The organism is Neorhodopirellula pilleata, from assembly GCF_007859915.1.
Taxonomy (GTDB): domain Bacteria; phylum Planctomycetota; class Planctomycetia; order Pirellulales; family Pirellulaceae; genus Rhodopirellula; species Rhodopirellula pilleata.
Genome location: NZ_SJPM01000017.1, coordinates 1 through 57671 on the forward strand (window position 1 = coordinate 1; position 57671 = coordinate 57671).

The 57671-nt window shown below is 56.1% G+C and carries 46 protein-coding genes (1 of these 46 running past the window's edge); 28 read left to right on the forward strand and 18 right to left on the reverse strand.

All coding sequences use genetic code 11. From position 1 onward, the window contains the following. Nucleotides 1–217: 217 nt before the first annotated feature. The 3 genes from Pla100_RS25950 to Pla100_RS25960 all read left to right on the forward strand — a co-directional run bounded on the left by Pla100_RS25950 (nucleotide 218) and on the right by Pla100_RS25960 (nucleotide 2829). On the forward strand, nucleotides 218–1117 hold the full coding sequence (locus Pla100_RS25950) for an alpha/beta hydrolase (RefSeq protein ID WP_146581535.1): 900 nt from the start codon (nucleotides 218–220) through the stop codon (nucleotides 1115–1117). Nucleotides 1118–1193: 76 nt separating this feature from the next. After that, on the forward strand, nucleotides 1194–2198 hold the full coding sequence (locus Pla100_RS25955) for an alpha/beta hydrolase (RefSeq protein ID WP_146581537.1): 1005 nt from the start codon (nucleotides 1194–1196) through the stop codon (nucleotides 2196–2198). A 37-nt stretch (nucleotides 2199–2235) separates the two neighbouring features. Further along, on the forward strand, nucleotides 2236–2829 hold the full coding sequence (locus Pla100_RS25960) for a glycosyl hydrolase family 28-related protein (protein ID WP_197168240.1): 594 nt from the start codon (nucleotides 2236–2238) through the stop codon (nucleotides 2827–2829). Here the strand turns inward: Pla100_RS25960 and Pla100_RS25965 are convergent. Together Pla100_RS25965 and Pla100_RS25970 are read right to left on the reverse strand one after the other, a co-directional pair. Continuing rightward, a complete protein-coding gene (locus Pla100_RS25965) occupies nucleotides 2819–3862 on the reverse strand; it encodes a sensor histidine kinase (protein WP_231603613.1) in 1044 nt (347 codons plus the stop codon). The genes Pla100_RS25960 and Pla100_RS25965 overlap by 11 nt on opposite strands. Before the next feature lie 35 nt (nucleotides 3863–3897). Next, a complete protein-coding gene (locus Pla100_RS25970; protein WP_146581542.1) occupies nucleotides 3898–4599 on the reverse strand; it encodes a response regulator transcription factor in 702 nt (233 codons plus the stop codon). Between the two features lie 178 nt (nucleotides 4600–4777). On the opposite strand from Pla100_RS25970, the gene Pla100_RS25975 reads away from it, so the two are divergent. The 3 genes from Pla100_RS25975 (at nucleotide 4778) to Pla100_RS25985 (ending at nucleotide 7892) form a co-directional block, all read left to right on the forward strand. Next, nucleotides 4778–5056 (forward strand): hypothetical protein, encoded by a 279-nt coding sequence (locus Pla100_RS25975; protein WP_146581544.1) that lies wholly within the window; start codon nucleotides 4778–4780, stop codon nucleotides 5054–5056. A gap of 65 nt (nucleotides 5057–5121) precedes the next feature. Continuing rightward, the gene (gene msrP, locus Pla100_RS25980) at nucleotides 5122–6087 is read left to right on the forward strand and encodes a protein-methionine-sulfoxide reductase catalytic subunit MsrP (RefSeq protein WP_146581546.1); all 966 of its coding nucleotides are present in this window, start codon (nucleotides 5122–5124) and stop codon (nucleotides 6085–6087) included. Further along, on the forward strand, nucleotides 6087–7892 hold the full coding sequence (locus Pla100_RS25985; protein ID WP_146581548.1) for a 2Fe-2S iron-sulfur cluster-binding protein: 1806 nt from the start codon (nucleotides 6087–6089) through the stop codon (nucleotides 7890–7892). Before msrP ends, Pla100_RS25985 begins: the two co-directional genes overlap by 1 nt. Before the next feature lie 132 nt (nucleotides 7893–8024). Here Pla100_RS25985 and Pla100_RS25990 read toward each other — a convergent pair whose 3' ends face one another. After that, on the reverse strand, nucleotides 8025–9332 hold the full coding sequence (locus Pla100_RS25990; protein WP_146581550.1) for a hypothetical protein: 1308 nt from the start codon (nucleotides 9330–9332) through the stop codon (nucleotides 8025–8027). A 445-nt stretch (nucleotides 9333–9777) separates the two neighbouring features. Between Pla100_RS25990 and Pla100_RS25995 the strand changes: the two genes are divergently transcribed. The 7 genes from Pla100_RS25995 (at nucleotide 9778) to Pla100_RS26025 (ending at nucleotide 22833) form a co-directional block, all read left to right on the forward strand. Further along, a complete protein-coding gene (locus Pla100_RS25995) occupies nucleotides 9778–11601 on the forward strand; it encodes a hypothetical protein (protein WP_146581552.1) in 1824 nt (607 codons plus the stop codon). 39 nt (nucleotides 11602–11640) lie between these two features. Continuing rightward, on the forward strand, nucleotides 11641–12867 hold the full coding sequence (locus Pla100_RS26000) for a hypothetical protein (RefSeq protein WP_146581554.1): 1227 nt from the start codon (nucleotides 11641–11643) through the stop codon (nucleotides 12865–12867). 15 nt (nucleotides 12868–12882) lie between these two features. Continuing rightward, entirely contained in the window at nucleotides 12883–14643 is a 1761-nt protein-coding gene (locus tag Pla100_RS26005) for a caspase family protein (RefSeq protein ID WP_146581555.1), read from the forward strand. Nucleotides 14644–14647: 4 nt separating this feature from the next. Then, on the forward strand, nucleotides 14648–19342 hold the full coding sequence (locus Pla100_RS26010; RefSeq protein ID WP_146581557.1) for a WD40 repeat domain-containing protein: 4695 nt from the start codon (nucleotides 14648–14650) through the stop codon (nucleotides 19340–19342). Between the two features lie 162 nt (nucleotides 19343–19504). Then, nucleotides 19505–19972: a hypothetical protein gene (locus tag Pla100_RS26015; protein ID WP_146581559.1), complete on the forward strand. Its 468-nt coding sequence runs from the start codon at nucleotides 19505–19507 to the stop codon at nucleotides 19970–19972. A gap of 117 nt (nucleotides 19973–20089) precedes the next feature. Next, complete coding sequence (locus Pla100_RS26020) at nucleotides 20090–21280, forward strand: M20/M25/M40 family metallo-hydrolase (protein WP_146581561.1); 1191 nt, start codon at nucleotides 20090–20092, stop codon at nucleotides 21278–21280. A gap of 152 nt (nucleotides 21281–21432) precedes the next feature. Further along, nucleotides 21433–22833 carry a PP2C family protein-serine/threonine phosphatase gene (locus Pla100_RS26025; RefSeq protein WP_315853496.1) on the forward strand — a complete coding sequence of 467 codons (1401 nt, stop codon included), beginning with the start codon at nucleotides 21433–21435 and terminating at the stop codon, nucleotides 22831–22833. Nucleotides 22834–22928: 95 nt separating this feature from the next. On the opposite strand, the gene gatC is transcribed toward Pla100_RS26025, so the two are convergent. After that, complete coding sequence (gene gatC, locus Pla100_RS26030; RefSeq protein ID WP_146581563.1) at nucleotides 22929–23219, reverse strand: Asp-tRNA(Asn)/Glu-tRNA(Gln) amidotransferase subunit GatC; 291 nt, start codon at nucleotides 23217–23219, stop codon at nucleotides 22929–22931. Further along, entirely contained in the window at nucleotides 23219–23488 is a 270-nt protein-coding gene (gene rpmB, locus Pla100_RS26035) for a 50S ribosomal protein L28 (RefSeq protein ID WP_146581564.1), read from the reverse strand. The genes gatC and rpmB overlap by 1 nt, the downstream gene beginning before the upstream one ends. Before the next feature lie 589 nt (nucleotides 23489–24077). Here rpmB and Pla100_RS26040 point away from each other — a divergent pair. The 3 genes from Pla100_RS26040 to Pla100_RS26050 all read left to right on the forward strand — a co-directional run bounded on the left by Pla100_RS26040 (nucleotide 24078) and on the right by Pla100_RS26050 (nucleotide 29552). After that, complete coding sequence (locus Pla100_RS26040) at nucleotides 24078–25490, forward strand: outer membrane beta-barrel protein (protein ID WP_146581566.1); 1413 nt, start codon at nucleotides 24078–24080, stop codon at nucleotides 25488–25490. Between the two features lie 566 nt (nucleotides 25491–26056). After that, nucleotides 26057–27451, forward strand: coding sequence for a porin (locus Pla100_RS26045; protein ID WP_146581568.1), 1395 nt, complete (start codon nucleotides 26057–26059; stop codon nucleotides 27449–27451). Between the two features lie 193 nt (nucleotides 27452–27644). Beyond that, entirely contained in the window at nucleotides 27645–29552 is a 1908-nt protein-coding gene (locus tag Pla100_RS26050; protein ID WP_146581570.1) for a membrane or secreted protein, read from the forward strand. A gap of 890 nt (nucleotides 29553–30442) precedes the next feature. On the opposite strand, the gene Pla100_RS26055 is transcribed toward Pla100_RS26050, so the two are convergent. The 3 genes from Pla100_RS26055 to Pla100_RS26065 all read right to left on the reverse strand — a co-directional run bounded on the left by Pla100_RS26055 (nucleotide 30443) and on the right by Pla100_RS26065 (nucleotide 33092). Further along, nucleotides 30443–31630 carry a DUF1559 domain-containing protein gene (locus tag Pla100_RS26055; RefSeq protein ID WP_146581572.1) on the reverse strand — a complete coding sequence of 396 codons (1188 nt, stop codon included), beginning with the start codon at nucleotides 31628–31630 and terminating at the stop codon, nucleotides 30443–30445. 48 nt (nucleotides 31631–31678) lie between these two features. Further along, nucleotides 31679–31960, reverse strand: coding sequence for a hypothetical protein (locus tag Pla100_RS26060; RefSeq protein WP_146581573.1), 282 nt, complete (start codon nucleotides 31958–31960; stop codon nucleotides 31679–31681). Nucleotides 31961–32042: 82 nt separating this feature from the next. Further along, nucleotides 32043–33092 (reverse strand): hypothetical protein, encoded by a 1050-nt coding sequence (locus Pla100_RS26065; RefSeq protein ID WP_231603615.1) that lies wholly within the window; start codon nucleotides 33090–33092, stop codon nucleotides 32043–32045. Nucleotides 33093–33243: 151 nt separating this feature from the next. Here Pla100_RS26065 and Pla100_RS26070 point away from each other — a divergent pair, with 151 nt between their 5' ends. From Pla100_RS26070 to Pla100_RS26085, 4 genes are all read left to right on the forward strand, one after another. After that, on the forward strand, nucleotides 33244–34977 hold the full coding sequence (locus Pla100_RS26070) for an ATP-binding protein (protein WP_146581575.1): 1734 nt from the start codon (nucleotides 33244–33246) through the stop codon (nucleotides 34975–34977). A gap of 127 nt (nucleotides 34978–35104) precedes the next feature. Next, nucleotides 35105–35953: a Uma2 family endonuclease gene (locus tag Pla100_RS26075; RefSeq protein ID WP_146581577.1), complete on the forward strand. Its 849-nt coding sequence runs from the start codon at nucleotides 35105–35107 to the stop codon at nucleotides 35951–35953. Between the two features lie 114 nt (nucleotides 35954–36067). Next, nucleotides 36068–36841, forward strand: a complete 774-nt coding sequence (locus Pla100_RS26080) for a Uma2 family endonuclease (protein WP_146581579.1) — start codon at nucleotides 36068–36070, stop codon at nucleotides 36839–36841. Between the two features lie 58 nt (nucleotides 36842–36899). Continuing rightward, the gene (locus tag Pla100_RS26085) at nucleotides 36900–39467 is read left to right on the forward strand and encodes an alpha/beta hydrolase-fold protein (RefSeq protein ID WP_146581580.1); all 2568 of its coding nucleotides are present in this window, start codon (nucleotides 36900–36902) and stop codon (nucleotides 39465–39467) included. Here the strand turns inward: Pla100_RS26085 and Pla100_RS26090 are convergent. Genes Pla100_RS26090 through glgC form a run of 4 tightly spaced genes read right to left on the reverse strand, consistent with a single transcriptional unit; the run spans nucleotide 39460 to nucleotide 43696 of the window. Beyond that, complete coding sequence (locus Pla100_RS26090) at nucleotides 39460–40461, reverse strand: DHH family phosphoesterase (protein ID WP_146581582.1); 1002 nt, start codon at nucleotides 40459–40461, stop codon at nucleotides 39460–39462. The genes Pla100_RS26085 and Pla100_RS26090 overlap by 8 nt on opposite strands. A gap of 21 nt (nucleotides 40462–40482) precedes the next feature. Continuing rightward, a complete protein-coding gene (locus Pla100_RS26095; RefSeq protein ID WP_146581584.1) occupies nucleotides 40483–41439 on the reverse strand; it encodes a bifunctional riboflavin kinase/FAD synthetase in 957 nt (318 codons plus the stop codon). Beyond that, entirely contained in the window at nucleotides 41436–42422 is a 987-nt protein-coding gene (locus Pla100_RS26100) for a diguanylate cyclase (protein ID WP_146581586.1), read from the reverse strand. The genes Pla100_RS26095 and Pla100_RS26100 overlap by 4 nt, the downstream gene beginning before the upstream one ends. A gap of 17 nt (nucleotides 42423–42439) precedes the next feature. Beyond that, nucleotides 42440–43696: a glucose-1-phosphate adenylyltransferase gene (glgC, locus tag Pla100_RS26105; RefSeq protein ID WP_146581588.1), complete on the reverse strand. Its 1257-nt coding sequence runs from the start codon at nucleotides 43694–43696 to the stop codon at nucleotides 42440–42442. A 247-nt stretch (nucleotides 43697–43943) separates the two neighbouring features. Between glgC and Pla100_RS26110 the strand changes: the two genes are divergently transcribed. The 5 genes from Pla100_RS26110 (at nucleotide 43944) to Pla100_RS26120 (ending at nucleotide 49301) form a co-directional block, all read left to right on the forward strand. Next, nucleotides 43944–45425 (forward strand): Do family serine endopeptidase, encoded by a 1482-nt coding sequence (locus Pla100_RS26110; RefSeq protein WP_146581591.1) that lies wholly within the window; start codon nucleotides 43944–43946, stop codon nucleotides 45423–45425. A gap of 266 nt (nucleotides 45426–45691) precedes the next feature. Then, nucleotides 45692–45853 carry a hypothetical protein gene (locus tag Pla100_RS31225; RefSeq protein WP_197168243.1) on the forward strand — a complete coding sequence of 54 codons (162 nt, stop codon included), beginning with the start codon at nucleotides 45692–45694 and terminating at the stop codon, nucleotides 45851–45853. Nucleotides 45854–46011: 158 nt separating this feature from the next. Beyond that, complete coding sequence (locus Pla100_RS26115; RefSeq protein ID WP_146581593.1) at nucleotides 46012–47274, forward strand: DUF1559 domain-containing protein; 1263 nt, start codon at nucleotides 46012–46014, stop codon at nucleotides 47272–47274. Between the two features lie 429 nt (nucleotides 47275–47703). Next, the gene (locus Pla100_RS31230) at nucleotides 47704–47868 is read left to right on the forward strand and encodes a hypothetical protein (RefSeq protein WP_197168244.1); all 165 of its coding nucleotides are present in this window, start codon (nucleotides 47704–47706) and stop codon (nucleotides 47866–47868) included. 167 nt (nucleotides 47869–48035) lie between these two features. Further along, nucleotides 48036–49301: a DUF1559 domain-containing protein gene (locus Pla100_RS26120; RefSeq protein WP_146581595.1), complete on the forward strand. Its 1266-nt coding sequence runs from the start codon at nucleotides 48036–48038 to the stop codon at nucleotides 49299–49301. A gap of 73 nt (nucleotides 49302–49374) precedes the next feature. Here Pla100_RS26120 and Pla100_RS26125 read toward each other — a convergent pair whose 3' ends face one another. Beyond that, nucleotides 49375–50250 (reverse strand): NAD(P)H-hydrate dehydratase, encoded by an 876-nt coding sequence (locus Pla100_RS26125; protein ID WP_146581597.1) that lies wholly within the window; start codon nucleotides 50248–50250, stop codon nucleotides 49375–49377. Between the two features lie 130 nt (nucleotides 50251–50380). Next, nucleotides 50381–51199, reverse strand: a complete 819-nt coding sequence (gene larB / locus Pla100_RS26130) for a nickel pincer cofactor biosynthesis protein LarB (protein WP_146581599.1) — start codon at nucleotides 51197–51199, stop codon at nucleotides 50381–50383. A 128-nt stretch (nucleotides 51200–51327) separates the two neighbouring features. Here larB and Pla100_RS26135 point away from each other — a divergent pair, with 128 nt between their 5' ends. Continuing rightward, the gene (locus Pla100_RS26135; protein ID WP_146581601.1) at nucleotides 51328–52542 is read left to right on the forward strand and encodes an argininosuccinate synthase; all 1215 of its coding nucleotides are present in this window, start codon (nucleotides 51328–51330) and stop codon (nucleotides 52540–52542) included. A 72-nt stretch (nucleotides 52543–52614) separates the two neighbouring features. Here the strand turns inward: Pla100_RS26135 and Pla100_RS26140 are convergent, their stop codons facing one another. After that, entirely contained in the window at nucleotides 52615–53523 is a 909-nt protein-coding gene (locus tag Pla100_RS26140; RefSeq protein ID WP_146581602.1) for a DUF1559 family PulG-like putative transporter, read from the reverse strand. 79 nt (nucleotides 53524–53602) lie between these two features. Between Pla100_RS26140 and dtd the strand changes: the two genes are divergently transcribed. Further along, on the forward strand, nucleotides 53603–54052 hold the full coding sequence (gene dtd, locus Pla100_RS26145; RefSeq protein WP_146581604.1) for a D-aminoacyl-tRNA deacylase: 450 nt from the start codon (nucleotides 53603–53605) through the stop codon (nucleotides 54050–54052). A gap of 385 nt (nucleotides 54053–54437) precedes the next feature. Here dtd and Pla100_RS26150 read toward each other — a convergent pair whose 3' ends face one another. Beyond that, complete coding sequence (locus Pla100_RS26150) at nucleotides 54438–55310, reverse strand: metal-dependent hydrolase (RefSeq protein WP_231603617.1); 873 nt, start codon at nucleotides 55308–55310, stop codon at nucleotides 54438–54440. Nucleotides 55311–55527: 217 nt separating this feature from the next. On the opposite strand from Pla100_RS26150, the gene Pla100_RS26155 reads away from it, so the two are divergent. Beyond that, entirely contained in the window at nucleotides 55528–56244 is a 717-nt protein-coding gene (locus Pla100_RS26155) for a CvpA family protein (RefSeq protein ID WP_146581608.1), read from the forward strand. A 368-nt stretch (nucleotides 56245–56612) separates the two neighbouring features. Here the strand turns inward: Pla100_RS26155 and Pla100_RS26160 are convergent, their stop codons facing one another. Both Pla100_RS26160 and Pla100_RS26165 read right to left on the reverse strand, forming a co-directional pair. Further along, nucleotides 56613–57605: an acetyl-CoA carboxylase carboxyltransferase subunit alpha gene (locus Pla100_RS26160; protein ID WP_146581610.1), complete on the reverse strand. Its 993-nt coding sequence runs from the start codon at nucleotides 57603–57605 to the stop codon at nucleotides 56613–56615. Nucleotides 57606–57608: 3 nt separating this feature from the next. Further along, nucleotides 57609–57671, reverse strand: the 3' end of a protein-coding gene (locus Pla100_RS26165; RefSeq protein ID WP_146581612.1) for a serine/threonine-protein kinase. Its footprint extends 891 nt past the window's final position; the window shows 63 of its 954 coding nt (coding positions 892–954); its start codon lies beyond the right edge, outside the window — the gene reads right to left on this strand; its stop codon occupies nucleotides 57609–57611.

Here is a 57671-nt window from a genome sequence, read left to right on the forward strand (position 1 = left end):
GCGTTCACTCGAAACCCTCGTTTGCGTGCGTGGATTGAAGTCTTAGTAACCTGCAATACACGCGTAAAACGCCGAGGGTTTTCGAGTTTTCTAAATAAATCGCAAATCAAGCTTCGCTTGATTGAGGGCTAGTGCTCTGCGGCTCATCCTAGATTCGAATTGGAATAATGCACTAGACTCTGGACTCGGCACCCGAACTCGCAACAGAAAACTCATCATGAAATTACCTACCACGATGGCCGTCGCGGCCATCTTCTTATCTTCAGTCCCTGTCACGGCGCAATCGACACATCACAGTGTCGTCTACGACGCCAAAACATTGCCGAGCAAAATCTTTTCCGGCAGTCGAAATTACGCGGTGTACCTGCCGCCGGGTTATGAAACCTCGAATCGAAGTTACCCCGTTCTGTATCTGTTGCACGGATCAGGTGACGACCAAACCGGATGGGTTCAATTTGGTGAAGTGCAACACATCGCCGACAAAGCCATCGCGGAGGGACTGGCAACACCGATGGTGATCGTGATGCCAGATGCCCACACCGGGCACCGAGGTTATTTCAACGATATCCGCGGCGATTGGAATTACGAGGATTTTTTCTTTGAAGAGTTCGTACCATTCATTGAAAAGACGTATCGAGTCAAAACGGAAAAGCGTTATCGAGCCGTCGCGGGTCTATCTATGGGCGGTGGCGGATCGTACATGTACGCGCTGCATCATCCAGAAATGTTTTCGTCGTCTTGCCCCTTGAGTGCGTTCGTCGGACCGCTTGATTTAGAGGATGCTAGAAAACGCTTCAACCGACCGCGACCTAACGAGCCGGACGTTGAATTGCCACCGGTGACGGACGATCAAATTGTCGAATATCTGAAGCGACACAACGCCCTGCAGTTGATCGAAACGATGCCTGTTGAAGACCTCAAGAGCGTTCGTTGGTACATCGATTGTGGCGACGATGACTTTTTGTACGAGGGGAATTCGCTGGTACACATTGCAATGCGAAAACGCGACGTACCGCACGAGTATCGAGTCCGCGACGGCGGACATCGTTGGAGCTATTGGCGGTCTGCTCTGCCGAGCGTACTCAGTTTTGTGTCGGAAGGTTTTCACCAAAACTAGCCGGTTTGAACCGTTTCAAGAAGCACATCGTTTACAATGCTAACTCGGGAACATTCCCCCATCTCTGGAGCAAGTCATGACACTCAACAGTGCCGCCATTGCCGCGATGATCATTCTGTCAGCGACGGTCGCTATGGCGGAGCCACCGCAAACCGGTCGTCGCATTTCCTTGGATGAGAAATCGCGCCGCGAAGATGCCAGACGCGAAGATACCAGACGACCGGGGCAACGTTTCGGCGACAACGCACCTGATGATGTCAAGGTGCTGCGGGACGTTGTCTTTGGGACCGGAGGCGGCCGCGACTTGACGATGCATGTCGTGCTGCCTGAAAAGGCGGCATCGCAGCCGGCCCCCGCGTACGTATGGATTCATGGCGGCGGCTGGCAAGGAGGTAGCAAGGACGGCGGCGTGCGACAGGTCATCGCGCTCGTGCGTGAGGGCTTCGTGGGAGCGACGATCGAGTACCGGCTCACCGGCGAATCCGCGTTTCCAGCACAAATCGAAGACTGCAAATGCGCCATCCGATACCTGCGTGCCCACGCGAAAAAATACAACATCGATCCCGATCGCATTGCGGTCGGAGGCAGTTCCGCAGGCGGGCATTTGGTCGCGCTACTGGGGACGTCCGGGAATGTCGAAGGGCTGGAGGGCGATGGCGGTTGGGCGGAGCAATCGAGCGCCGTCCAAGCAGTCGTCGATCTATACGGGCCGACTGATTTCAAAGCGTTCGTGACGACCAAAGGCTTCGAAGGACACAATCGAGACGGTTCGCCCGAGTCCAAACTATTGGGAGGAGGTGAGGTGGTAGGAAACATTGATGGGATCCGCCGCGTCAATCCGATCACCTACGTCGACTCTGCCGATCCACCGTTTCTTATCATTCATGGCACCGCCGATAGAACCGTCCCTTTGAACCAAAGCGAATTGATGCATGCGGCACTTCAAAAGGCCAAGGTCAGCAGTCGCCTTCATATCATCGAAGGGGCGGGCCACCGTGGCCCAGCGTTTTCGGAACGGGAGATTCGCGAGATGCAAGTTCAATTTCTGATCAGCGCATTGGCAGCGAAAACACAGCGTTAAGCTAACCGTAATGGAAGACAACACCTTGGAAGCGACCGTGAATCCGATGGAAAATGATCGTACGTGTCGACGTTGGCTGACTCTTGTATGGTTCGTTTGCGTCGTGGCTGGTTTGGTCACGCAAACGCGAACGTCACCGGCCGATGAGTCGATCGTTCGGCAGATAGGTGTTGGCGATGGGGTTACCGACGACACTTCCGCCATTCAGCGGGCCGTTGATGCTTCCATTGGCGAGTTGCATTTTCGTGCGGGCACTTATCGAATCACTCGTCCGATCGTCATCGAGCTTGCCAAAGTTGGGCGAACGTCGATCCGTGGTGGCGGAGTGGCGATCACCGGCTGCACCATTCAACATACCCATGACGCACCAAACTCGGCGAACATTCGCATTCTCGGAAGAAGTCGTCCCGTTCAGCAAACCGACGAACCGCGACACGGCAATATTACGATCGCCAACAATGTCACGCATGTACGATCCTCGACTTTCATCCGTGTGGTCTACTATCATGCGGGGTACGTGATTTCGCCAGGCAGTGGCGTGAGCGAATTGAATGCTCAAGGTGACACCTCCGTTTTCTCCCGGTTACTTCAACCAACTGATTCTGCTGGCGAGGCAATGATCAATGTTTGATAGAATTCAATTCTGGCAATTCAAACCAGAAGGTTGCTCGCTTTTCGTCAGTTTGATATCCCACGCTGCCGTCATGTGCACGAATAAGCTCACGCACGATTGCCAGTCCTAATCCGGCACCCCCGTATTCGCGTGACCGAGATTTCTCAGCTCGCTGAAAGCGTTCAAAAAGCGGCAACGCGGGGGGAGGTGGGTTGTCGCAGTCGTTCTCGATGGCAACCCGACGAATTCGATCCCGCTGAATGACTCGGATCCGGATCCGACCGTTGCGAGGCGTATAGTGAAGCGTATTGTCAAGTAAGTTAGTGAGAACCTGGGTTAAACGCGAACGATCGGCAAATACCTGACACTGGGAGTCCGACTCGGTCGACAAAGCAATTCCCATGGAATCGAATCGAGGCTCAAATCGCAGCAGCACGCTCGCTATCAACTCGTTAAGATCGACCACTTCCGGATTGAGGTCCTGAATTGATTCCGCTCTGGTCAGCTGAAATAGCTCATCCACGAGCCGAACCAGTCGCATCGTTTCCTCCAACAGCGACGCGAAAATTTGCGGATCAGGATCGAAAACCTGATCATGTAGTCCCTCGAGGAATCCTCGGATATTGGTAAGAGGCGTTCGAAGTTCATGCGCCACATCGCTGATGAACTCGCGTCGTCTCGACTCGGCTGACTGTAGGTCATCGGCCATGCGGTTGAAGGCAACGCATAAGTCATCGATCTCGGCGCAACCCTTCACTTCGGTCGAATGGCGAAAGTCTCCCTGCGCGACGCGGCTTGCCGATTCCACCAATCGACCGATCGGGGCCACTAATCGGGCATTGAGCCAAGAATTCATGACCGATGCCACCAAGAATCCTGCGGTACCTGCCAACAGCAAATAGTGGTCAACGGCTTTGAGAAACATCCGATGGGTTTCCTCGGCATCAATATGATACTGCTGCACCAGCGCCATGAAATAGTTCGATGCCAGCCAATGCACCGAAGCGGCAATTAACGCCAACATGACTCCAACGGAGCATACATGAATCAAGAAAAGCTTCCAAATAAGACGCAGTGGCATTGAACTCAGCCTTCCGAACGATCGGTGAAATGGTAGCCAATTCCTCGAACTGTATGAATGAACTTCGGGCAGTTAGGGTCATCGCCGATTTTATTTCGAAGTTTCCCGATATGAACATCAACAACACGATCGACGACAGACTCGCCATTGGGATATAGCATTCTGAGCAATTCGCATCGCATAAAAATTCGGCCTGGTGAATTGATCAGGGTTTGTAACAATCTCAATTCTATCGGTGTCAAAGAGATTGATGCGCCGTCGAGAGTCACACGGCGTTTTGATTCGTCAAACTCGAGTCCCGCGTGGCAGATCAGGTGATCCGAATGACTCTCTGATCGCCATGATGAACGTCGCAGCAATGCTTTGACTCGCGCCATCAACTCACGCGGGCTAAAGGGTTTGCTCAGGTAATCGTCACCGCCAAGCTCTAAGCCTAGGATGCGATCAAGTTCGTCATCACGGGCGGTCAGGAAAAGGATCGGTGTTTGAGCGGTTTTTCGGACTTCCGTGCAAACCGACCAACCGTCAAGGATTGGCAACATCACGTCAAGAATAATCAGCCGCGGAGCCGACTCGCGAACCATCGTGAGCGCAGACTCGCCATCGAAAGCACAGATCGGTGTGTAGCCATCACGCACCAGGTAACGCACGATGAGATCAGATGTTTTGGGGTGGTCCTCGGCGACTAATATGACGTTGTTTTTCATAGGTCCATTATCACAAGTATCAAGAATCTAGCAATGAGCAGGAATTTGATCGAGATCTTTACACAATCGTTGCGCAAACGATGTCGGTGTGCAAAAAAGCCTTGCTAATATCCACGCCATCTGACGCTCAACAGCGTCCCCGTTCAACCCTTCATCGATCAATTCGACAGGAAAAAACATGGCCATAATCCTCCGATTTTCAGCACTCGTAATTCTCGCTCTTTCGACCGGATGTTCCGGAACCACCTCACCAAGCGGCCCAGAATCCTCGATGCAGGGAGAGTCCTCGATGCAGGGAGAGCCCATGATGCAGGGAGAGCCCATGATGCAGGGAGAGCCCATGATGCAGGGTGAGCCCATGATGCAGGGAGAGCCCATGATGCAGGGAGAGTCCTCGATGCAGGGAGAGTCCATGATGAAGGGTGAGCCAATGATGAAGGCCGATAGTGACGAATAAGCGTTCATTTCAAGTAGTCATTATCGAACCGACGGCGGTGATCTATTTTGAGGACAAGTGAATCGATGCAGGACAGAATCACGCCACCGGAGCTTTACTGGAATCGTCGAAAGATCATTCGTGGCGGTATGGCGATCGGCAGCGGCCTAGCTACGGCTGGCTTGTATCGATGGTTGAATCCTTCCGTCAGACCGATGGCCAAGACGGCGGAGATCCGCGGAATCACTGATTCGTCTTACAACGAGGACGAGCGAAAGGCGGCAGGTTTTCTAATTGATGAAGAGCGGACACCCGAGCAAAGTATCCTCACTTACAACAACTTTTACGAGTTCACAACGAATAAAGAGCGTGTGGCGTCTGTCGCGATGAACTTTGACACGAGTGATTGGACACTGCAGGTTGATGGGTTGGTTGATCATCCAACGGCGTTCTCGATTGAGCAATTGCGATCGCTGGCACCTTTGGAGGAACGCGTCTACCGGATGCGGTGTGTGGAAGCTTGGTCAATGGTCATTCCCTGGGTGGGATTTTCGGTCGCACGTCTCCTCGAGGTGGTTCAACCGAAACCAGAGGCAAAATATGTTGCATTCGAAACTCTCTATGATCCGCAACGGATGCCCGGGCAAAAGTCCGATGTGCTCCAGTGGCCTTATGTCGAAGGTCTCCGACTGGACGAGGCGATGCATCCATTGGCGTTCTTGGCCTTGGGTTTGTATGGCAAAGAATTGCCACCGCAGGATGGCGCCCCCATCCGTCTGGTGATTCCATGGAAGTATGGGTTTAAGGGAATCAAGTCCATCGTCAAAATCTCGTTGACCTCGATGGAACCGCCGACCAGTTGGAACCGCTACTCGCCAAGTGAGTATGGCTTTTACGCCAACGTTAATCCGGAGGTTGATCATCCCCGGTGGAGCCAAGCGACGGAACAGCGGATAGGCGAGAGCGGACGTCGAAAAACACTGCTGTTCAACGGCTACGAGGACCAAGTGGCCGACCTGTATACCGGTATGGATTTGCGGGAGAACTTTTAATGAACACTGAAACTGCCCAAACGGCTTTGCCGAGCAAGCAATCGAGAGATCCGCTGGCGATGATTTCGAAAGAAGTGAACGCGGCGATGGGCGACTCATCGTTTCTTCGAGGGGTTGTTATCTTCAATGGATTGATACCCATCATGATTATGCTTGCAGATGCATGGCGTGGCCTTTTGGGTGCCAATGCCGTCAACAACGCACTTCACATCACGGGACTCCTTTCACTTGTATTTTTGTTTCTGTCGCTCGTAGTGACACCACTACGCAAAATAACGGGCTGGAATCAACTGATCAGTGTCCGCCGTTCGTTAGGCTTGTTCGGCTTTTTCTACGCGATATTGCATTTGGCAATTTATATCGTCTTTGATCGTGCGCTCGATCTGGCGAGTACCATCGAAGAAATCTTGAGCCGTGGTTTTCTCCAAGTGGGAAGTGTCGCGGTGCTGTTGATGGTCCCTCTTGCAATCACATCAACCAACGGCATGATTCGACGAATGGGTGCCAAGCGTTGGAAACTGCTCCATCGTCTTGCCTACGCCGTTGTGATTTTAGGGGTGTTACACTTTTACATGTTGGTGAAGTCGGATGTACGACAGCCGATCGCGTTCGCCATTGCTTTAACGCCGTTATTGGGGTTCCGCTTCGTCGACCACTATCGACAAATACGACAGAAAGCAACGAAGGCTATCATCGCTACCGCCACAACCAGTCAAAGCCGACCTCGCCCGCGATTCTGGCGAGGTAATCTTCGAGTAGCACGGATCTTCCAAGAAACCGACCATGTAAAAACGTTTCGATTGGTAACAAGTGACGCTGCTGAGTTTCCGTTTCAACATCAGGCCGGTCAGTACTTGACGATCCAGTTGCCCTGCGACGGCCAATACGTCCGTCGATCGTACACGATCTCGTCTTCGCCCGAACGCTCAGGCTACGTGGAAATTACGGTCAAGCGCGAGGACCATGGAGTCGGGTCACGTCTTCTTCACGATATCGTTTTGGAGGGAGACGAACTGAGTGTCGCCGCACCGGCGGGACGTTTTGTATTTGATGAAAGCAAGTATGACGCGGTGACACTAATTGCAGGCGGTGTTGGAATTACTCCAATGATGTCGATCGCGAGAAGCTTGACGGACCGATCATGGGCCGGAACCATTTATTTCGTGTTTGTTGCGCGTGCCCAAAAAGACTTGATTTTCCGAAGTGAACTGGAGCACTTGGCAAGCAGGTTTCCCAACATACGAATGTTGATCACATTGACAGAATCGGACGAGGACCCTACTTGGCGAGATGCAAGAGGACGACTGAACGCGGTTGGGTTAAAACAATTCTTCGGCGAATCAACCGATCATCCCGCTCTCGTTTGCGGGCCTAAGCAAATGATGATCGCGACATGCGACTTACTTCGCGAAATTGGTCTTCCTGAGGAATTGATTCTCACCGAAGAATTCGTTTCGCCCGAGATTTCCCAGCGAGGTGAGGATGCCAGCTTCATGTTGACGTCCGACCAATCCTCGACCGGTGAGCAATCCTCGATCAGTGAAGCGGTCGTGCATTTTTCATCTTCTGAAGTCGCCACGACCATTTCGGCCGACATGACCTTGCTTGAGGCTGCCGAAGCGGTGGGTATCGAAATACCGTTCGAGTGCCGCTCAGGAATCTGCGGGCAATGCAAGGTGAGATGCGTTGAGGGGGATGTCTACATGCCCGTCACTGACGCATTGTCGCAACAAGAGAGGTTCGATGGCTTCATCCTTGCTTGTCAAGCAAGTCCCAGGACTACGGAAATCCGTATCGATGCTTGATGCAGAAACGATGAAGAGCTCATGGGTGGCAGCTTATCGTCGCTTGATTCAACACACGAGAAAAACACACCTCGCTCAGTCGAACTGAGCGAGGTGCAGAGGTCAGGCAGGGTTCCTCAGGAGCAGCAACTATTAGAAGTTGTGTTGCCATTCGAGGCGGAACAGATCGCTGTACCAACGATCGCTCGTCCAGTTGTGGCCGTAACCAACGTATAGCGAATTTTCACGACCGCTGATTCGCAGGCCGTACTTGCCATTGACGATCGTGTCGCCAGCGGCATCTTCGAGCTGCGATCCGTCGAGCGGTGAATTGACTCCTTGCAAGACCGTCCAAGTCACCAATTCGGTGATCCCGGTAACCGTGATCGGTTGGCTTCGGTCTTGATTGCTCCAGAAATCGACACCCAATCCGACACCGAATCGCATGATGTTTGCATCTTGATCGAGCAAGGCGGTGGAAGTCGAGCCAACTCCCCCGGTGTCGTTGAGTGTCACAGCGTCGAGTGTTTGCCAATCATTGAACTCGGCGAAAAAGGTTGCGACGTCACAGAATCGGCGATCATAAAGAAGGCTGAAATCCATGGTGGTATTACCAGTGCCCAACGCTCGTCGGGCTTCTCCGGTCGGCGTGGTGGTTCGCAATTGGAATGTCAAGTGTTCGTCCGATTTGGCGATCCATCCCCAACGGAAACCCGCCGAGATATCACCGGCACCGGCTTGAGTTCCATCGTCGAACGGCTGCCCAGCATCAAAGTCAATCGGCCCGAGGAAACGGACGGGAACATCCACGAAGATCGAAAATCGATCTCGAAAGGCCAATTCGACATACGTCGAAATCTGTTCAATGTCCACGTTGTTGCCAACGCCGACTCCAACACCTCCGACGGGACCGCGGCCTCCATCATAATCCTGTCCTGTCGCCAAGGTCGGATATAAGAAACCGGCGCGAGCGGGGTTGTTCGCCCCGGTTGCATTGTCGTAACGAACTCGAACGCGGTTGCGAATCACGGCGCTGTCGATATAACCCGGCGTGTTGATCGTGTCAGCGAATGCCAGGGCGGTCGCGCCTCCCCGACCGAAGTTGCTCGCCAATCCGGACGAAAGATTGACATTCGAAGCGGGCGGGGCGTTAAAATCGTTCGCACCTCCAAAGACATCGGTCAGAGGAGCCGGAGCGACGCCAGTCGTGTCATCCGTCATCGGCACTGGGCTTGGCACGCCAGAATCCGTCGGCACGGAATAACTCTCGGAAGGCACGATCGTCGAGGGCAATGGCTCGGTCGACAACCATTCACCCGGTTGGCAGGGGTTGCAGCTCGATGGAGGACAGCAGCCGGAATCATTCGCCGAGGCCAATGAGCATTGGCCCGCGATCAGCAGCCCCAGTGTCGGGGCGATCCAAGCAGCCAATCGCTGCCGCGGGGTGGATTGAGTGAACATTTGACATCCTTATCAATGCGGAAAAACGTCGCGAACATCTCACGCGGCTTTCCATGGGAGTGGTGGAGGAGTTGCCTGTCGGATGGCACCTACGTGTCGATATCACAACACGGATTGGTACGCGGTCTACTCATCGGGTGTGGGACGGCGCTGGATAAAACAAACCTGCCGGAGCCCCCCCAGGTTGCAAAACCCGAAGTCGGCAGTGAACACATGACTAGAAATCCAACATCATTTCCCAAATGAATGTCCGGAAACTCTTCACGAATCGCATCGAAAGTTTAGCTGGTAAACTCCCCCCGCTTGTTTACGATGATGACGGGCGGGGATAGGTTGGATGGGGAATGCCCCACCCGCCGAGTTTGCCAGCCAGCCGAATCTGGCAGAACGTCCAGATGCCATTTTGACCGTGAGCACTCCACCAACGTTTCGAGAAGTGACTGACATGACGACACTCCTTTTGGGCGACCGGGTTCGCCTGGCACCTTTGAAGAAATCCTCTTTTGTCTTGGCCGCGAGCTGGTTCCTGGCCCTTGGTCCGGTGGACGGAACCAACCTGCGGGCTGAATCCACCAAGTCTCTCGCTCAACAAGCCATTGAGTTGATCGAAGACCGGTGTGCGTCATGCCACGATGGGCAAGGACATCCGCTTGATTCGCTCGATCGTGTCAGCTTGACCCGCCACCGCGACGGCGGATTGCCGACTTTCGTCGAGCCCGGCTCATTGGAAAAGTCGTACCTCTGGACACTCGTCGAAGCGGACGTCATGCCCAAGGGCGACAACAAACTCAGCGACGAGGAAAAGACGATTCTGAAAAACTGGATCCTCGAAGGGGCGGATTTCCCCGATTATGGCGGTGGTGAGCGTCAGTACATCAGCGAGTTGGAGATCCTCGAATCGATCCAAAATCATCTGACACAGACTCGGATCGAAGACCGGCCGTTCCTTCGTTACTTCAGCCTTCACGCGTTGGTCAACAACCGTGAACTGACCGACGACAAAATTCGGCTGTCCGCCGCCGCACTGGCCAAGACCATCAACAGTCTCTCGCGGAAGCGCAGCCTGATCTCGCTCATCCCCGTCGACAGCAATCAAACCGTCTTCGCGGTCAACCTTCGTGATCTCGGTTGGGACGAAGATCGTTTCCAGAAATGGCAAGAAATCTTGGCCGCGTATCCTTATGGGATCAAGCCGATTCGCGGAGACGAACAACGTCTATTCACGAACATTCAAGAGATGTATCAGTCGCGTGGATTCTTCGACGGGTTTCCTTACATCCGGGCCGATTGGTTCGTTGCGACCGCGATGCGGCCACCGCTCTACCACAAGTTGCTCGACATTCCGGCCACGTTGACGGAGTTCCAACAAGAGGAAGGCTTCGATCGTCACAGCGATTTCCTTCGCAATCAAATGATCCGCGGCGGCGTTTTGCTCAGCGGGATCTCGTACCAACCGCGAATTCTGGATTACCACGAGGCCGAGCGGGGAATTTGGATCAGCAGCGATTTCCTAACGCAACCGACTAGCGATCCCGAGCGTGGCAACATCATCCGGTATCCCTTGGGTCCGACGTTCGACAAGAACCCTCATTCGGCCGCCGCATTCGAAGAAGCCGGTGGCGAGATCATCTTCACGCTGCCCAATGGCCTACATGCTTACATGCTTGTCGACGGCAAAGGCAACCGGATCAATTCGGCACCGATCGAGATCGTCGCCGACCGAACGTTGATCAGTGGTACGTCTCAGGTGGTTAATGGAGTCTCGTGCATTTCATGTCACCGTCACGGCATGATCGACTTTGCCGATGAGATTTCCCGCGGACACGGTCAAACCAACCAAGCGGAAATCGCCAAGATCGAAGCGATCTTTCGGCCCGATGACTTGAAGCGTCAACTGAGACGCGATCAGTCGGCTTATTTGCGAACGCTCGAACAAGTCGTCGGACCGCATTTGCAAGTCGGCAAGGACGAGGACACGCCGATCGAGTCGTTCCCCGAACCGGTGACGACGGTCGTGAAGTTGTATCAGCGATCTCTGACGGCGGATCAGGTGGCGTCCGAATTGAGCCTTCAAGAACCGACCTTCTTGAACGAAACGATCAAGAACCAAACCGAACTGATCGCCTTAGGTTTGGGCGTTCTACCCGACGGAGGAACGGTCAAACGAGAGCATTGGGAAGCCAAGGGACGCAACTCCAGTGAATCGGTCTTTCAACGCGTCTCACGCAAGTTCGGCCGCATCCCTGTCACTCGCGTGTCTCTTGATTGAAACCATTCCATTTCGTCCACTCGTGACATCATTCCTATCATGAATCTCTCCACCCTAATTCGATTCGCGCCCCTGGGTTTGTCGCTGGCAATCCTGCTGGGCGGTTTGGCTCCGGTCGCGGGCGCTGCCAACCGAACCGACGAGGTCACCAAGTTGTTGGCCACCGAAGTCGCTCAGTTTCTCAAAAATCATTCGCAAGAGTCCGTTAGCGTCGGGCATTTCGAATCGCCACCGGGCAGCGGCAAGAACTTGCAGATTCAACAACGACTACGTGAGCATCTCAAGGCGATCGACGGCATTACCGTTGTCGACGAATCCGATCCGATTCAGTTGAACTATTGGAGCGTTCGTGGTTCGTACGCCTTTCATAACGAAGGCGACCAGACATTCACACAAGTCACCTTTCGGATCTTTGACGATCAGAACGTCGAGCAACACAGTTTGTCGCCGTTTCCCTTCAAGATCGAAGACACGGCCGACATCGCCGTGATCGCTGCCGCTTCGTTTGACGCAACCGACGTGGTCGACCAAGCGGACAAAAGTAAAAAAGTCGCCGAAAAATTAACTTCCGCGATTGCCAAGCCACAAATCGAAGTCACCGATGGACGCGTCTCGGCGACGGCGGACAGTCCCTACGGCATCGAGTTCTTGGTCAGCGATCAAACATCCGGCCAACCGATCAAGAGCCACTACAAGGCGGCCCCCGAAAGGATCACCAAGAAAACATTTCACATGAAAGACGGAACTCGCGGTTTAGCCGTCGCCGACCTGGGGGCTCGCGAAGTGTACGCGATTCGCTTCTACAACGATTCGGACAAAGATGTCGCCGTGCGGTTGTTCATCGATGGGCTGAGTTCATTTGAATTTTCAGAGATCCAAGCGTATCGTCAACATGATGTGTGGGTTGTGCCGCGACGCAGTTCGGGAACGGTGTACGGTTGGCATCGCACGAACGAGCAAAGCGACTCGTTCGAAGTCGCCCACTTCCCCGACACCGCCGTCGGTCAACGCGATCGCGGCGGCGAGAAGGTGGGAACGATCCAAGCGATGTTCTTCCAAGCTTGGTCTTCCGACGAACCCACACCGGCGGGCGAATATCGATTGAATGCCGAAGCCGACGTGTTGGGTACCAAGCAGGGCGAGGAAATCCAAACCTCCTACCAAGAAATTCATCGTTACATCGGACAAACCCCGGTCTCAAGCATCTGTGTCCGTTACGCTAAACCGATCGACGACTTGCCACCCGGCGGGCCATCAACACCCTAGTGGACGAGAGCAACCATGCGAATCGACTACCGAATCACTCAACGATTTCGATCAGGCATCTTTTCCTGCTTCGTCGCGTGCGTCGTTGTCGCTCTGACGTCTCCAATCGTGTCGGCGGGACACTATGCCTTGTTGATCGGGGTGTCTCAGTACGACAAAGGCTCCGGTCTTCAAGACTTGGAATACACCAATGCGGACATACTTGAATTCGACAAGGTATTAACCGGGCTTGGTTACAAAACTCGTCGGATCCTTAACGACCCATCCCCGGATGCGGATTTTTATGAGATTCCGACTCACGACTATATCGAACGCGGGATCACTCGTTTTCTAGCCGACCGGTTCGAGAGCGATTCGGTGATTTTGGTGTTCGCCGGACATGGCGTTCACATTGACGGAAAGTCGTTCATTTGTCCCCGCGACACGGTTTTGCGGGAACGTCGAAACTTGATTTCGGTCGACTGGATTCACGAGCGGCTCGTCGAGTGCAAGGCCACCCAAATCACGTTCTTTTGTGATGCCTGCCAAGAAGAACTTTTCAACAACGACATCACCTTGGGGGCTCAGTCCGTCCGAGCGGGTGTCGGGGAGACGACCCAGCGTGACCTCGACGCGATCATGGCAAAGTACCTCAGCGAGAGCAAAAACGGGATCAACCAACGCAAACTGACCGTGGTACAAAGTTGCTCACCGAAGCAGTTCGCCCGAGCAGATCGTGAGTTGGGTCACAGCGTTTTCTTCCACTACTTAATCGAAGGCTTTCAAGGTTCGGCTGATCAAGACGGCAACGGCCATCTCGAACACGAAGAGTTGATTAAGTATGTGGCGATCAATGTCCGCGACTTCGTTTCCGAAAAGTATCACGATTCGCAAATCGTTTATGGAGCCATCACGGGCAACAGCGACATTCCGTTGATGGTCTTTGACGCACGACCGACCTGGATGCCCGCCGATTGTGTGCGGTCGCCCGAGGCGAGGTTGGTGGAATTGCCGGGGTTCGAACCGATTCGTTTGTACTCGCACCTGACATTGCTGCCTCAACGAAAGATCGGTGATCGGAAACAGCCTTGGCTCAACGCAGACGGTACCGAGATGTCGATCGAGTTGGTCCTCGTGCCGCAGCTGCAATCCGGCGATCCGCCGTCGTTCTATATCATGCGAGACAAAGTCACCGCCGGACAATTCCGAGCCTTTGAGGCGAACACCTCGCGCCCACTCGATGCCGACGCGCAGTCGCTGCGTCAACAACGTTATCTTGAGGCCAGCTTTCTTAACGGCTTGCCGGCTTTCTTAGTCACCGGACTCGAAGCGATCGATTTTGCCGATGAAGTCGCCGGGGGTAAGTTGCCGACGCCCCAGCAATGGGATGCCGCCTTTGGTCGGTCGTACAAGCAGGCGTTGGCGGCGAAGGCCAAGTACGCGACTTGGCCCGCTCGCGACGCATCCCATCCCGAATGGGCGGTTGATCGCGGCGATGCACTCCCGGTAAACCGGCCCGAGAATCCCGATCAGAGTCCTTGGGGTGTTCGCGATATGGGCGGAAATGGGATGGAACTGACTCGCTTTGACGGAGATTGGTTAATGATGATCCCGCATCAGCATGAGCCGTCCTCGATGGTGCTTCGCGGTCGATCGTATCGTGAGAAGTCACCGTTAACGATTGCTAACTGGATTCAATCCGGCGTGCCCGATGACATTCTTTTTGGTACGCAGGGCGTTCGTTCCCCCGCCGCCGATATTGGTTTCCGAATCGTGATCGAACAGCCTCAACCGTAATCTCATGCGATCGATTTCATTCTTACTGTTGATTTGGTTTGGCGTGACGGGAAATCTCGTCGCGGCGGAACCGGTGAATGAAAACACACCGCTACCGATCTTGCGATTGCGTCCCGAGGGCACCCGTGCCGCGATCTCGAGTTTGGAATTCTCGGCAGACGGACGACAATTGTTTGCTGCCGGAGATGCGAAACAGGTCGACGTCTGGACGCAGCACGACGGACGTTTCCGGCGAGACCACCGTGCCTCGCTCCGGTCGCCGATCGGGCCAGGCCCGACGGGCGTCCTACGAGCGATGGCTGTTTCTCGCAACAATCGTTTTGTCGCTGTCGGTGGAATCGGAGTGTTCGACGATTTAGCTGGCTTCCGGAACAATGGCATTTTGATCCCTCGAAGCGGATTCGACGCCAAGACGCTTGCTCAATTGGGATCGTTGAATTGGTTTGATCGCGAGCGAGAATTGACTCGAACCATTCCTTCGCATCTCGGTTACGTCTTGGCGATCGACTTGATCGAACCGCTTAGCGGCCAATCGACGAACCAAGATGGTCCTCTGATCGCCGTCGTTGGTAACGAGGAAACTCCGGCGCAGTGCGATGTAATCGTTGACAACCTCGATCGCGGTGGCTCGACGCTGAGTCGCTCGTTACGAATCATTCGGCCGGGGACCGGTGAAACGATTGCCAAATGGAATCTTCCCGATTCCGGCTTGCAACCGGAAATTTCCGCCTGGATGCAAACGCCGGAACGATTGGAAACAATCCGAGTTGTTGTGACGTCTGGTAACGGGACCGATGGCGGACTCGAGGTTTTCACGTATGGCCAGCCCGATCCGGTGCGGATCGATGATCCGTTTGCGATCGCAGTGGCGGGGCCGCTTGTCGATCAAACCTGGTACGCGACAACGCGGGGTGGGCTCCGCCGGTTGAATGTATCGGACGCACGAGCACAGACGCTGATTAATTTGAACGCTCAGCTGTCCCCAAGCGAGTTCATCTTTGAGCTTGCCGCGCCGCCAAGACGATCCGACGACGCATCCGCTTCATCGGGTGTGCTGGCCTTGACGACGCGTAATCTGAATGACCCCAGGGCAGGGCACCGATTGCGTTTACTTGATCTCGCTACGGGCACGTTGATCGGACCGCCGATCGAATTGGGCTCGCGTCAAAACCCGGTCGTCGCCGTTGATCCGACCGGCCAATGGATTGCCGCAACTGCAGACGTTACGGCGGGCTTGCAAATCTTCCGAATCGACGAACTTCGTCGCGGCAATCCGGTTCCCCATCAATCCATCGAAGGCGATTTCGTTCCGATCCGTCGGGCGGCGCTGGCTCGCAATGCCAACGGCAAGACCGGCTTGAGGCTGCAACGGGAAAACGACGGCAACATCGAACGCTGGGATTTGATCGGCGGCGAGTTGCAACGTGTCGAAGTGACCGATTGGACTTCGTTCGGCACGCCGATGGCATTTCGCCAAGTCGGCGAGAACGCGGTGCTCGATCCGAATTGGGATCAAGGGAACCGGAACTCACCATGGCGAATCCCCGAACTGAAGACCGCCTCGGAGCCGTTGGGCGTCGCAATGCGATTGCCGTTCTTGCAGGATCGATTCATCGCAGCGATCGCCTACGTCGCATCGACCGGAGAGGCGACCCCGCGATTGATCTTGGTCGATTTATCGACCGGCGAAACGCTGCGCGAGCTCAACGGACATGACCAGTTCATCGGTTCGATCGAATTCTCACGCAGCGGTCGACGCTTAACCACCGTCTCGGGCGACGGAATGGTCTGTGTTTGGGCACTCGATGATCTCGTTGATTTGGTGGGACGTCGAGGTTCACTGCTCGAAACTCAGTTCTGCCACGACGGCGAGCATTTGGTCGTGACCAAGACCGATCCTTCGGGGCGAGCCAACATACCTGCACAGACAGCCCTTCGAGTCGGCGATTCGATTATCAAGATTGTTTCCCCATCGCAAACCGACGGGGCAGGGCAGGGCGGTCCGTTTCAATCCGTCTATCGTTTTCTTGAGCGACTGAGTACCTACCCGGTTGGTTCCGATGCTTCCTTGGAAGTCCTTCGCGAGGGAAAGCCCATCGAGGCAAGCGTTCGGTTGGGTCAAGCGACCGATGAACGCAAACCACTCGTCTCGGTCGTGTTAGCCCAACCTTCCGGAAGCGATGTTCCCGCTTGGCTAGCCTGGACGCCTCATGGTCCGTTCGATGCGAGTAATGAGTCGATCGAGCAAAGGGCGGGATGGCATTTCAATTCAAGCCGCACCGAAATCCCAAGTCGTTTCGCACCGTTGGCTGAATACCGAGACAAGTTTTTCGGGGCCGGCTTGCTCGATTCGTTATTGACCCGTGGCCGCATTCCGGACGTTTGGCCGCCTGCCTTGGAACCGGAAGCGTTCGGTGTCCTACGTGACGGGCAGGGCAGGGACGTCTACGCCGACGGACGTCACTTCCTACTCGAAGGCGGCACATTGACTTCGGTGCAGTTTTTGATTGATCACCTTCCCGCCTCCTCGGTCGATTCGGTGACCGTGCAGGTTGACGACGCAGCGGTTGCCCCGTTACAGCGTTCGCCGGAAGATCCAAACATTTGGCAACGTTCGATCAACACCCAGCTATCCGCGAACCAACCACACCGAATCACACTCACGATCGCGGGTGATCGAATCGCCAGTGGCACTTGGTCGGATCAATGGCAGATTCAAGTTGCCGATGAATCGAGTCGCACCGAACCGCTACCAGAGGTTCGAATCACCTCGCATGGTTCGCGTTCCAATATCCTCGTTCCGTCGGCCACCGAACAGGCGAACGGTGACAACGGCTATGCCGTTTCATTGAAGGCAACCGTAGCGAGCGAATCCATGGATCCGACTTGGCAATTCCAAATGGAAGTCGACGGGCAACCGGTCGCCGCCGATGCGAGCGAAGTTCAAGGAAATCAGTTCAGTGGCCAAGTGTCCCTGCCGTTGGGCCGTCATCTCGTTGCGGTCGTGATGAGCGACGGCGAACGTCGCTCCCGCAGCGAAACCATTCTGATCGAACTGTCCGATCCCCCTACGATCGAGTCGATCGTCGCCGAGTTATCTCCATCGGGACTCGGCACCGCAACCGTATCGGTTCGATCGCGTCGACCGATTACCGCCGACCAAGTTGAGGTGTTTGTCGAGAGCATGCGGTTTGATGGATTGACCGTTGACATTCAAAACGATGCCAAGGAGGCAACGTCGTACCACGTTCAAATCGACGATATCCCATTATCTGAAGGAACCAATCAGATCGAGTGTCGGATTCCTGACGTCAGCGGCCACTCGCGTCCGACGGCCGGCACCACACTGGTTTTTCACCCCAATTTGGCTCAACCGGAACTGCTCGTTTCGCTTGCCGATTCGATAGCTGTTGAATCTGCCTCGATCCCCGTTGAGATCCAAAACATCGGATCGATGCCGATATCATTACGGGTCAGTGTCGGTGACCGTGACGTGCCGCTGGGCGATAACAGTCGGCTTGGCGTATCATCAGCGTCGACGACGGTTTCCATTCCGCTGAGGTATGGCAACAACCGGATCAAGATCGTTGCGACCGGCGATCAAGGCCAACGCGTCGTTCGTGTTCATGACGTGGTTCGGATCCAACCGCCCATGAACATGGTGATCGAACAAGTCGTCACCGCCGACGATCAAACGCTCGCCGTGACCCAAAACGAGGATGGATGGGTATGCGAGCAATCGGTCGATCATCACGAAGTCAGAGTTCGCGGGGCGATTCAGCTACCGACGGGCGGTCGAGGCGATTCGTTCGTCTCGGTTCAGGGATGGGTGAACGGATTCCTTCAAAATAGCGTTGCAGCTCGCGTTAACGGAGACGACCGGTTGGTGTTCGAAATTCCTTTACGAATGACGGCGACCGATTCGACGATTCAGTTTCGATTCCCTGAATTACCTGAAGCGGAGTCCAAGTCGCACCAACTATCGGTGACGTGCGCACGACCCGACACGGATCAAACACTGCATGTGATCGTGGTCAGCACGGAGGTCGCCGACACCGATCGCAAGCGTTTGGAAGAACGGGTGAGACAAACGTTCTCGCAAGACGCGGCGAATCAATTTGCTTTTAGCGAGGTTCGTTGCGGGGAGCCTCACTACTTCGCCGCCACCGGACAAGTCCGCAGCGGCTCGATTCGTAGTTTAATGCGTCGGTGTTATCTGCAGACTAATTCACGGTCGCCGACCAATCACGTCGTCATGCTGTATTTCCAAGGCCGCGAAATCCGCGATTCCAGCGGAACGTTCGGCTTGGTCACCGACGACGTACTCGATCGATTACTAGAGGACCGCGCCACGATCACGAGCGATTATTTGGCCGACGAGTTCCGCCGAATCCGTGGGGCTCACTTGGTGCTGCTCGACGTCCAGCCGCACCCGCTCAGCGTGAGGGCGGCCAATGCCAGCGATCCGAATCATCCCGAACTCGGGGTGCTGCGGTTGATTCAACCGGAACAAACGGCGGATGCCGGCCCCACGGTATTGCTCGAACAAATCAAGAAGCATTTACCGCACGTCCAGCGCCTCGTCGAATTGGCCGACGCGATGCGGCAACCGACGCCCGACAATCGTGTCGCGTTCGACTACTCCGTACCGGAGAATTTGGGCCAAGTCCGGCTGAACTTGACCCAACCCTTGGAATGACCGTGAAGGACCGAACCCGAGTTGAGAGGTTTTTATGAAAAAAACGAGTTGGCATGTCCGCTGACTCACCCCCGTTTGCATCTATGAAGTGTACCGCGGCTGACAACGCCGCAAACTGACAAAAGATTTCACGCTTTCACACCTTTCCTGGAGAATTCCACCATGTCCCGTTTCGCCAAACAAGTTTGCCAAGTTTGCTTGATCGCCGCATCGATCTTCGCATTCAGCGGCTCATCCAACGCCGACGCCGCCGGCTACCGCCAAACCTACTCGTCTTGGAGCTATCACCCGACGCGAAGCTATTACTACAGCACTTACCGGTACCAGCCCGTCGTCACGTCGACCGTCTACCACCATCACTACTGCGTCCACTATCCCTCGCGTCCTCGGTACGTCTACTACTACAACCCCGTTCGTCAGGTTTACTGGGGCCGCTACGATCTCCAAGAAGCCGGTTACTCGATGCTGAAGCCCGAAGATCAAAAGGGTGATTTGGAAGCCATCAGCGAATCGGCCTTCCCAAAACCATCCGCAATGCCCGAGATTCCTGAATCGACCGACGGCGTCGCGATGGCCAAACCGGAATTGAAGGACCTGCCCAAGGTCGAAGCTACCATCGACGCCCCGTAGTCGGCCTCTTCACTACGATCGCTTCCTTTCAAAGGGTAGCTGAAGTCATCGCGACTTTCAGCTACCCTTTTTTCGTTATACTCTCGTGGTATCACGTATCAGCAAGAAACCAACATCATGATTGACTCAGCAACTGCCCTTGAACGTTTCATCGCACTGACCTCCATTCCCGGTCGCAGCGGAGAGGAGGCGGACGTCGCTCGACAGATTACCGATTGGTTGGTTCAAGCCGGTGTCCCCGCCGAGGACATCTTGCACGATAGTGCTCATCAACACAGTCGGATTGGCGGCAACTGCGGTAACTTAATTGTCACCTTGCGTGGGGACGACTCTTTGCCACGCCGGATGTTGTCGGCGCATATGGATACGGTTCCGGTTTGCTTAGGTGCCCAGCCGATTGTGCGGGAGGATCCGGCTCTCGGGAAAATTGTGACGTCCTCAGCGGACACCGGTCTCGGGGCCGACGATAGGGCAGGGTGCGCGGCCATCGTCACCGCGATCCAAGCCCGACTCGAATATGCCCGCCAGAACCCAGATGCTCGATTGCCGCCCGCCGTCGCGACGTTCCTGATTCAGGAAGAAATCGGATTGGTCGGCGCACGATATCTGGACCGCGAGTTGGTCGGGAAGGTTGATCTGGCCTTCAACTTTGATGGTGGAACAATGGACAAGATCCGGCACGGCGCCACGGGCGGAGAACGAATGCAGATTGTCATTCGCGGTCACGCGTCCCACGCCGGCGTCGCCCCCGAGAAGGGCGTCAATGCGATCGTGATCGCGGCTAAGGCGATCACGGAATTGCAAGACCGCGGATTGATGGGGTTGATCGAGATTGACGGCAAACGGGGAACGTCGAACGTTGGCGTGATTGCCGGCGGGGAAGCGACCAACGTGGTCACCCCAGAGGTCACCTTGAAGGTGGAAGCACGCAGCCACGACGGTGCATTTCGTGGTTGGATCGTCGATCAAATCCGCGCGGCGTTTGAAAAGGCAGCTACGGAAGTGCGAGACGTTTCGGGCCGATGTGGAACGATTCAGTGGGCCAGCCAAGTGGATTACGAAGCGTTCGTTTTGCCCGAAGACCACCCGTCGGTCCTCCAGGCGACCGGTTTGCTCCAAAAATTGGGGTATGATGCGAAATGTGAGGTTGCCAACGGCGGCTTGGATGCCAATTGGTTGTACCAGCATGGGATCGCGGCAGTCACTCTCGGGTGCGGGCAATCGGCGATTCACACAGTGGACGAACACCTGTTGGTGGACCACTATCTAGCGGCCTGCCGATTTGCCGCTGAAGTTTTGATCGCGTAATCGGGGCCGGAGCCGAGACTCGTAGAGTCGGGGCTGGTTCACTACTAGGTTGTCTTTCGGAGTCGTCCTATACTTTGGGCTTGGCTTCCGCGCATTTGCCGGGCCGATCGTTCCTCGCCCCCACCCTACACGCCGTTGCGGAGCTTTTTCATTTGTCTGAATCTTGGCAGTCCGGAGTGAAGGTCGCCGAGCTGACGCACGTCGGCATGCGACGCGCCAATAACCAAGATTCATTCGCGGTGATGGTCGCCGAGTCGTCCGAGCGGTTCGAGCGTCGCGGGCACCTGTTTGTTGTTGCCGACGGCATGGGAGCGCACGCGGCTGGCGAACTTGCGTCAAAGATTGCCAGCGAGCAGATCGCAATGCGGTACATCAGTTCTCAAAAAACGGACACCGGCGAAGCGATCAGCCAGGCGGTTCACCAGGCCAACACCGCGATTTTCGAGCGTGGGCAGAGCAATCCTGATTTTCACAATATGGGGACCACCGCCAGCTCGCTGGTACTTCGCGGTGGCCAAGCGTATGTCGCTCACGTGGGCGATTCACGCGTTTATCGACTCCGTGACGGAACGCTCGAACAGCTCACGTTCGATCATTCGCTCGTGTGGGAGATGGAAGCCAGCGGCCAGGTCGACAGCAACAGCCCCTTGGGCCGCGCCATCCCGAAAAATGTGATCACCCGCTCGCTCGGCCCCGGCGAGCACGTCCTGGTCGACCTGGAAGGACCCTTCGAAGTTCGGATGGGAGACCGGTTCTTGCTCTGTAGCGACGGCTTGACCGGACAGGTCGAGGACAACGATTTGGGCGTCTTGATGGACTGCTTGCCGATTAACAAGATCGCTCCGGTCCTGATCGATTTGGCGAACCTTCGTGGTGGTCCCGATAACATTACGGTAATCGTCGTCGACGTGACCGGCGATCATGTCGCGTCCAAACAGGCCGATCGATCCGGGGCAGGGCAGGGCGGTAGTGGAAAACCTTGGAAAGGGGTTAATTCTTCTCGAGCTTTAGTGGCGACGACGGCGGTCTGTTGGGCCGGTGCGATCGGTTTCGGGGTCGCCGTTGCAATGGGACACGAAAAAATGGTCGGTTCAGCCATTGTCGCGTTTACCTTGGGGGCGATCGCCATCGCGGTCTGGTTCAGCGGCATTTTGGCGACCGACGGCAATCGGCCTCCGTTGAAAACACGTCGCCGACGGTCCGGTCCCACCGCGAGCCAAGCGGCGGGATTGGCGACGTACGACTCCGGATTGGAGAAGTCCGAAGTGGCACGCGGCAGTGGGCCCTACCGTCGTTATCCGGTCGAACATCACCCGTCGTTGTGCGAGAATCTTCGTAGCGTCCTAGCCGAACTCAGGCAAACGTCCGAGACGAACCACTGGATGCTGGACTGGAGTGAAGTCAACGCGATCGAACAGCAAGCGACCGAAGCCAAATCCGAAGGCCAATGGAAAACCGCCGTGGTGCGTTATTGCGATGCGGCGCTCGAAGCGATGGTACTGCTCAGGAAGCACCACGACGATTCTGCGGGTGACACGGCTGTCGATCTCTAACAATCGGATGGTCGGAAAGGACCGTAGCGAAAGTCGTCAAGACTTTCGGCGATCAACAATCCAGACCGAAACTCTTGGTGAGTTTCATTGCCCAACTATTTTTTCCCAAGGACTGGGGGCACAAGAAAGAATCCTTCGGCCGACTCGGGGGCGGTTCGCGTAGCGATCTCGGGCGCCAAGCTAGGTGCAGGAAGGTCGTCACGGAACCGGTTTTCGACATCCAGCGCACTAGTCATCGGCTCGACACCCTCGGTATCAAGCTCTGCGAGTTTTTCGACGAAGGTCAAGATTCCGCCGATCTGCGGTCCAAAGCTGGATCGCTCCGCATCGGTCAGTTGCAACTTGGCCAACCGAGCGAGCTTTTCGATATCGACCGACGCGGTCATTACTTCTTGGCACCGCTAACGTCGAACGGCTTCGTTCGGACGGTTTTACGAACGATACCGCTACGGATGCACTGAACGCACACTCGCATGGTCTTGTTTTGACCGCTTGGCAGCGTCACGTGGACGCGTTGCAGGTTGGGGACGAATTTGCGGCGGGTGCAACCGGTGATTTTCGTACCGACACCGCCAAGGTACTTGGCCTTACCGCGTGTCTCGATCCGGTTGCCCGTTTGAACTTTCTTGCCGCACGCTTCACATTCTCGTGCCATCGAATTCTCCGCCGCCGTTAAAAAAGGGGGTTTGGTTAAGCGGAAACTCACCCAGAATGGGGAGTCCGCGATTGATTGTTGATTTGGGAAGCCCCGCAGGATAGCAAGTCGGCTGGATTTTTGAAAGCAGGAATCGTTGGGTCAGGGAGAAAGAGTCGACGGTCCCCCACAATCCGCCCGACATCACTCACTGGAGGGGTGAAATGTCCCTGAAACTACCCCCGATCGTCCCAAACCACCGAAGCGTCAAGCTTTGCCCATAGCAATCATCAAGCTCGACCGGCGCGTCAGGAACACGTCAGCTCAATTCAATCTCGTTTTCGGTGGTTCAAACAGGTCTGAGCGGTCAAATCCTCCGATGAAACTTGCGACAAGCCGGTGTGGAACCGGGAACAGCCTTAAAACTCTCACCCCAACCGTGTGGCGGCTGGTTCGGGAATGAGGACGGCAAGGCCGGAAGTTGTTTTTCGGTCAAGGGGGTTCGAAACGTAACGCACTCGCGTGAGTGGGTCGCTTCGATCCTCTGGCCACGCCAAATTTGGTGCCACAAAACTAACCCAATCGGATTTGGGATCCAACGGAGAAAGCAATGAAGCTTAGCAAACTAGCCCTGATCGCAGCGGTTGCGTGCGGTATCAACGCAAGCAACCTGATGACTGTTCAGGCAAACGATATTAACCTGGTTTCCTGCTGTGAAACCACTTGTGACTGCGGCGAGCCCGTGTGCGGTTGCGAGCCTGTATGTGCCGACCCATGTGAGCCCGAATGCGGATGCGAAAGCACCTGCTGCGAGCCCGCCTGTGACAACGGTTGCGAACCCAGCTGCTGTGATGGCGGTTGTGACGGAGCCGGTTGCTTCGGCGGAGCCGGCGGATTGTTCGCCGGACTCGGTGACTGCGGTGACTGCGGTGGCGATCCTTGCTCGCTGTTCGGTGACATCGGCCACGGAATCACCGTCGGCGGATGGGCTCAAATCGGATACCACTCGGCCGCAGTGCCGCTTTTCAACAACCGACCTGACGAAGTTCAACTTCAACAAGGCTGGCTGTACGCCGAAAAAGCCATCGATACCTCGAATGGTTTCGACATCGGTGGACGTCTCGATTACGTTTACGGTACGGATGCTCAAAACACTCAAGCATTCGGTATCGCCAACGATCACTGGGACAACGGTTGGGACAACGGCGGAGCCAACGGCTACGGTCACGCTCTACCACAAGCCTACGCCGAATTGGGCTACGGAGACCTGTCGGTCAAGCTCGGACACTTCTACACCATCATCGGTTGGGAAGTCGTCGGAGCTCCTGGCAACTTCTTCTACAGCCACGCTTACACGTTCAATAATAGTGAACCGTTCACCCACACCGGTGCGTTGGCAACCTACAGTGCCACCGATGATCTCACCGTTTGGGGTGGTTACAGCCTCGGCTGGGACAGCGGTTTCGAAGACAACGGCGACGCCTACCTCGGTGGTGCTTCGTTGGGCTTGACCGACAATATCACGGCCATCTACGCAAGCACCTTCGGACGTTTCAACGAACGACAAGGAACTGCTGAAGGTGCCGAGACCGGCTACATGCACTCACTGATCTTCGACGTGACATTGAGCGACAAGCTCCAGTACATCTTCCAGAACGACGTTCTGGAAACGGATCTTGCCAACGGCGATATCGGACGTAGCACCGTCGGAATTAACCAGTACCTCTTGTATTCGATTAACGACTGCTTGGCGATCGGCAGCCGATTCGAATGGTGGCACGTGGATTCCAACAGCGTCGGCTTGGGTGGCGTTACTGGCGCCCCCAGTGCAGACGACGTAGACGTCTATGCTCTGACCTTCGGGCTGAACTACAAGCCTCACTCGAACGTCGTCATGCGTCCCGAAATCCGCTGGGACTGGGTTGACACGAGTGCAGCTGCCCTGGCTGCAACGCCTATCTCGCTCGAAGATCGCGACGATAGCCAGTTCACCTTCGGTATGGACACGATTTTCTTGTTCTAATCGAACCAAGAACGTCTGAACCCTCGAACCGGGCGGTTGCGAAAGCATCCGCCCGGTTTTTTTGTGCGCCGATTCAGACGTGTCCGGCCAGTTGATTCCATCGAAACCCAAGGCGTGACGGTCTGTTGATTGAATCGTTTAACGGCAAGCCGCAGGCGACAGAGCTTGAAAACGCAGACGCCTGCGGCTTGCCGTTAAACGAAAACGCCCAAACGTGCACTCAATTAACAAGCAGGCGAGCGAGGGATCGGCTGCCATTCTTGGGCACCCATGGCTCGTCGCTCACACGCCGACTCACGACGGGAAACCCGTAATCGTCACAAACTACCGAATCGCAGCAGTATCGATCGAAACGATCGTGATTTTCCTAACGATCATCTTCACTTTACCGGTTATCCGGGCCGATACCTCTCTTGGAAATCAATCCTTGGATCGGATTCAGGTCGCTCAGTCATGGTGTTTCGGGGGTCAAGCGACCTTCCGGCCGCGCTGGCAAACAGACGCGGGACTGAGCGGGCGGGTCTGGATCAGATCAAAGGTCATCATCGGGGGAAGGAAATACAGTGATGAAGTCAAAACGCGTAGCGTTGTGGTTGGCCCTTGGAGGGTTCGCCGCAACCAGCTTGGGATGGATGGGCCCCCACACGGCGATTGCCTCGGCGGACGACTCTTTCGTCTCCGAAGCGATCTACCAGCCGGCGGTCGATGCCGGCCGGCAAATCCAGCAAATCGGATTCTTTCAGTCGCATTCGCAGTCTTCTTGTGATGACGCGATCTGTGGTTGTGACGGGCCGTGCGAGTGCGAAATGCAACCAGCCTGCGGGTGCGAAAGCCCGATGGAATGTGGTTGCGACGCCGGGTGTGACGCACCGGCCGGTTGCCTCGCCGGTGGTGCCTTGGGTTGCAACCTCGGAGAACCTTTCGAATTGTTCGGCTCGGCCGGCAGCATCGCAGCAGGTGGTTGGGTCCAACTTGGGTACCACAACAAAGCCCTGCCTCTGTTCAACAGCAAACCGGACAACTACCAGTTGCACCAGATGTGGCTCTATGCCGAAAAGTCCATCGATACTTCCGATGGATTCGACTTCGGCGGCCGGCTCGATTACGTCTATGGAACCGACGGTCCTGACACGCAAGCCTTCGGGATTGACAACGGGCACTGGGACTCCGGCTGGGGAACCGGCGGCCAATACGGACACGCATTGCCTCAAGTCTATGGCGAAGTCGGTTATGGAGATCTGTCCGTCAAGTTTGGTCACTTCTTCACGATCATCGGTTGGGAAGTCGTTGCCGCTCCGGACAATTTCTTCTACAGCCACGCTTACACCATGTACAACAGCGAACCCTTCACCCACACCGGTGCTTTGGCGACCTGGAACCTTGGTGATGACTTGACCGTCTACGGCGGCTACACCCTCGGTTGGGACAGCGGTTTCGAAGACAACGGCGACTCGTTCCTAGGCGGCGTGTCGATGGCGATCAGTGACAATGTCAAGATCACCTACGCCACCGTAGGTGGACGGTTTAACGAAAACCAAGGTGATCCTAATGGAGCCGAACGCGGCTACATGCATTCGATCGTTTCGGATGTCACGCTGACCGACAAGTTGCAATACATCGGTCAATCGGACCTTCTCAAGAGCGAGGATGCGACCGGGGCGACGGCTCGTGATTCGATCGGCTACAACAACTACCTGATCTACACGATGAGTGATTGCCTCGCCGTCGGTAGCCGTCTGGAGTGGTGGCAAAACGAAGTTGCCGGCCAGGACGTTGATTTGTTGACGCTGACTCTCGGCGTCAACTACAAACCTCACGCGAACGTCTTGGTCCGTCCGGAAATCCGCTGGGATTGGCTCGACGGGGATACCAACGCGTTGAACCTCGCCGGGGTGGAGTATCTCGAAGGCAACGACGACGAACAAACCACGTTCGGAATCGACACGATCTTCACGTTCTAATGCCCGCGGCGAACCGCCGCGACGCCGGGGAAAATGACACCCCCCAAGACAATCTTTTCGAAAATCGCGAAATGGCAGAGTTGTGGTTCCTCACGACTCTGCCATTTCGCCATCAATTCGGGCTTGATAGGATGAAAGTTCGTTTCGGCCGATCCCCGGCACTTGATGAACTTTGTCCCGAGTGGAATTCGACGTGATTGACTACCTTCGTTTGAGCATCCAGGTTCTTTTCTTGGCTTGCCTGAGTGCGACCGCTACGAACGCCGCCACCGCAATCCATTACCTGCCCGCCGACGCGGCCGGAGTGGTTCGCGTCCCGGACGTGCCGACGCTTCGACAGGCGTGGCAAAAAACAACGCTGTATTCGGTCCGCGAGAACGAAGCGATGCAGCCGCTACTCGATGCAAGCTTCGGCCCACAGGGAGTCCTTTGGTCGCAAGTCGGAGATCGTGTCGGCATCCGCGGCAAAGATCTGATCGAGATCGGAACGGGCGAATTGGTTGTCGCATGGCTGCCGTTCGAGAATGACCGTCGACAACCATCAGCGGTTTGCTTGATCGCCGAAACCAAAGGCAAAGAAGCCGCCGCCGCTGCGGTGCTCGACCGAATCGATCGCGACCTCAAAGAAAACGGATCGACCCGTCGCGACGTGATCCAAGACGGTCAAGAGATTCGCATTTATCAACCCAAGACCCGTCCGGGACAACTCAAGATCGAACAGGTCGTCATCGCCAGCGATGGTGATCGAATCGTCGCGGCCGATCGTGACTCGGTCGTGATCGAGATTCTTAAAGCGATCACGAACGACGGAAGGACCGCTGCACTCGCCGACGACGAACTTTATCAAACCGTCCGAACCAAAGTCGAACAACGAACCGCGATCGAGCAACCCGGTAGCGAGGTCGAGTGGTTCGTTCGGCCGCTCGCGATGGGCCGAATCATTCGCGATGTCGCGAAGGTGGATCGGGGCAACAAAGTTAAAATCCTGAACCTCCTCGAGAACCAAGGCTTCGACGCGATTCAAGCCATGGGCGGAACGGTCGTCGTTTCTCAAGGCGAGTTCGACTTATTGCATCGCGGTTACATTCACGCCCCACCCGTTACCGCCGAGCCGGATCGATATCGCCTCGCCGCTCGCATGCTGCAGTTCCCCAACGGCGACTTGTATCAAATGCCCGGTTGGATTCCCAAAACCGTCGCCTCGGTCACTCAAGTCAACTGGAAGATCGAAGACGCGTTTTGGGCCGTCGAAACATTGGTCGACGAAGCATTCAATGATCGGATCTTTCGACCGACGATCGGCGGAATCCTCGAGGACGAAGAAGGCCCTCAGATTGATCTCGAAAACAGCGTCCTGCCCAACCTCGGCAACCATCTGTTGCTGCTGACCGATAACACCGAACCGATTACGGTCGATTCAGAACGATTGCTCGTTGCGATTGAAGTTCGAGACGAAGACGCCATCCGCAACGCCGTGCGAAAGGCGATGGAAGTCGAACCCGACGTCTCGCGAGTCGAATCGGTCGAAGGCGTCGACATCTGGAAAGTTCAGCGAGGCGGGGAAAGCGAAGACGTTAACGAGGAGTTCTTCAACGATTTCGGCATTACCGAACCGGACACCGAAGATCAGCAACCGCTCTTGGATACTTGGGCGATCGCGATGGTCGGCAAAGCCAAAGGTTCGACGAAACCCTATTTGATTTTCGCCAGCCATGTGGACTTCCTGGTCGAAGTCGCCGAACGAATCCAGTCCGGTGCAGGTGATGGTTTAAGCGAACTTCCCGAGATTCAGTCGCTGATCGAAACAACAAAAAAAATGGGTGCCGACCAAATCGCAATTCATCGCGTCGTGCGTTTGCGTGAGTCGTTGCGGACCAAGTACGAACTGCAACGTCGGGGCGAATTGAAGGAAAGCGACTCCGTCCTAGCGACCATCATCCGCCGGATCGCCAACGCCAAAGACGAGCCCGAGATCGAACGCCCCAACGCCGCGAAGTGGCCCGCTTATGATCAAGTCCAAGAGTTCTTTCGTAACGCTTCGAGCTTCGTCGAAACCACCCCTGAAGGTTGGAACCTGAACGCCTTCTTGTTGCATGAGTGAGCGTTCGTCAAGCCAATGTCCGAAGAGCGTTCGTCAGTCCACTAATGCTTTGTTCCAACCTGAACTTAACGTTGGAACAAACGCTAGTGCTTCGTCAAAATTTAATTATAGGGTGAGCCGAACTCGCTAGGTGCGTGTTGATTTAATCGTAACCCGAAGCGTGAGCGAGGGATTCATCACCATTAAGTCCTTTGTATGTATCCCTCGCTCACGCTTCGGGTTTCGATGAGGACTAAATCAACAGCCCGCTAGCGTCGGGCGTCGAGCAATGCCGCGGCTAGCGCCGTCGGCTCACTTCACTAACCCTAATTTTTTATTTTGACGAAGCACTAGCGTTGTAATCGTTTGAACGTAGAGACTGCCCAGACGCAAAGATTAGCAGAGTTTGGTGTTCGCCTACTGTCTGAGACCCGGCGATCCATTGGAACAGGCTATTAGTATCGTCCCACTTGGTTGAACGGGATCAATCCGGTGCGTCCTGGACGAAAGAATGGAGTCTGGACCGTCGATCGATTCGGCTGAACACTTCGCCGTGAGCGGTACGGCGTCCACACACTTCTCGAGCGAGATTTATTGCCTTGCTTGAAAGCCAGATTAGTGGTGTACAAAAGCCCTTGTTTCTGATTCAACGGCTTGGCCCACCCCCAGTTGCTATCAGGGTTGGCGGCCTCGGCCGCGGGGACCTCGATTACCAACAAGGTCAAGGCGAACGAGGCGATGACGAGGGAGCGACGAACACGATGCATTGAAATTCTCTTAATGAGGGGATGGCACGTACATTTTACGCCAACCCTATCAAGTGCGTTCAGCAAAATCCTTGCATTAGCACCGATCGTCGCCTACCGATCGCAGCACTCCAAAGAGTGCGGAAGACGCACGCAACCGGTTCGTTATTCGAGCGATTGTGTTTCCGCGCTGTCGCGGGTTCCTAATGCTCCCCACAATCCATACGGGCTTTGACTGCCCGCGGGTTGGGCACCGGCAAACGTGCCGACGGACGACGAGGTACTCGTGCCAGCCTCGATCGCGTCGGTAATGAATTTGACGGCACCATCGCTCATCAAAACATGACAGCCGCCTTGATGACGACTGCTCGCCGTACACTCCGAATCGTGATACCAGTTGTTGCTCGTACACAGTTCGCGATTAGGCGGCAAAATCGTCTGGAAGCCGGTATGAAGCGGTTGACCTAACGCCCAGGAAAAACCGCGACGTTGTTCGTCACCGCCAAGCCCACCCGCTGCCGCCCATACGCGCGGTCGGGTGGTGGAGATGAGTGATTGGCATGATGATGGGTTTAACTGAGGATGGGCGGTGCCTAACACGATAATCGTGGTAATGTCATTGTCACCCAGGTCAGTATTGATCTCAGCCATGCAAATGGTATTGGCTAGCCCATCGAGAATATCTCGAAACCCTGTTGTGTTGCGAGGCACGAAAACGCCCCGACACGCCACTCTCGCGGTGGTGGCACCGGTCACGCTTCCGTTGTCTTGAACCCCTCCAAAAATCATCTCTTGGACAGAATCGCCCAAGCAGGCAGCATAGTTCGTTCGCCCCTTAGCTGGCAGACCGACACCAGGATCACTTGGGCAACGAAGCCCGGGCACTTGGGTCAGCCATGGTTCATAGCGACTGTTCATGGTGTGGGATGCGATCGACTTCTCCGGGAAGGGGCCCATCGATTGAAAGATGTTTCCGGTAATCGGATCGCGGAGCGGGTTGCTGATTTGCTCCCACAATGCCTGCTGTTCCATGAACGGGAGCAGCCCGACAAAGGGCGACAGGTTGAGACGATTGTGCGCCAGAGGTGGATCTACTGTATTAGAGCCTGTTGCATCGGTCGTGCCGCCGCGATAACGAGGCAACATGTTGTAGGCCGCATGGTAGTTATGCAGGGCTAAGCCGATCTGCTTGAAATTGTTACTGCAACTCATTCGCCTCGCCGCTTCACGAGCCGCCTGAACGGCTGGCAACAGCAAACCGACCAAAACACCAATGATGGCGATCACCACCAATAGTTCGACTAACGTAAACCCGGTTGCTTGAACAACCTTTCGCTTCTTCTGAATCATCATCAATGCCTTCTTTAAAATCACCGGGAAACAAAACCAATCAAAATGACGTCATTCGGACATGAACTCATCCGCGTTCGCGGCCTCTGGATGCTCCTGCATATAAACTTCGAGTTCATCTTGTGAGACCGATTTGACGTCCTGTTGCTGGCCGCAACCTGAAGCGATCACTAAAACGCAGAAAGAGAGCGCAGCCAAAAAAGAGGTAAGTTTCATCAGCGGAGATTGCATGGTGGCGAGACGGTCACGGCAGGCGAAAAGAGCATCGCTACCGGGGTGTGACCGAAAATGGAGGGAGAGGAGGCAGGGGTTGTCGTTCAACACAACAGCCAAGGATATATCCGACCACCTTAAAGGTCAACTCTTTGCGTGCAAGCCGCAACCTAGAGCCAGCCGAACCGTTTATCCACTTCCGCTACGGCGAGCGTGAAACACTCCAGCCCTGCTCGGGGTCGGGCAGTCCGAATGCGTCGTGGTATTCTCGCTGCCTCATTTCGATCCAAACGAGTGTTTCTTCGGCGAGGGACCGATTGACCGGATCGAATACGGCGAGCGTTACCGCTCGACTGGCGCGGGCCTTTGCTTCGATAAAGTCTTGCCTTGCTGCCGCCGCGATCGCCGCATTGATCCACGCACTCGTTTTTCCGGGGTACCGTTTGAGCGTCGCGACCCATTGGTCTTCAGCGGCCGGCCAATTGCCTTGTTCGGCGGATCGGTTGCCCCGGCGAACCGCTCGGCTGCCTAGAGTACCGCGTGGGTCCGCAAGCGTGGCTTGTCGGCGATGGACTGAACCGGTCAGCAGTGCCATGGTTTCGCGGACCATAGCTTTTTGCAATCGTTCGCGTGGATCGGCAATACCGGCTAGATCCGGATGACGCTCGGCGACGATGGCTTGGTCCACCACGACGGGGATTCCCGCATTGGTCGCATCAGGCGTCAGCCCGACCAATCGCCAAACGATGGCTAACCGCTCGGGCGAATCTTCTTGCCCGGTCGCAAAAACGACTTCGCCGTGTAGCAACTGGTCGATACCGGCCCTGCGTGCGGAGGCCGCGATCGCCAAGTCACTCGACCCTAATGCCAGTTTCACTTGCGTCGGTTCAAAATCGCCGGGCGTAAGATATTCGGTGTCGTCTTGGGTTCCGGAGACCAGCTGAATCGTCGGCTCGGACGGCAGATGTTCGGGCAATACCAACGACAGGGCTCCCGCGAGGCGTCCGGGAAATCTCGGGTTTTCGCTACGATCGGCCTGAGCCAGAAGTGCTTCCCGGAGCGCGACGGCGGTCTTCTCGGGGCCTTTGATCTCCATCAAAACGACCGATTCTTGGCCGATCGGGGCCAATTTTGCAGGTGCCCAGAGGTGAATCGGCGCGGTAGTTTGGCAGCCCGAGCAGCCAATCCACACGCTCGATAGTAGCAAGCGAGTGATCACGATGCGAAACGATTCAAGCGTTGGTCGTGACATGGCTCGTTGGCTGTTTGGAATCTCCCATTTTCGGTAGCCCAAACGTAGCGAAATGGGTGCGATCGAGGCAAGCTATATTGAATGCGTCCATTTTGGTAGATTTCCGATCCAATTCGCCGTCAGACTACTCGCAGGAAGGAACCGATCGATCATGGCTTCGCTGTTCGTGATTCGAGGACGTGACCAGGGAAAGCATTTCCAACTTTCCTCCACGGTCACGCGGTTAGGGCGGGAATCGACCAACGATATCCAGCTGCTCGATAACGAAGCCTCTCGGGGTCACGCGGAAATCCGCTCCGACTTTGAACGGGGCCGCCACGAATTGATCGACCTGGGTAGCAGCAACGGCACCCGCGTCAACGACCAACGGATCGAACGCCGCGAATTGGCCAGCGGTGACCGTATCGAGATCGGCAACACATTATTGATTTTCACCGGCGGCGGCAGTGTCTCGGCCTTAGACGCAGCTCACGGCGTCGACATCGTGCGGCAAGTCCGGGCCGGCGACGCCAGCCGAATCGTATCGTCGTTTTCTCGCGAAGTGAAGTCAAAGCCGACCTCGGAATCCGTCGCCGAACGCTCGCCGATCTACACGAGAACTGATACGAAAGAGTCGCTCGATTCCGATCAATCGCTCGAGGTGATGTACCTGACCGCGCTCGCGGTGGGCCGGACCGACGATCTGAACGAAGTCCTTGAACGGGTTCTGAAGTTGATCTTTGATTGGGTCGAAGCCGATCGCGGTTGCGTGATGCTGCGAGACCCCGAGACAAAACGATTAACTCCCGCTGCACGCTGTGATCGCGATTCCGGTTCGTCGAGCCCCTCGGGTTCATCCAAAAAGGCGGGCCGAATCACCATCAGTCATACGATTCTTGACTACGTGTTGCAACGCAAAGAGGGCGTGCGAACGAGCGACGCGGTCGATGATGAACGGTTCGACAACGCGGCCTCGATCGTCCAGGGCGGCGTCCGCGAAGCCTTGTGCGTTCCCTTGCAAGGTCGCTATGACGTCGTCGGCGCGTTGTACGTCGACACCTACACTTCACCCGGCGAGTGGATCAAAACAAAAGGCGCGACGCGTTTTCACGACGAACACTTGAAACTCATTACCGCCATCGGTCACCAAGCGGCGCTGGCGATCGAAGACACGTTTTATTACTCCGCGTTGCTGCAGGGCGAACGTTTGGCGGCGATGGGGCAAACCATCGCAACCCTGTCACACCACATCAAAAACATTCTGCAAGGAGTCCGCGGCGGCAGCTATCTGATCGAATCCGGATTGGAAAAGAATGACACCGATGCGATCCGACGAGGGTGGGCGATCGTCGACCGAAATCAGGAACGGATCAGCAACTTGGTGCTCGACATGTTGACGTTTTCCAAAGAACGCGAACCGCAACGTGTCGACGCCGATCTGAATTCCACGATCCGAGACGTCGTTGAATTGATGCAGGGCAGGGCAGGGCAGTCAGGCATTGAACTGGTTCTTGAACTGGACTCGCAATTGCCGATCGCGAGCTTCGATCCCGATGCGATTCACCGCGGGCTGTTGAATCTGATCACCAACGCGATCGATGCGGCCGCGTCGATGGTCAAAGTGGTTAGCCGGTTCGACGCGGCCGACGGGTGGATCGTCGATGTCGAAGACGACGGCGATGGGGTTCCCGAAGACGAACGCGAACAAATTTTCTCGTTGTTTGAATCCAAGAAAGGCGCCCGCGGCACGGGGCTTGGTTTGCCCGTCGCGGCAAAGATCATGCAAGAGCACGGCGGCACGTTGAGTGTTCAGGATGCCCCGCAAGGCGGTGCCCGTTTCCGCATGATTCTACCTACCGCCGGCACTGACCTGAATGAAGTCTCCAGCCGGGATACAATGATATAAAAATTTTGAAAACTTTGTTGCCGCCTCTGGTTAGTTCTTGAAGGAAACGCCACTTGATTGGCCGATGACCCGGTCACGGGTTACAATGACTGGCCTTGCTATCGACGTTGTTCCTTGAAGGTGCCCTATGTCATCCGCTAGTGATCGAAGTGCTTTGCCACCGCCGTCTCTGTCGCCGCCGCTAGAGGTGAAGCCGCTGCCGTCCGAACTTTGGCCTTCGATCGATCACATTGTCACTGAGGATGGTGCGCCCGTGGACAACGTCTTCAGCGAAAAACAGATGCGTTTGTTGACGGAGTCGTTGTACGCATCATGGCAAACGGCAGCTCCCTTCGTCGCATTCGCCAATGTGGGGCTGTTCTACGATGTGGCCTTTCCACCGATCGTACCAGATGTCCTGCTCAGCGTCGGGGTTCGATTGCCCGAAAATTTGTTTCCTAAAATCAATCGATCCTATTTCGTCTGGGCTTACGGCAAGTCGCCCGAGGTGGCGATCGAAATTGTATCCAATCGCCAAGGCAAAGAAGATACTGACAAATTGGCCCTATACGCCAAGGCCCGTGTGCCTAACTACTATGTCTTTGATCCCGAACATCACCTCAGTGATGAAATACTACGAGGTTTTAAGCTTGGTGGCGGTCATTACACTCCGATGTCTAACCCCACTTCAATGATCGAACAGGTCCAACTCAGGTTGACTCTTTGGAACGGACGCTACGAAGACACTGATGGCTTGTGGTTGCGGTGGGTCGATTCGAACGGCGAATTGCTTGCGACCGGTTTTGAATTCGCTCAGCAACAAAAACGACTCGCCGCAGAGGAATCCCGGCGTGCCGCAGAGGAATCCCGGCGTGCCGCAGAGGAATCCCAGCGTGCTGCAGAGGAATCCCGGCGTGCTGAAGAAGCGGAACTAGAAAAAAAACGACTGATCGAATTATTGAAACAGCACGGCATCGATCCGCATGGGCAAGGATGATTGTTCGTTTCCTCTCGATCGAGACAACCAACGATCGACTGGGTCAACGACCGGCTGACTCAACGATTACAATGCAATGCTTTGCCCGCCGCCGTTGGTATTTGAAGGAGTCCGATGTCATCCGCCAGTGATCCGCCCGATTTTCCACCGCCTTTTGAGTTGAAGCCACTGCCACTCGAACTTTGGCCTTCAGTCGAGCACATTGTTACGGAAGTCGATGCCCCATTGAATAACGTCTTCAGTCAAAAGCAAATGCGTTTGCTGACCGAATCGTTATACGCGTCCTGGCAACCCGAATCTCCTTTTATCGCGTTCGCCAATGTGGGGCTGTTCTATGGGGTGAATTTACCGCCGCTCGTTCCAAATGTCATGCTATGCGTTGATGCCCGACCAACGGAAAATCTTCTTCCGAAACTCAGACGCTCTTACTTTGCCTGGGCCTATGGCAAGTCACCCGAGGTAGCGATCGAAATTGTGTCCGACCGTGAGGGCAAAGAGGACACCGATAAAATGAAGATCTACAACAATTTTCGCGTGTGCTACTACTATATCTTTGATCCCGAACATCACCTCAGCGACGAGACCCTGCGAGGCTATCGGCTCCTAGGTTCTGAGTACGAGCTGATGACCGATCCGGCATCGACAACAGAAACGATCGGGCTTGGCCTGACGTTGTGGAACGGCCGCTACGAAGACACCGACGGCTTATGGCTACGATGGGTCGATCCGAATGGTGAACTGATTGCGACCGGTTTCGAATCCGCGCAACAACAAAATCAACGCGCCGAAGAGGAAGCTCGGCGTGTCAACGAAATGATGATTGAAAACAAACGTTTAGTTAAGCTGTTAAATCAGCATGGCATTGATCCCCACGACTTAGTCACCTGACTCGTTTCCAAAACCTGCTGTCCCGTCCCCACTTCCTGCCTTCTTGTGCCACCCCAATATGAAATTTGTGCTTTTGCTGACGCTTGTTTTGACTTGTTTGTTCGATGCGGTGTTCGCCACGGGGGCCGATCGACCGACGCTCGCCGACGTCCCCGCCGGCGACGTTTCGTCGGCTTCGTTTGATCAAAGCGAAATTTTTCCCGGCACGGTGCGTGACTACTTTGTTTACGTGCCGAAGAAGTATTCCGCCGACCAGCCAGCCCACCTGATGGTGTTCATGGACGGCAAGAACTACGTCAAACCGGACGGAGCATTCCGTGCCACCGCGGTGATGGACAAGCTGATCTCCCAAGGCGACATGCCGGTCACGATCGGCGTATTCGTGAATCCTGGAACGATCCCGGCTACTCGACCCGGCGCGGCCGATCGCAGCAATCGCTCGTATGAGTACGATACGCTGAGCGATGATCATGCGAGGCTGTTGATTGAGGAGTTACTCCCCGTTGCACTGGAGGGATACAACGTTTCGAGCGACCCGGACGACCGTTGCGTCGTCGGCATCTCTTCCGGTGGCATTGCCGCGTTCACGGCAGCTTGGCAACGCCCCGATCAATTCGGCAAGGTGATCAGTCACATCGGCAGCTTCACGAATATCCGTGGCGGTTGGGCGTATCCCGGCTTGATCCGCAAGACCAAGACCGACCCCAAATCGATCAAGGTCTATCTGCAAGATGGCGTCGACGACTTAAACAACTTGCATGGCAATTGGCCGCTGGCCAACCACGACATGGCGGCGGCACTGCAGTTCGCCGGCTACCGGTATAAGTTCGTCATGACCGACGGCGGTCACAGTGCCAAATGGGCGGCCACCGAACTTTCCGATGCGATGCGCTGGATCTGGGACGACAACGCCGAATCCACGGTGGTGCCTAATCCGGAAACCAATGCCCCGTTGGTGCATCATCCCGACGCACTGCCCAATCCCGATGTGCCGGCCGGTACGGTGACCAAGATGCCGGAACTTAAATCGAAAGTGTTCCCTGGCACAACTCGTGATTGGTGGGTTTACGTGCCCGCTCAATATGACGCGTCGAAACCGGCGGCATTGATGGTGTTCCAGGACGGCCAGCGGTTTCAAGACGCCAAAGGACCGTGGCGGGTTCCGATCGTGTTTGACAATCTGATCGCCCGTGGCGACATGCCGCCCACGATCGCCGTATGCATCAACCCCGGTACCGACCCGAGCAAGAATAGCAAGAAGCCGACCAACCGTAGCTACGAATACGACGGTTTAGGAAACGCCTATGTGCGGATGTTGGTTGAGGAAATCTTGCCGATCGTGGAAGCCAAGTACAACATCAGCCAGGATCGTTCGATAAGGGCCATTGGAGGTTCTAGCAGCGGCGCGATTTGCGCGTTCACCGCCGCGTGGGAGCGACCGGATTTGTTCAGCAAGGTGTACTCGAGCGTCGGTAGCTTCACGAATCTTCGCGGGGGCGACGTTTATTCGGCGATCGTCCGCAAGACCGAGCCCAAGCCGATCCGCGTCTACATGGCCGACACCAGCGGCGACGTCGACAACGCGTTCGGCAGTTGGCCTTGGGCAAACCGCAAGATGGCTTCGTCACTTCAGTACATGGGCTATGACGTGCGGTTGGATTGGGCCGAAGGCTACAAACACGGCCCCAATTACGGCGGCTCCCGATTCCCTGAGGGCATCGCGTGGTTGTGGCGAGATGAAACACACGAGCCGAAGACCAACACCCGAGACGACCTGCGCGGTGATATGACGTTGTTGAACTTGTTGATCCCCGGTGAAAATTGGGAAGTCGTTGCGGGAGATTTGGGATTCGCCGACGCACCATGCGCCGATGCGCAAGGCAATTTTTACTTTTGTGACATGAAGGCCCCCGCGATCTACCGTGTCGATGCGGTCAACGGTTCGAAGTCGGTGGTCGTGGAGAAAGCCGTCAGTGGTTTAATGTTTGGTCCCGAGGGAATGTTGTACGGTTGTCACGGTGGATCGAAACACGTCGTCGCGATCGATCCAAAATCGGGCGAGATCCACGAAATCGCGGGCGGCGTCACGCCGAATGATTTGGCCGTTTCGGACGCAGGTTTCATCTACATCACCGAAACGAAAGAGCAACAGGTCACGCGAATCAACATTGCCACCGGCGAAACCAAGGTGGTTGATACTGGAATTACGCGTCCCAACGGGATCGCCTTGTCGGGCGACGGCGGAACCTTGGCCGTTTCTGATCATGGCGGATCGCACACGTGGATGTTCCGCGTTAACGGCGACGGAACGCTCGACGCCAAAATGCCCGCCATGCCGATGCGATTGGCGATCGATCCCAAAGGTAAGTTTGAATTCAATCAACCGCCTCCGTACCAATCCGCATCCAAAGGTGACGGCATGGCGGTCGACGCCGCCGGGCGTTATTACGTCACCAGCGACCTCGGCGTGCAGATCTTCGACTCGACCGGCCGACCTTGTGGCGTCTTACCTAAACCCGACGCCAACCAACCGCTAACCAGCTGCACGCTGGGTGGGACCGGACACAATTACCTTTACGTCACCAACGGCGACACCGTGTATCGCCGAAAACTGACGGTCAATTGACATTCCCTAACGCCTGGGCGAGTTTTTCGCGTACGACGGGCAGGACTCGCTCTTGAACCTCGCCGAGCGTGCCTTCCAAGAATGCTCCGGCGGCGGCTTTATGTCCGCCGCCTCCGAACTGGCGGGCGATCTCGTTGCAGTCCATCCCGCAACGACTTCGAAACGACAACTTAAAGCCGCCGCGAAGTTGACCGACGAAGATCACTGCCGCTTGTGTTCCGCGAACCGACAACGTCAAGTTGATTGCGTCTTCGGTATCGCTGGCTTCGGCACCGCAAGCGTCGAAATCCTCTTTGTTGACGTGAGTATAGACGAGCGTGCCGTCCATTTCGGCGGTCGTTCGAGAAAGAATTAAACCACGCAACTTCAATCGACCGATGGTATCGCGTTCATATAAATCACCATACACTTCACTGGGTACCACTCCGGCTTCAAGCAGCCGAGCGATCGTGCGGTAGGTTTCCGGCGTGACGGATGGGAACCGAAACCAACCCGTGTCGGTGGCGATCGCGGCGAATACGGGGACGGCCATCGTGCGGGTGATCGGAACGCCGAACGCGTCGGCCGCTTGGATGACCAATTGGCCTGTCGCTTCGGCTTGGTAGTCCTTGTACATCGTCGCACCAAGGTCGTCTTCGCCGACGTGGTGATCGAGGACCATTTTGTCGGCGCGTGATTGTCGGATGACGTCGCCCATGTCGCCGAGTTGAGCCCACGCGCTCGTATCAAGAATCATGATGCAATCAGCGGTCACGTCGGCCGCTTCGACGCTGTCACCGAGCACATCGATCTTGCCGGCTGGATCCAAGAACGACAATGCCGGAGGGGTGCGATGGGCGTTGATGATTCGGACGTCTTTACCGATCGCACGCAACACCTCTGCCATCCCAAGTTCGCTGCCGAGCGCATCGCAGTCCGGACGGATGTGACTGACCAAGATAAACGATTGGTAATGGCTGACTTGATCGACGAAGGCTTTCCAGTTGACGCTCACAAGCGATTCTTTCTTGAAGGACTAAAACGGTGATGATGAAACGATATGGCGGACCTCCGTTAGATCTTTTTTCATCTGAGCGACAAGCTCGGAGGCGTCCGCGAATTTCCTTACTTCTCGAACCCGGTGGATCAGTTCGACGGTAAGAATTTGATCGTAGAGACCGCCATCGTAATCGAGCAAATGAACTTCGACCTTGGTTTTGTTTTTTTCGTCGAAAGTTGGATTCGGGCCGATGTGGATCGCCGCGATGCGTTGGCCACCGTCGGCCGTCAACGCTCGTCCGGCGTAGACGCCGTTCTCAGGCAACATTTCGGCGATCGAGACAAGATTAGCGGTGGGGAACCCGAGTTGGCGACCACGACCTTCGCCCGAAGCTACTTTGCCGCTGACACGGTAAATCGAACCCAGCATCTCGTTGGCCAGGGCGATTTCTCCCGAAGCGATCGCTTCACGGATTCGAGAACTGCTGACCAACCGGTCGTCGCGGACCGAGGGCTCGACGATGGTCAGTTGAATGTCATGAGCCTCACAAAGTTCTCGCAACCGCGTCACGTTGCCGGTTCGATCGCGACCGAAGAAAAAGTTGGGACCTTCTACTAAAGCCTGTCCGGCGAGGGTGTCCACGATCAACGAGTGAAAGAATTCGTCGGCGGTTTGATTGAGAAAGTTGCGGGTTGCTTCACAAACCAACAAGTAATCGATTCCGATCGCAGTCATCAACTCGGCGCGGCGGGGCAGGGCGGTCAACGCGGGCGGGGCACCATGGGGACGCAGTACGGATGCAGGATGAGGATCGAGGACGATCGCGATCGCGGGCCCGGCCAAACGGTCCGCTTCACGCCGAACATGACGCAGCAGTTCCTGGTGCCCAAGATGAACACCGTCAAAATTGCCGATGCTAATCGCGCCGCCCCGAAGCCGCTTCTGTTGTGCCGGATCCGAAACAACCTGGTCCAAACGAATCAGTTGCGTCATGACCGAACGACTTCCGGTGCGCCGAACAACTGGGGTCCCGATCCGTCGTCAAAGTACACTCGATTGCGGCCGCGATTTTTTGCGCAGTACAGCGCCGCATCGGTACGCCGCACGATCGGTCCGATGACCAACTCGTCGCGTGGCTCACTCAAGCCGACGCTCATCGTCACAACCGCCGCCACGTTGCCCGCCTGGATCGGTTCGTCGGCGATCCGAATGCGAAGTTGATTGAGTTGCTTGGCGGCGTTACGCAATGGCGATCGGGTCAAGATGGCAAACTCTTCACCGCCAAAGCGGGCGACAATCTCCGCGTCACTTAAATAGTTACTTAACTGGGATGCGATCCGTTGCAAGACGACATCCCCGACCGGATGCCCATGCGTATCGTTGATTGATTTGAAATGATCGATATCAACTAAGATCAATGTGAACGAGCCGCCGCCTCCGCGATACTCCGCAAACATCTCGTCGAGTTTCTTGTCAAACGCACGTCGATTGAACAAACCCGTCAGCCCGTCGGTGCGAGCCTCGGTCAAATAGGACTCGATTTGACTGGTTTGCTCGGCGAGCTGTTTTTCGGCGGCGTCCAAACGGGATTGCAATTCCTCATTGGTGCTCATGATCTGCGTGATCATGCTCAACATTCGAGTGTCACTGGCGGCGCGAGCTTCACCGGCCGATCGCGATGACGACTGACTTTCGTTGTGAGCCGAAGCGAGGTTGCGACGAACGTCTTGACTGATCTGCTTCAAATTGGATTGGTAATCCGAAACATTATCGGAATACTCATGTGTCCAGCGGGCAAGGCTTTGAAGCATGCCCACAATCCGCTGGCGATCGTCTTCGTCGACGAGCGGCGGAATCAGCCCATCATTGACAACTCTCACCCGGCGACGCCGACGGCCGAAAAAATAACCGAGACTCAATAGCGCACCGGCCAATGCCAAACCGAGAAAGAGCAGCGGTAGATTTTCGGAAGGCATCGGGAAGTACGTGGACTTTACGCCAAAGACGAAACGGATTCGTGAGACCGGATCAGCTCACCTCGGGCGATGACGACTAGACCGCTGTCGGTCACCGTCAAGCCGCGAGCGGCATCGGCGCTCGGATCATAACCGATTTCCGTTTCCGGTGGGATAGACACTCCCTTGTCGATGATGGCTCGTCGAATGCGTGCATGACGCCCCACGATCACATCATCAAACAGGATGCTATCCTCGACGCTAGCGTAGCTGTTGATTCGGCAATTCGCACCGATGATCGATCGCGACACATGTCCGCCGCTGAGGATCGCGCCTTGGCAAATGATCGAATCCATCGCCACGCCGCGGCGACTCGATCGACCTTCACTGCCGAACACGAATTTAGGCGGCGGCAATTGAGGGCGAAACGAACGGATCGGCCACTGCGCGTCGTAGAGATTCAATTGCGGGTCGACACTGACTAGGTCCATGTTCGCTTCGTAATACGCGTCCAATGTGCCGACATCACGCCAATAGGCATCGGTCTTGCGGTTCTCGTCGGTGAACGGGAACGCAAAGACATTACTGTCCTGAATCGCCCGAGGAATGATATTTTTGCCGAAGTCATGGTCGCTATCTGGGTCGGTGGCATCTTCGCACAGACGCTCAAACAGAAATCGAGTACTGAACACATAAATGCCCATCGAAGCCAAGCACATGTCCGGGTCATCGAGCGTCGGGGTCGGGTCCGCCGGCTTTTCTTGAAATTGCAGCATCCGATGGTCGGCATCGGTCTGCATCACACCAAACTGGCTCGCTTCGGAGCGGGGAACGCGCAAGGCACCGACCGTGATGTCCGCTCCCCGGCGATGGTGAAAGTTCACCATCGACTCGTAGTTCATCTTGTAAAGATGATCGCCCGCGAGCACGACGATGTATTCTGGATTCTCCGGCTCGATCGCGTAAATGTTTTGATAAACCGCGTCGGCGGTGCCCTGATACCAATTGTCGTCGATCCGTTGCTGGGGTGGCACGACGTCGATGAACTCGCCCAACTCACGGCAGAAATAGTTCGACCAAGCCAACTGGATGTGTCGGTCGAGTGATTGAGCTTTGTACTGAGTCAACAGCAACAATCGCCGGATGCCGCTGTTGAGACAATTGCTCAAAACAAAATCGATAATCCGGTACGCACCACCGATCGGAACGGCAGGCTTGGCGCGGTCCCGCGTCAACGGGTCGAGCCTCGAGCCGCGTCCTCCCGCCAAAATTACCGTCAATGTATTTCGCATCATGTTCCGATCCGTGCTTCGAGCAAAATGAAAGGCAGGCGGGCTCCCCGCTTTCTGTTATCGGGAATCGAGCAACCCTTGGACCAACAAAAGGGACCGCAATTTCGCCCCTCCTGATCGTTGCCATCTGAACAACTTACCAAATTGGTGCGTTGTTTGCTTGTGCGGAACAGTGTGTCCGCCGAACTGCCAATTCGACCACCCCTCACTTCATCCAGAACCCTACCCATTGAAATAGGAGCCATCTGCTATGCAAAAGCATTGGAAGCGTGTCAGCCTCGTCTTAGGCATCGCGTGGATTGCCACGCTCGTCGCCGGTTTGGCCATGAGTCTGCCTCAGTCGACTCAATCGGAAGCGTACGCCGATCAAGACAACCGGGCTCGGGCCGCCACCCAGAATCTCGATACCGCTCAAGACCTCTCGACGGCTTTTCGAACCGTCGCCGAAGCGATGCGGCCGAGCGTGGTCAGCATCAGCACCCAAGCCGACATCCGCGCCCGGGTGCGGCAACTACCGCCGAACTTGCGTCGCCAACTCCCGCCTGGCTTCGAAGAATACTTCGGTGACGGAAATCGTGGTGGCCAACCTCAGCAACAAGGGCAGGGCAGTGGCGTCATCGTCCGTGAAGACGGTTACATTTTGACGAACAATCACGTCGTCGAAGGTGCCGATATCGTGACCGTTCAAATGAGCGACGACAGCAAAGTCGAAGCAAAAATTATCGGCACCGACCCGGAGACGGATCTCGCCGTTCTAAAAATTGAAAAAGAAGGCCTGACGGCTGTTCCGTTCGGCGACAGCGAGGCGATCCGCGTTGGTGATTGGGTACTCGCCATTGGCAGTCCCTTCGGATTGGACCAAACCGTTACCGCCGGAATCATCAGCGGCAAGAACCGAGTTCAAGGTATCGTCGACGGCGGACGCGGTTTCGAAGACTTCCTGCAAACCGACGCGGCGATCAATCCAGGCAATTCGGGCGGACCGCTCGTGAATTTGCGTGGCGAATTGGTCGGCATCAACACCGCGATCCTGTCTCGCTCCGGTGCAAGTAGTGGTATCGGGTTTGCCATTCCGGTGCAACTGGCCAAACCGGTTATGACGTCGATCATCGAGAACGGTGAAGTCCGACGAGGATTCCTCGGTGCGCAAGTCGCCGACGTGACTCCGGAAGTCGTCGAGGAATTCGGCCTGAAGATCCAAGACGGTGCCCTCATCCGCGGCGTGCTCGAAGGCCAACCGGCCGCCAACGCGGGTTTGCAACCCGGCGACGTGATCGTCCAAACCGACGGACGCCCGGTCACCAGCAGCACGCGTTTGGTCAACTACATCGCCAGTCGTCCGCCCGGTTCGAGCGTGCAGATGGTGGTTAACCGAGACGGGCGTGTCATGAACGTCACCGTGAACTTGCAGGAACGCACCGACCAAGCGATGGCGATGTTCGGCAAAGGCAACGCGTTGGGCGCCGAGCTCGAACCGGTCACACCTCAATCCGCCGAACGGTACGGCTACTCGGATCTCGAAGGCGGCTTGATCGTCACGAGCGTCGACGACGAAGGCATCGCCGCCGACGGCGGCTTGCAAGTCGGTGACGTAATCGAATCGGCCGGCGGCCAACCGGTCAATTCAGTACCGCAGTTGACGCAAATCTTCACTGCCGCCCAACAGCAACAAGTACCCTTGCGCGTCGTCGTGCGACGCGGCAACACAAGGATCCTGTTGGTGATTCGCTAATCACTTGATGAACTGGACCAGTCATGGGCCGCATTCGTGTCAAACGAGTGCGGCCTTTTTTTGAAAACCCGTCCACATTGCGACCTGCCGCAGACTGAGGGCGGGAGCTGCCACAGATCCCATTTTCAAAAAGCAGATCGAATTTGTCTGCAAAAAAGCTTGCCTTTCTTCGCATGCCGACTGTATACTCGATCGAACCATAGTCGACCCGCTCTTGCGAGCGGGATTTCAACGAACGTGGCTGGATCATCTTTGGATACCTCTCGATGCGTTGTATTTTCGCTGTTTTCTTGCTGGTCCTTTCAATCGGCTGTGGTGGCAACACCGCAGGCCCCGTTGCCAACGACGACGAATTATCTGCTTACCTGTCGGACAATCCGTCTCCCGACGCAGGTGATCCTGGAACGGAATCCGCCGAAGCCGAATAACCCGACGCCCGAAAGCGTCGAGTTGCGAGACGTTTCTTTACCAGCTTAACGAAGTAATGGCTCTCTATGCCATTTTCATTGAGCTGTTGCATGCCTGTCTGTCTTAAGTGGAACACAATTCAGTGCTTCACTAGGGTTTCTTTTAATAAGGTTTGTTCATGAAAACGCTCCCAACGCCCCGCCAGGCGTTCACATTGGTCGAACTATTGGTGGTGATCGCCATCATTGGTGTCTTGGTCGGCTTATTGCTACCGGCCGTCCAAGCAGCTCGAGAGGCCGCGCGCCGAATGAGCTGCAGTAATAATTTCAAGCAACTCGGTTTGGCGGTCCACAACTACCATTCCGCGTACAATCAATTGCCGCAGCAAATGGGCGGTACGACCCATTTCACCGGTAACTGGCAAGGCAATAGTAACGCAAACGCCCCGCAGGGAAACAATGTTTATGAGTTGAGTTGGCTGGTCGGTTTGACTCCGTTTTTCGAACAGCAGGCTCTCTGGGAACAGATCAGCAATCCGTTGCTGGTTCCAGGTGGGACAAATTCGTTTCCGCCGATGGGCCCCGGACCTCGACGCACACTGTCGGATCACAATGCTGCCAACTACGATCCGTGGATGACGAATATTCCGTCACTTCGTTGCCCGAGTGATCCTGGCGTCGGATTACCCTCTCAAGGACGTACCAACTATGGCGCGTGCATCGGCGACTCAGTGCTGTGGAATGCTGGCAACGGTGTGGGGAACAACGGATTGATCACCGCCAACGCTACCGCCGGCCAGACGGCAGCCTGGAAGAGCGAACACATTCGCGCGGCACTTCGGGGGATGTTCATGCCTCGCAGCAAGACGAAATTTCGGGACGTGCTTGATGGCCTCGCTAACACGATTGCTGCGGGTGAACTAACAACTGATTTAGGCGACCGCGACAAACGCACCCGTCCGGTTGCTAACGACACAGCGAACTTCCATGCCGACAACGGGAAGCTCGCGTGTCGGGGCGCGATCGATCCAGCTCGCCCTCAGTTCTGGGCAGCCACTCTGACGTCTCCTCATGTCGAGATCACAAGTGGCGAGCACGGTCGTGGCTACAAATGGGCCCATGGAATACCAATGTTTACGAGCGTCTCGACGAATCTGCCGCCTAATTCGGAAATGTGTGTCGACAACAACGCCACCATTCAGAACAGCTACTTAAGCCAGGGGATATTTCCTCCTAGCAGTCGCCATCAAGGCGGTTGCCACGTGCTGATGGGTGATGGCGCCATCAAGTTCATCACCGACTCGATTGAAGCAGGAAACTCGGCGAGCCGCGAAGTTCGGCGTGATTCGGGGTACTTACCGATCGGTAGCGGAAGTCCCTATGGCTTGTGGGGTCACTTAGGTACGCGAGCGGCCAAGGAAGTCATTGACGTCGAGATCTAAGGGGACCTGACGGCCACAATCGCCGCTTCATGTCGTGATTCGGTAACCAAATGTCCTCCAACGGGACGAAGATTCATGAAAACATCTGGTCGGCGACTTCCACGAGGTTCCCGACCAGATGTAATGAGTTCATGCCGGCTCGGCTTTTTTGCCGAGCGGTTTGATCACCCGCGAGCCCGCTAGCCCATAAAACCAAACAAGCGCCGCCCATCCGGACAATCTTGGGCGAGCAGCGTGGCGTTGATTTCCGCGAGGTTTCATCACATCTGGGCCCATATTGACACCGGATGTCCTTTTTATCTTTTGAGCGGGCGAATTCTCCCCAAAAAAAGTTGTCCCAGCTCCCCCTACCTGATAGGTTAGGTCCATTGAGTTCACAGCCCGTTCGTTTAGGGCTGCGTCTGCATTCCTAGTATTGGGACGATGGATATGCGTTGGATATTCGCGACGTTTGTTTTGGTGGCCGTTATGGGGTGCGGCGGTAACTCGGCCGAGACGGTTGCCGACGGCGATGAACTGGCTGGCTATTTGGCGGAAAATCCGTCGCCGGAAGTTGCTGACCCAGACGACGCCGACCTCAATTCGGCAGAATAGCCGGCTTCGATGGATGCTCGTTCATCCATCAAGCTCTCTTGTCAGCACAAGCGGATCAACTGCTCCGTTTGTGTTTTTCCCATCAGTCGGACTCTTTCCGACTGGATCGTTTGATTGCCATCAGGCAATCACTTCTTTTCTGTTACGCTTATGTAAAGGGTTTTTCGATGTACAGAGTCTCCGCCCCTCGAAGGGGCTTCACTTTGGTTGAACTATTGGTGGTGATCGCCATCATTGGTGTCCTGGTCGGCTTATTGCTGCCGGCTGTCCAAGCAGCTCGAGAGGCCGCACGCCGAATGAGTTGCAGTAATAATTTCAAGCAAATCGGCTTAGCGATCCACAACTATCATGCTGCCTATAAACAATTACCGCAGCAAATGGGCGGAACGACCCATTTTGGCGGTAATTGGCAAGGTTCGAGTGACGCAAACGCCCCGCAGGCAAACAATGTTTATGAGTTGAGTTGGCTGGTCGGCTTGACTCCGTTTTTTGAACAGCAGGCTCTCTGGGAACAGATCAGCAATCCGTTGCGGGTTCCAGGCGGGACAAATTCGTTTCCGCCGATGGGGCCCGGACCTCGTCGAACGCTGGCGAACCACAATGCAGCCAACTACGATCCCTGGATGACGAATATTCCGTCACTTCGTTGCCCGAGTGATCCTGGCGTCGGATTGCCCTCCCAAGGACGTACCAACTATGGCGCGTGCATTGGTGACTCGGTGTTGTGGAATGCTGGTAACGGTGTGGGGAACAACGGATTGATCACCGCCAACGCTACCGCCGGCCAGACGGCAGCCTGGAAGAGCGAACACATTCGCGCGGCACTTCGGGGGATGTTCATGCCTCGAAAAGTGACGAAATTTCGGGACGTGCTCGATGGCCTCGCTAACACGATTGCTGCGGGTGAACTAACAACCGATTTAGGCGACCGCGATAAACGCACCCGTCCGGTTACTAATAACACGGCAAACTTTCATGCCAACAATGGCAAGCTCGCTTGCCGGGGCGCGATTGATCCCGCTCGCCCTCAGTTCTGGGCAGCCGGTCTGACGTCTCCTCATGTCGAGATCACAAGTGGGGAACATGGTCGTGGCTACAAATGGGCCCATGGAATACCGCTGTTTAGTAGCGTCTCGACAAACCTGCCGCCCAATTCGGAAATCTGTGTCGACAACAACGGCACCAACGTCCAAAACAGCTACTTAAGCCAGGGGATCTTTCCTCCTAGCAGTCGCCATCAAGGCGGTTGCCACGTGCTGATGGGTGATGGCGCCATCAAGTTCATTACCGACTCGATTGAAGCAGGTAACTCGGCAAGCCGCGAAGTTCGGCGCGATTCCGCGTACTTACCCGTCGGCAGCGGAAGCCCTTATGGCTTGTGGGGATCGTTGGGAACGCGGGCGGCCAAGGAAGTCATTGACGAAGAGATCTAAGGGTATCTGACGACGACAATCGCCGTTTCATCTCGTGATTCGGTAACCAAATGTCCTCCAACGGGACGAAGATTCACGAAAACATCTGGTCGGCGACTTCCGCAAGGGTCTCGACCAGATGTAACGAGGTCATGCCGGCTCGGCTTTTCCGCCGAGCGGTTTGATCACCCGCGATCCCGTGAATCCAAACGCCCAATCGGGCGGCGTCCCATCCGGATAATCCTTGGCCGAGTAACGACGCAATGATTCCGGTCAGAACGTCGCCGCTGCCAGCGGTTGCCATCCCCGAGTTGCCGGTGTCATTGGTGTAATTCATGTCGACATGGGCACCGACGACTCGCGTCGGACCGCCTTTGATCACGATCGTGATGCCCGCCGAAATAGCCAATCCATGCGCGGCCTCATCTTGCTTCTCCGGTGCATCGGCGGGTACTCCCGTCAAGCGAGCTAGTTCGCCTCGGTGCGGTGTTAGCACAATGTCTGGTTCTTGGGGACTGCGAGTGGCGAAGGAATTGTTGAACCAATCCTGCTTCGCGATGACATTGATCGCGTCGGCGTCGAACACGACGGGCACGGATCGTTGCTGCAGTAGTCCTCGAACGATCTCGATGCTTCCCGGCCCGGTCGTCATGCCAGGACCGACCCCGACGGCATCTTGCTTTTCGATTTGTGATTCGATCGCCCGCCAAGCTTCCAATGCGAACTTTCCGTCGGAGCAGGGCAGGGCGATGGTCATCAGCGAAGGGTGAAAACCGGCGACCGTCCCCAAAATCGAATCGGGTACCGCCGTCGACACCAATCCTGAACCGCTGTGCAGGGCAGCGATCGACGACAACGTGATCGAACCGGCCATCCCGCGCGAGCCTCCGATCAACAACACGCGACCGAACGTGCCTTTGTGAGCATCCGAAGCGGGGCAGGGCAGGGCGGTCGGAGGTGATGTGGACATGAGTTTGGAGAATGATGGCTGATGATAGTAGCTGGACTCGCAAGAGTTCAGCCGCCGCCCGACTGATTCCGAAGTCTTGCGACTCCGGCTACTGGGTGGTGCGACTGATTCCGAAGTTTTGCGACTCCGGCTACTGGGTGACTGGTGTTTTCGCGGCCGCGAGTCCGCTGGCGATGATTCCGGCTAGGAATCCACCTTTGAATCCGGCATCAATGTTCACGACGGCGACGTTGGCCGCGCAAGATGTCAACATCCCCATCAGTGGCGTCAGGCCATTGAAGTGGGCACCGTAACCGGAACTCGTGGGGACGGCGATGACCATCGAGGCGACGTGCCCGGCGACGGCCGCCGGCAGTGCGCCTTCCATGCCCGCAATCACGACGACTGCCGAGGCCCGACGAATCTCGCCGACGACACCGAGCAAACGCTGCGGACCGGCCACCCCGATGTCTTCGAACCGACTGTACGGAACATTCATCCACGCCAACGTTTCAACTGCTTCCTCGGCAATGCAGTGATCCGTACTGCCGGCCGTGACGACGGCCACGTGAGGTTGCCCGGCATCCAGCTTCGGCGGTTTGAGCGATTCCGACGTGAGGCCGATCCGTAACGTGCGGGCCAGCGGATTGTGGTGAATGAATGCGAAATTCCGGCGAACCTGCGCCGCGGCGGTAGGATCGATCCGGGTGACCAGACAACTTTGCCCCGCGTCGAGTTGTGCTTGAGCGATGCGTTGGATCAGCTCGGTTGATTTCCCTTCGCCGTAGATGACTTCGCCAAAACCGCAGCGATCAGCACGGCCCAAATCGACCGTGGCACCTTCAACGTTCGCGATCGCCGAGGTATCGCGTTGAGAAGCCGCGATCAGATCAGCGGCGGCTTCGACGCTGACGGCGCCACTGGAGAGTTCACCCAGAATTTGGATCAAGGCAGGATCGGGACGGTTCATGATGCCTACTTTGGGCGAGTTCGAGGTGGGATTGCCGCTACGGTGGCTTGCGTGTTTTCCGCCGGACAACTTAAATGCGAGTCGACGAAGATAAACGATTCTCCCGATTATTTGGAAGCTGAGCTTAGATGAAAAGTTGCGTGTTGGCCTATTCCGGCGGCCTGGATACCTCGGTGATCCTCGGTTGGTTGCAAGATCAAGGCTACGAAGTTCACTGCGTTTATGTGGATTTGGGGCAACCTTGCGAGGACCGAGATGCGATCATGGAAAAAGCCCGCAATTGCGGCGCGAAATCCTCGCGACTGGTCGATGTCCGCGAAGAATTGTGCCGCGATTTCGCCTTTCCCGTGCTGGCGTGGCAAGCCAAGTACGAACAAATCTATTTGCTAGGCACTTCGATCGCCCGTCCGCTGATCTCGAAAGTCTGTTTGGAAGTGGCTCGCGAAGTCGGTGCGACTGCTTACGCTCACGGGGCCACCGGCAAGGGTAACGACCAATGCCGTTTTCAATTAGCCGCCGAGGCGCTCAACCCGAGTATCGAAATGATCGCACCCTGGCGGATCAAATCATTCCGCGACGCGTTCCCGGGCCGCACCGAACTGATCGAATACTGCGACGCTAAGAAGATCCCGGTCAAAGCGTCCACTTCCAAACCATACAGCAGCGACGAAAACGTCCTGCACATTTCCTACGAAGCGGGCAAGCTCGAGGACCTCACCGTCAACGGTGTTGAACTGGTCGATTTCGGCATGGGCGTCTCACCGCAACAAGCACCCGACCAGCCCGAAGAAGTCACGATCGGCTTCGAATCCGGGGTTCCGGTTTCGCTCAACGGCAAGAAAGTTTCGGCGCTTGAAATGGTTGAAAAGCTCAATACGATCGCCGGACGCAACGGGGTAGGGCGGATCGACATGGTCGAAAACCGCTTCGTCGGCATGAAGAGTCGTGGCGTCTACGAGTCGCCCGGCATGACCGTGCTCTACAAAGCGTTGATGTGCGTCGAACAACTCACCATGGACCGCGACCTGATGCACATGCGAGATCGCTTGGCCCCGGAAGTGGCCGAGATGGTTTATTACGGATTCTGGTACACGCCCAAGATGGATGCACTCTTCGCGTTCATCAAGGAAGCTCAAAAACATACGACCGGCGAAGTCACGCTGCAGCTCTACAAGGGCAACATCGTGGTCGCCTCACGTCAAAGTCCCAACAGCCTTTACGACGAAGAAATCGCGACGATGGAAGGCGGCGGAACATACAACCAAGATGACGCCGAAGGCTTCTTGCGAATTCACGGTTTGCCGTCGCGAGTCCAAGGCCGCGTCACACCGCGAACGTTCTAAACATGCGGTGGTGTAGGCTGGGTCGAAGCCGCTTCGGCGTAGACCCGGCATCTTCTCTTCCCTGCAACGCCGCTAATCCAACACGTCATCGGGCAGCGGTTCGCCGCCTCTCGGCGTGATCAGCGCGTTGACGGTCATCGACGGTGTCGCCTCGCTTAGGAAATGCCCGCGTCCGTCGACCGTAACGACGCATACGCCTCCATCGGTGATTCCACCCAAACCGACGCCAGAAGCCGCGTTGATTAAACCACCGGTTGCACCGGCATCGATGTCGATCGGTTCGGTCCAGGCACTCGCGCCTCGTCCTTCAACCACTAGCAACGTCTTGGTCGCTCCGTCGGCGACTTGCTTCGGACCGAGCGGCCCGGTAGACGGAAACAATGTTCCGGTGCCGATCACTAAATGATAAGCCGTTTCCGATCCCCATCCTTGTGAATTCGGATGACGAAACACGGCGGGGGTCTGGTACATTTGCATTTGGTTTTTGTCGCTGTCCCAAGCCGCACTCAAATTGAATTGATCGTAGAGTTCGTCTTCACCCAAATAAGGCAGGATCAACACCCGCCAAGACAGCAACGGCTTACCCCGACGGTCCGTGATCGCCGGGGCAGGGTAGGCACCATGGTCGGCGGCATAGGCGTTGAGGGCGGCAGCGATCTTTTCGAGATTACGAATGCTTGCCATTCGCTCTCGCCCCTGGCGAACCCGCTGGGCCGCCGAGCCTCCCACGCGTGCGATCGCGATCAAGCCCGCACCAACGATCAACAGCAAGACCACGGCCGCCGCGATCCAAGCGGCCGGGCGTTTACGTCGACCGGCGGAGCCGCCTGGTGCTTGATTACGGGGCCGGGATGCCCCCGGTGCAAAATCTGGTAACGTGATCCCGCGACCACAAACGACACATTCACCCGACTGGCCACTGAATTCGTCTTCCACTTCCGTGCGGGTCTGGCAGTGTGGGCAGGTGAATAGATAAGGCATATGATTGCGTTCGAGGATGCGGTGTTTAACAGCGATGTGTGACAGTGGCGATCTAGTTCTATCTTAGCGAAAACCAACCATGAAAGTGATCCTGCAACGAAGTCGCCAAGCCTGTGTTACTGTCGACGGCCGAGTCACCGGACAGATCGATTACGGGTTAGTGGCCTTAGTCGGCATCGCCGAAGGCGACAGCGAGCCTGTCGTCCGGACGCTCGCCGACAAAACAGCGATGTTGAGAATCTTCGCCGACGACAACGGGAAGATGAACCGCAGTGTGATCGATGTCGGTGGAGGCGTGCTCGCGATCAGCCAATTCACGCTTCTGGCCGATTGCCGCAAAGGCCGACGCCCGGCGTTCACGGGAGCGGCCAAACCGGAGATCGCCCGGGCGTTCTACGAGCTGTACATGGATTGCTTGCGAGGTCACGGATTGACGGTCCAACCCGGCGTCTTCGCCGCCGACATGCAGGTGTCGCTCACCAATGATGGTCCGGTAACGATCATTTTGGATTCATCCGAGTGGTCGTAGCGGGGCTTTTGGCTGTTGGCGATTCGCATTTAGCTAACAGCCTGCCGGGTCTCCGCTATCGCTGCGACCCAGCCTACGTTTTGTGATTTTGTAGGCTGGGTGGAGGAGGCTCTGCGACGAACACCCGGCACGACCCATCAATCAACTCGGTTTGCCCAACGCCATGCCGGGTCTCCGCTATCGCTGCGACCCAGCCTACGTTTTGTGATTTTGTAGGCTGGGTGGAGGAGGCTCTGCGACGAGCACCCGGCAGGACCCATCAATCAACTCGGTTTGCCCAACGCCATGCCGGGTCTCCGCTATCGCTGCGACCCAGCCTACGTTTTGTGATTTTGCAGGCTCGGTGGACGAGGCTCTGGGACGAACACCCGGCAGCGGACCAACCCTAATACCGCGAAAAACTTCCGTCGGGCTGGGCGACTTGGTTGGGGACCGGGGGCGGTGCTTGCCATGGCACCGATTGCCAGGGGCCGGGCGCAGTCGAAGCAGGGGAGGGCGGTTGAAATTCGGAAGCGGGATAGACCGGGTTGGGGTATCCCGGATTTGGGTACATGAAATTGGGGTTCTCCGGGTTGGGGATCGTGTACTGTTCCCGGTCCAATCGAATCCGCTGACGCATCCGATCCAGAATCGCGTGGTCATTGTGGGCGAAATAGATTAGCACTCCCAATTTGGCGTACACCATGAAATTGACCCACCAGCCACTGCCGAAGAACTTGAGTGCGGTCCCGAACGATTTTTTTGTCCGCAGCCGACCGCGACTGAAGTCGATGCTCCAAATCTCATCGAGGATCAGATGCGTCATGAAACCGACGAAAACGGCCAGCGATTTGTAAACCCGAATTCCCTCGCTCGGGCTGGGCATCAAGAGGTACGCGATCAAACCGGCAATCAGCGCCGCCGGGATACTGTGCCACATCCCGCGGTGTACCGTGTAGCGGCGGAAGAACTCGACGGCGACGAATCGAATCGCGATGTAAATCAACATCGCCGCCAAAGCCATCGATTCGTGCGACAAGCCCATGTCCCGCCAGCGATCGATCATCAGCATCGGAGCGATCGCGGCGAGAAACATGCTCGTCTCCCGCAGCGGCACGCCCGAGTCGCTGTCCAAATCCGGAAGCATCCCCGAGACGCTGCATAGTCCGCCGGCCAAAAGCGCACTCTCAAGCGACATGCCCTGGTCGGTGGCACCCCAATAACCGTAGGCGACCCCCACCATCGTGCTCGTCGAGATATGCGTCTTGAATCCGGCCAAGGCAGAGCAGGGGAGTGAGGAATTGGAAACGGCGAGTCGTAGGCTGGGTCGAAGCCGCTTCGGCGGAGACCTGGCAATCCACAGAACATCAACCCGAGTCCGTAGCATTTTCGGGCGGCCCGCATCTAGCTTAAAAATTTGATCTTCGCCCTGCTCCGTTTTTTCTGCTACAAGCGGGATCCTTCCTCCAATCGTCCTTCCTCGCGAATTCGATATCGTGCAGACCTACGACATCATCATGGCAGTCGTTTTGATCGGCGCGATGCTGCTAGGTGCGATTAAAGGATTCGCCTGGCAACTCGCTTCGATCGCTTCGATCGTCGGAAGCTACGCAGTCGCTTACCATTACCGGGAACCGTTCAGCGAAAACATCCACGCCGAGCCTCCGTGGAACCGGTTCTTGGCGATGCTGATTTTGTACGTCGGGACGTCTTTGGTGATCTGGGTGGCTTTCCGGATGATCGCCGGAACGATCGATCGAATGAAGTTGAAGGAATTTGACCGTCAAATCGGTGCGCTCTTCGGACTCGGCAAAGGCGCGATCCTGTGCACATTGATCACGCTTTTCGCGGTCACGCTGTTCGGCGATTCGGTCCGTGACGCGATCGTCCGCAGTCGCTCGGGCGGCTGGATCGCGAGGTTGCTTGACCAGTCCGGCGCGATTATGCCGGAGGAATTTTCCTCGGTCGTCCGCCCGTACCTGGACCAATTCGACGAACAATACCAACCAGCTTCGGCCGGCGGCGCCTGGTTTTCGGGAGCACCGGCAACAGGGCCGACGCAACCTTCGACGCAGTATCCGGAGTGGTCGCCACAGTCCAATCCCGGCTGGTCGCCGGTGCCCAATTTGCCGGCCAGTCCGCCGCTCAATTCACCATCGCCGCCGCAGTGGAAAAACGCTTTGACGCCGCCGCCGTGGGGAACCAATCGATGAACCGGGGCACTGACGGCCTATTGATTTGGACTGCATCGTGACCGGCTCGTTGTCCTGATCGTAACCCGACGCGTCAGCGAGGGATTCATCGGCCTTATCCAACTGCAAGAGATTCCTCGCTCACGCGTCGGGTTACGATCTGCAAGAGAGCCCTCGCTGACGCGTCGGGTTACGATCTGCAAGAGATCCCTCGCTGACGCGTCGGGTTACGATGCAGATCAACACGCTAAACTACGTGTCTCAGCCATCTCGAATACAACATAAGAGGCATTATCGGACGTTGCGGGGCGGTTGAAATCCGGCCCGCCCTAGCTGCCCCGGCCAGGGATCCTGTGGTTTACGGTCGCCGGCAATGCCTGACGACGGGCTCAGACTGGCTGCGTTTCCTCGCCAGCCAGCTCGGCGGCCTGCTCCAAGAACACGCCCATGCGGCGATACTTTTCATAGCGTTCGTTGACCAGATCCTCGACGCCGATCGACTCGAGCTGAGCGAGTTGACGGGACAGGTAACTCTTCATCCGAGTCGCCATTTGGTGATGGTCGCGGTGGGCGCCGCCGAGCGGTTCTTCGAGCACGTCGTCGACGATCCCGAGTCGCTTCAAATGGTCGCTCGTGAACCGCAGTGCGGCCGCGGCTTTGGGAGCGTGCTCGTGACTCTTCCACAAAATCCCGGCGCAGCCTTCGGGGCTGATCACGCTGTAGTAGGCATGTTGCATCACGGCGACGCGGTCTCCGACTCCGATGCCCAACGCACCGCCTGAGCCGCCTTCTCCGATCACGACACAGATAATTGGAGTCTTGAGTCGACTCATCAAAAACATGCTCTCAGCGATCACCTGGGCTTGGCCGCGTTCTTCGGCTCCGATTCCCGGATAGGCACCCGGTGTGTCGATGAAGCAAATAATCGGCAGCTTGTACTTTTCGGCCATCCGCATCTTGACCATCGCTTTGCGGTAGCCCTCCGGGTGGGCGCATCCGAAATGGCAAGCGGCGCGTTCTTTGTAGGTTCTGCCTTTTTGGTGACCGATGACCATTACTTTGAATCGATCGAGTTTAGCGAATCCGCTGAGCATGGCGCGGTCGTCGCCAAAATGCTTGTCACCGTGCAATTCGACAAACTCATCGAACGCCAAGTTCAAATAGTCGCGGGTGTACGGTCGGTTTTTGTGCCGCGCGACCTGCACGGTCTGCCACGGATCGAGCGAGCTGTATGTCTCTTTGAGCTTCGTCGCGCGAGCCAATCGCAACGACCGGATCGCCGATTCGATTTCGGCGGTGCGATCGGTGGTCCGTTCGAGTGATGCGATCTTCTCTTCGAGGTCCGCAATCTCGTATTCGAATTCGAGTCCAGGTCCAGCCATCGTTTAGGTTTCCTCTTCGTAATCGTCGGTCGGCCCGGTCGGTCGCTTGACCAAGTCCTCGGCGGA

What these genes read in the sequence shown, in the direction of transcription:
- Pla100_RS25955 (WP_146581537.1), top strand. Translation starts at nt 1,194, where the DNA reads ATGACACTCAACAGTGCCGCCATTGCCGCGATGATCATTCTGTCAGCG.
- Pla100_RS26045 (WP_146581568.1), top strand. Translation starts at nt 26,057, where the DNA reads ATGAAGTCAAAACGCGTAGCGTTGTGGTTGGCCCTTGGAGGGTTCGCC.
- Pla100_RS25985 (WP_146581548.1), top strand. Translation starts at nt 6,087, where the DNA reads ATGAACACTGAAACTGCCCAAACGGCTTTGCCGAGCAAGCAATCGAGA.
- Pla100_RS26125 (WP_146581597.1), bottom strand. Translation starts at nt 50,250, where the DNA reads ATGTCCACATCACCTCCGACCGCCCTGCCCTGCCCCGCTTCGGATGCT.
- msrP (WP_146581546.1), top strand. Translation starts at nt 5,122, where the DNA reads ATGCAGGACAGAATCACGCCACCGGAGCTTTACTGGAATCGTCGAAAG.
- Pla100_RS31230 (WP_197168244.1), top strand. Translation starts at nt 47,704, where the DNA reads ATGCGTTGGATATTCGCGACGTTTGTTTTGGTGGCCGTTATGGGGTGC.
- Pla100_RS26085 (WP_146581580.1), top strand. Translation starts at nt 36,900, where the DNA reads ATGAAATTTGTGCTTTTGCTGACGCTTGTTTTGACTTGTTTGTTCGAT.
- Pla100_RS26160 (WP_146581610.1), bottom strand. Translation starts at nt 57,605, where the DNA reads ATGGCTGGACCTGGACTCGAATTCGAATACGAGATTGCGGACCTCGAA.
- Pla100_RS26005 (WP_146581555.1), top strand. Translation starts at nt 12,883, where the DNA reads ATGCGAATCGACTACCGAATCACTCAACGATTTCGATCAGGCATCTTT.
- Pla100_RS25990 (WP_146581550.1), bottom strand. Translation starts at nt 9,332, where the DNA reads ATGTTCACTCAATCCACCCCGCGGCAGCGATTGGCTGCTTGGATCGCC.
- Pla100_RS25995 (WP_146581552.1), top strand. Translation starts at nt 9,778, where the DNA reads ATGACGACACTCCTTTTGGGCGACCGGGTTCGCCTGGCACCTTTGAAG.
- Pla100_RS26040 (WP_146581566.1), top strand. Translation starts at nt 24,078, where the DNA reads ATGAAGCTTAGCAAACTAGCCCTGATCGCAGCGGTTGCGTGCGGTATC.
- Pla100_RS26110 (WP_146581591.1), top strand. Translation starts at nt 43,944, where the DNA reads ATGCAAAAGCATTGGAAGCGTGTCAGCCTCGTCTTAGGCATCGCGTGG.
- Pla100_RS26080 (WP_146581579.1), top strand. Translation starts at nt 36,068, where the DNA reads ATGTCATCCGCCAGTGATCCGCCCGATTTTCCACCGCCTTTTGAGTTG.
- Pla100_RS25975 (WP_146581544.1), top strand. Translation starts at nt 4,778, where the DNA reads ATGGCCATAATCCTCCGATTTTCAGCACTCGTAATTCTCGCTCTTTCG.
- Pla100_RS26075 (WP_146581577.1), top strand. Translation starts at nt 35,105, where the DNA reads ATGTCATCCGCTAGTGATCGAAGTGCTTTGCCACCGCCGTCTCTGTCG.
- Pla100_RS26070 (WP_146581575.1), top strand. Translation starts at nt 33,244, where the DNA reads ATGGCTTCGCTGTTCGTGATTCGAGGACGTGACCAGGGAAAGCATTTC.
- Pla100_RS26055 (WP_146581572.1), bottom strand. Translation starts at nt 31,630, where the DNA reads ATGATGATTCAGAAGAAGCGAAAGGTTGTTCAAGCAACCGGGTTTACG.
- Pla100_RS26100 (WP_146581586.1), bottom strand. Translation starts at nt 42,422, where the DNA reads ATGCCTTCCGAAAATCTACCGCTGCTCTTTCTCGGTTTGGCATTGGCC.
- larB (WP_146581599.1), bottom strand. Translation starts at nt 51,199, where the DNA reads ATGAACCGTCCCGATCCTGCCTTGATCCAAATTCTGGGTGAACTCTCC.
- Pla100_RS25970 (WP_146581542.1), bottom strand. Translation starts at nt 4,599, where the DNA reads ATGAAAAACAACGTCATATTAGTCGCCGAGGACCACCCCAAAACATCT.
- Pla100_RS26010 (WP_146581557.1), top strand. Translation starts at nt 14,648, where the DNA reads ATGCGATCGATTTCATTCTTACTGTTGATTTGGTTTGGCGTGACGGGA.
- Pla100_RS31225 (WP_197168243.1), top strand. Translation starts at nt 45,692, where the DNA reads ATGCGTTGTATTTTCGCTGTTTTCTTGCTGGTCCTTTCAATCGGCTGT.
- Pla100_RS26065 (WP_231603615.1), bottom strand. Translation starts at nt 33,092, where the DNA reads ATGTCACGACCAACGCTTGAATCGTTTCGCATCGTGATCACTCGCTTG.
- rpmB (WP_146581564.1), bottom strand. Translation starts at nt 23,488, where the DNA reads ATGGCACGAGAATGTGAAGCGTGCGGCAAGAAAGTTCAAACGGGCAAC.
- Pla100_RS26000 (WP_146581554.1), top strand. Translation starts at nt 11,641, where the DNA reads ATGAATCTCTCCACCCTAATTCGATTCGCGCCCCTGGGTTTGTCGCTG.
- Pla100_RS26095 (WP_146581584.1), bottom strand. Translation starts at nt 41,439, where the DNA reads ATGACGCAACTGATTCGTTTGGACCAGGTTGTTTCGGATCCGGCACAA.
- dtd (WP_146581604.1), top strand. Translation starts at nt 53,603, where the DNA reads ATGAAAGTGATCCTGCAACGAAGTCGCCAAGCCTGTGTTACTGTCGAC.
- Pla100_RS26115 (WP_146581593.1), top strand. Translation starts at nt 46,012, where the DNA reads ATGAAAACGCTCCCAACGCCCCGCCAGGCGTTCACATTGGTCGAACTA.
- gatC (WP_146581563.1), bottom strand. Translation starts at nt 23,219, where the DNA reads ATGACCGCGTCGGTCGATATCGAAAAGCTCGCTCGGTTGGCCAAGTTG.
- Pla100_RS26120 (WP_146581595.1), top strand. Translation starts at nt 48,036, where the DNA reads ATGTACAGAGTCTCCGCCCCTCGAAGGGGCTTCACTTTGGTTGAACTA.
- Pla100_RS26015 (WP_146581559.1), top strand. Translation starts at nt 19,505, where the DNA reads ATGTCCCGTTTCGCCAAACAAGTTTGCCAAGTTTGCTTGATCGCCGCA.
- Pla100_RS26135 (WP_146581601.1), top strand. Translation starts at nt 51,328, where the DNA reads ATGAAAAGTTGCGTGTTGGCCTATTCCGGCGGCCTGGATACCTCGGTG.
- Pla100_RS26020 (WP_146581561.1), top strand. Translation starts at nt 20,090, where the DNA reads ATGATTGACTCAGCAACTGCCCTTGAACGTTTCATCGCACTGACCTCC.
- Pla100_RS25950 (WP_146581535.1), top strand. Translation starts at nt 218, where the DNA reads ATGAAATTACCTACCACGATGGCCGTCGCGGCCATCTTCTTATCTTCA.
- glgC (WP_146581588.1), bottom strand. Translation starts at nt 43,696, where the DNA reads ATGATGCGAAATACATTGACGGTAATTTTGGCGGGAGGACGCGGCTCG.
- Pla100_RS26140 (WP_146581602.1), bottom strand. Translation starts at nt 53,523, where the DNA reads ATGCCTTATCTATTCACCTGCCCACACTGCCAGACCCGCACGGAAGTG.